General features: G+C 35.1%; 55 protein-coding genes and 3 pseudogenes (1 of these 58 running past the window's edge). 22 read left to right on the top strand and 36 right to left on the bottom strand.

Going from position 1 to position 57,671, the window contains the following annotated elements:
- On the bottom strand, positions 1-410 hold the beginning of the coding sequence (locus tag BKO01S_RS15160) for a hypothetical protein (protein ID WP_066055737.1). Its footprint begins 781 nt before the window's first position; only the first 410 of its 1,191 coding nucleotides appear in the window; the start codon lies at positions 408-410; its stop codon lies off the left edge, out of view.
- A 286-nt stretch (positions 411-696) separates the two neighbouring features.
- On the opposite strand from BKO01S_RS15160, the gene BKO01S_RS15155 reads away from it, so the two are divergent.
- Together BKO01S_RS15155 and BKO01S_RS15150 are read left to right on the top strand one after the other, a co-directional pair.
- Complete coding sequence (locus tag BKO01S_RS15155) at positions 697-1,188, top strand: sigma-70 family RNA polymerase sigma factor (protein WP_066055735.1); 492 nt, start codon at positions 697-699, stop codon at positions 1,186-1,188.
- Positions 1,189-1,537: 349 nt separating this feature from the next.
- Positions 1,538-2,065: a competence protein ComK gene (locus BKO01S_RS15150; protein WP_066055732.1), complete on the top strand. Its 528-nt coding sequence runs from the start codon at positions 1,538-1,540 to the stop codon at positions 2,063-2,065.
- 275 nt (positions 2,066-2,340) lie between these two features.
- Here the strand turns inward: BKO01S_RS15150 and istB are convergent.
- The 3 genes and pseudogenes from istB to BKO01S_RS15135 form a co-directional block, all read right to left on the bottom strand.
- Positions 2,341-3,056: pseudogene (gene istB, locus BKO01S_RS15145) on the bottom strand (IS21-like element helper ATPase IstB).
- Positions 3,049-4,337, bottom strand: a pseudogene (gene istA / locus BKO01S_RS15140) (IS21 family transposase). The pseudogenes istB and istA overlap by 8 nt, the downstream one beginning before the upstream one ends.
- Positions 4,338-4,365: 28 nt before the next feature.
- Entirely contained in the window at positions 4,366-4,653 is a 288-nt protein-coding gene (locus tag BKO01S_RS15135; RefSeq protein WP_066055729.1) for a diguanylate cyclase domain-containing protein, read from the bottom strand.
- 755 nt (positions 4,654-5,408) lie between these two features.
- Here BKO01S_RS15135 and BKO01S_RS15130 point away from each other — a divergent pair.
- Positions 5,409-6,893 (top strand): MBOAT family O-acyltransferase, encoded by a 1,485-nt coding sequence (locus BKO01S_RS15130; protein WP_066055726.1) that lies wholly within the window; start codon positions 5,409-5,411, stop codon positions 6,891-6,893.
- A 9-nt stretch (positions 6,894-6,902) separates the two neighbouring features.
- On the top strand, positions 6,903-8,039 hold the full coding sequence (locus BKO01S_RS15125) for a hypothetical protein (RefSeq protein ID WP_066055723.1): 1,137 nt from the start codon (positions 6,903-6,905) through the stop codon (positions 8,037-8,039).
- Positions 8,040-8,423: 384 nt separating this feature from the next.
- Here the strand turns inward: BKO01S_RS15125 and BKO01S_RS15120 are convergent, their stop codons facing one another.
- The 17 genes from BKO01S_RS15120 to BKO01S_RS15040 all read right to left on the bottom strand — a co-directional run bounded on the left by BKO01S_RS15120 (position 8,424) and on the right by BKO01S_RS15040 (position 26,905).
- Positions 8,424-9,449: an SDR family NAD(P)-dependent oxidoreductase gene (locus BKO01S_RS15120; protein WP_066055720.1), complete on the bottom strand. Its 1,026-nt coding sequence runs from the start codon at positions 9,447-9,449 to the stop codon at positions 8,424-8,426.
- Positions 9,430-10,800, bottom strand: coding sequence for a UDP-glucose dehydrogenase family protein (locus BKO01S_RS15115; protein WP_066055717.1), 1,371 nt, complete (start codon positions 10,798-10,800; stop codon positions 9,430-9,432). Before BKO01S_RS15115 ends, BKO01S_RS15120 begins: the two co-directional genes overlap by 20 nt.
- A gap of 43 nt (positions 10,801-10,843) precedes the next feature.
- Entirely contained in the window at positions 10,844-11,971 is a 1,128-nt protein-coding gene (gene wecB / locus BKO01S_RS15110) for a non-hydrolyzing UDP-N-acetylglucosamine 2-epimerase (protein ID WP_066055714.1), read from the bottom strand.
- A 4-nt stretch (positions 11,972-11,975) separates the two neighbouring features.
- Positions 11,976-13,085, bottom strand: a complete 1,110-nt coding sequence (locus BKO01S_RS15105) for a capsular polysaccharide biosynthesis protein CapF (protein WP_066056013.1) — start codon at positions 13,083-13,085, stop codon at positions 11,976-11,978.
- Complete coding sequence (locus BKO01S_RS15100) at positions 13,085-14,104, bottom strand: polysaccharide biosynthesis protein (RefSeq protein ID WP_066055711.1); 1,020 nt, start codon at positions 14,102-14,104, stop codon at positions 13,085-13,087. Before BKO01S_RS15100 ends, BKO01S_RS15105 begins: the two co-directional genes overlap by 1 nt.
- A complete protein-coding gene (locus BKO01S_RS15095) occupies positions 14,097-15,470 on the bottom strand; it encodes a lipopolysaccharide biosynthesis protein (protein ID WP_066055707.1) in 1,374 nt (457 codons plus the stop codon). The genes BKO01S_RS15100 and BKO01S_RS15095 overlap by 8 nt, the downstream gene beginning before the upstream one ends.
- Position 15,471: 1 nt before the next feature.
- On the bottom strand, positions 15,472-16,617 hold the full coding sequence (locus BKO01S_RS15090) for a glycosyltransferase (protein WP_066055704.1): 1,146 nt from the start codon (positions 16,615-16,617) through the stop codon (positions 15,472-15,474).
- Positions 16,618-16,645: 28 nt separating this feature from the next.
- Positions 16,646-17,740, bottom strand: coding sequence for a glycosyltransferase (locus BKO01S_RS15085; protein WP_066055701.1), 1,095 nt, complete (start codon positions 17,738-17,740; stop codon positions 16,646-16,648).
- Positions 17,724-18,296: an acyltransferase gene (locus BKO01S_RS15080; RefSeq protein WP_066055698.1), complete on the bottom strand. Its 573-nt coding sequence runs from the start codon at positions 18,294-18,296 to the stop codon at positions 17,724-17,726. Before BKO01S_RS15080 ends, BKO01S_RS15085 begins: the two co-directional genes overlap by 17 nt.
- Before the next feature lie 44 nt (positions 18,297-18,340).
- Positions 18,341-19,615: a hypothetical protein gene (locus tag BKO01S_RS15075; RefSeq protein ID WP_066055695.1), complete on the bottom strand. Its 1,275-nt coding sequence runs from the start codon at positions 19,613-19,615 to the stop codon at positions 18,341-18,343.
- Between the two features lie 43 nt (positions 19,616-19,658).
- The gene (locus BKO01S_RS15070; RefSeq protein WP_066055692.1) at positions 19,659-20,816 is read right to left on the bottom strand and encodes a glycosyltransferase; all 1,158 of its coding nucleotides are present in this window, start codon (positions 20,814-20,816) and stop codon (positions 19,659-19,661) included.
- Between the two features lie 40 nt (positions 20,817-20,856).
- Positions 20,857-21,954, bottom strand: coding sequence for a glycosyltransferase family 4 protein (locus BKO01S_RS15065; RefSeq protein WP_066055689.1), 1,098 nt, complete (start codon positions 21,952-21,954; stop codon positions 20,857-20,859).
- On the bottom strand, positions 21,951-22,607 hold the full coding sequence (locus BKO01S_RS15060) for a sugar transferase (RefSeq protein WP_066056011.1): 657 nt from the start codon (positions 22,605-22,607) through the stop codon (positions 21,951-21,953). Before BKO01S_RS15060 ends, BKO01S_RS15065 begins: the two co-directional genes overlap by 4 nt.
- A gap of 86 nt (positions 22,608-22,693) precedes the next feature.
- Entirely contained in the window at positions 22,694-24,514 is a 1,821-nt protein-coding gene (locus BKO01S_RS15055) for a polysaccharide biosynthesis protein (protein ID WP_066055684.1), read from the bottom strand.
- A gap of 119 nt (positions 24,515-24,633) precedes the next feature.
- Positions 24,634-25,398 (bottom strand): tyrosine-protein phosphatase, encoded by a 765-nt coding sequence (locus tag BKO01S_RS15050; RefSeq protein ID WP_066055678.1) that lies wholly within the window; start codon positions 25,396-25,398, stop codon positions 24,634-24,636.
- A 75-nt stretch (positions 25,399-25,473) separates the two neighbouring features.
- A complete protein-coding gene (locus BKO01S_RS15045) occupies positions 25,474-26,178 on the bottom strand; it encodes a CpsD/CapB family tyrosine-protein kinase (protein ID WP_066055675.1) in 705 nt (234 codons plus the stop codon).
- Entirely contained in the window at positions 26,168-26,905 is a 738-nt protein-coding gene (locus tag BKO01S_RS15040; protein ID WP_066055671.1) for a YveK family protein, read from the bottom strand. The genes BKO01S_RS15045 and BKO01S_RS15040 overlap by 11 nt, the downstream gene beginning before the upstream one ends.
- Before the next feature lie 194 nt (positions 26,906-27,099).
- On the opposite strand from BKO01S_RS15040, the gene BKO01S_RS15035 reads away from it, so the two are divergent.
- The 12 genes from BKO01S_RS15035 (at position 27,100) to BKO01S_RS14980 (ending at position 41,494) form a co-directional block, all read left to right on the top strand.
- Positions 27,100-27,873 carry an SGNH/GDSL hydrolase family protein gene (locus tag BKO01S_RS15035; RefSeq protein WP_066055668.1) on the top strand — a complete coding sequence of 258 codons (774 nt, stop codon included), beginning with the start codon at positions 27,100-27,102 and terminating at the stop codon, positions 27,871-27,873.
- A 152-nt stretch (positions 27,874-28,025) separates the two neighbouring features.
- Entirely contained in the window at positions 28,026-29,072 is a 1,047-nt protein-coding gene (locus BKO01S_RS15030) for a C40 family peptidase (protein ID WP_066055665.1), read from the top strand.
- 239 nt (positions 29,073-29,311) lie between these two features.
- Complete coding sequence (locus BKO01S_RS15025) at positions 29,312-30,226, top strand: HD-GYP domain-containing protein (protein ID WP_157077386.1); 915 nt, start codon at positions 29,312-29,314, stop codon at positions 30,224-30,226.
- Entirely contained in the window at positions 30,226-30,549 is a 324-nt protein-coding gene (locus BKO01S_RS15020; protein WP_066055662.1) for an 8-amino-7-oxononanoate synthase, read from the top strand. The genes BKO01S_RS15025 and BKO01S_RS15020 overlap by 1 nt, the downstream gene beginning before the upstream one ends.
- Positions 30,550-30,742: 193 nt before the next feature.
- The gene (locus tag BKO01S_RS15015; protein WP_066055659.1) at positions 30,743-32,917 is read left to right on the top strand and encodes an NAD-dependent epimerase/dehydratase family protein; all 2,175 of its coding nucleotides are present in this window, start codon (positions 30,743-30,745) and stop codon (positions 32,915-32,917) included.
- Positions 32,907-33,797 (top strand): hypothetical protein, encoded by an 891-nt coding sequence (locus tag BKO01S_RS15010; RefSeq protein WP_066055656.1) that lies wholly within the window; start codon positions 32,907-32,909, stop codon positions 33,795-33,797. The genes BKO01S_RS15015 and BKO01S_RS15010 overlap by 11 nt, the downstream gene beginning before the upstream one ends.
- Positions 33,787-35,508, top strand: a complete 1,722-nt coding sequence (locus BKO01S_RS15005) for a DUF2194 domain-containing protein (protein ID WP_066055653.1) — start codon at positions 33,787-33,789, stop codon at positions 35,506-35,508. The genes BKO01S_RS15010 and BKO01S_RS15005 overlap by 11 nt, the downstream gene beginning before the upstream one ends.
- Positions 35,509-35,510: 2 nt before the next feature.
- Complete coding sequence (gene pelF, locus BKO01S_RS15000; protein ID WP_066055650.1) at positions 35,511-36,914, top strand: GT4 family glycosyltransferase PelF; 1,404 nt, start codon at positions 35,511-35,513, stop codon at positions 36,912-36,914.
- A gap of 1 nt (position 36,915) precedes the next feature.
- Positions 36,916-38,352 (top strand): exopolysaccharide Pel transporter PelG, encoded by a 1,437-nt coding sequence (pelG, locus tag BKO01S_RS14995; RefSeq protein ID WP_066055647.1) that lies wholly within the window; start codon positions 36,916-36,918, stop codon positions 38,350-38,352.
- Positions 38,353-38,367: 15 nt separating this feature from the next.
- Positions 38,368-40,086 carry a CotH kinase family protein gene (locus BKO01S_RS14990; RefSeq protein ID WP_066055644.1) on the top strand — a complete coding sequence of 573 codons (1,719 nt, stop codon included), beginning with the start codon at positions 38,368-38,370 and terminating at the stop codon, positions 40,084-40,086.
- A gap of 10 nt (positions 40,087-40,096) precedes the next feature.
- Entirely contained in the window at positions 40,097-40,795 is a 699-nt protein-coding gene (locus tag BKO01S_RS14985) for a polyphosphate polymerase domain-containing protein (RefSeq protein WP_066055641.1), read from the top strand.
- A gap of 15 nt (positions 40,796-40,810) precedes the next feature.
- Positions 40,811-41,494: a DUF4956 domain-containing protein gene (locus BKO01S_RS14980; protein ID WP_066055638.1), complete on the top strand. Its 684-nt coding sequence runs from the start codon at positions 40,811-40,813 to the stop codon at positions 41,492-41,494.
- Positions 41,495-41,531: 37 nt separating this feature from the next.
- On the opposite strand, the gene BKO01S_RS14975 is transcribed toward BKO01S_RS14980, so the two are convergent.
- The 5 genes from BKO01S_RS14975 to BKO01S_RS14955 form a co-directional block, all read right to left on the bottom strand.
- A complete protein-coding gene (locus BKO01S_RS14975) occupies positions 41,532-42,290 on the bottom strand; it encodes an endo alpha-1,4 polygalactosaminidase (RefSeq protein ID WP_066055635.1) in 759 nt (252 codons plus the stop codon).
- Between the two features lie 61 nt (positions 42,291-42,351).
- Positions 42,352-42,738 carry an SMU1112c/YaeR family gloxylase I-like metalloprotein gene (gloA2, locus tag BKO01S_RS14970; protein ID WP_066055632.1) on the bottom strand — a complete coding sequence of 129 codons (387 nt, stop codon included), beginning with the start codon at positions 42,736-42,738 and terminating at the stop codon, positions 42,352-42,354.
- 60 nt (positions 42,739-42,798) lie between these two features.
- Positions 42,799-44,802, bottom strand: coding sequence for a penicillin-binding transpeptidase domain-containing protein (locus tag BKO01S_RS14965; protein WP_066055629.1), 2,004 nt, complete (start codon positions 44,800-44,802; stop codon positions 42,799-42,801).
- 180 nt (positions 44,803-44,982) lie between these two features.
- Positions 44,983-46,188, bottom strand: a complete 1,206-nt coding sequence (locus BKO01S_RS14960) for an efflux RND transporter periplasmic adaptor subunit (RefSeq protein ID WP_066055625.1) — start codon at positions 46,186-46,188, stop codon at positions 44,983-44,985.
- 16 nt (positions 46,189-46,204) lie between these two features.
- Entirely contained in the window at positions 46,205-46,867 is a 663-nt protein-coding gene (locus BKO01S_RS14955) for a hypothetical protein (RefSeq protein WP_066055623.1), read from the bottom strand.
- A 253-nt stretch (positions 46,868-47,120) separates the two neighbouring features.
- Here BKO01S_RS14955 and BKO01S_RS14950 point away from each other — a divergent pair, with 253 nt between their 5' ends.
- Positions 47,121-47,660 (top strand): sigma-70 family RNA polymerase sigma factor, encoded by a 540-nt coding sequence (locus tag BKO01S_RS14950; RefSeq protein WP_232311250.1) that lies wholly within the window; start codon positions 47,121-47,123, stop codon positions 47,658-47,660.
- Positions 47,653-48,465 carry a hypothetical protein gene (locus tag BKO01S_RS14945; RefSeq protein WP_157077385.1) on the top strand — a complete coding sequence of 271 codons (813 nt, stop codon included), beginning with the start codon at positions 47,653-47,655 and terminating at the stop codon, positions 48,463-48,465. The genes BKO01S_RS14950 and BKO01S_RS14945 overlap by 8 nt, the downstream gene beginning before the upstream one ends.
- 309 nt (positions 48,466-48,774) lie before the next feature.
- Here BKO01S_RS14945 and BKO01S_RS14940 read toward each other — a convergent pair whose 3' ends face one another.
- The 3 genes from BKO01S_RS14940 to BKO01S_RS14930 form a co-directional block, all read right to left on the bottom strand.
- The gene (locus BKO01S_RS14940; RefSeq protein ID WP_066055614.1) at positions 48,775-49,587 is read right to left on the bottom strand and encodes an N-acetylmuramoyl-L-alanine amidase family protein; all 813 of its coding nucleotides are present in this window, start codon (positions 49,585-49,587) and stop codon (positions 48,775-48,777) included.
- Positions 49,588-49,756: 169 nt separating this feature from the next.
- Positions 49,757-50,956, bottom strand: coding sequence for a toxic anion resistance protein (locus BKO01S_RS14935; RefSeq protein WP_066055611.1), 1,200 nt, complete (start codon positions 50,954-50,956; stop codon positions 49,757-49,759).
- Positions 50,953-51,609, bottom strand: a complete 657-nt coding sequence (locus tag BKO01S_RS14930; protein ID WP_066055609.1) for a 5-bromo-4-chloroindolyl phosphate hydrolysis family protein — start codon at positions 51,607-51,609, stop codon at positions 50,953-50,955. The genes BKO01S_RS14935 and BKO01S_RS14930 overlap by 4 nt, the downstream gene beginning before the upstream one ends.
- Positions 51,610-52,322: 713 nt before the next feature.
- Between BKO01S_RS14930 and BKO01S_RS14925 the strand changes: the two genes are divergently transcribed.
- On the top strand, positions 52,323-52,514 hold the full coding sequence (locus BKO01S_RS14925; protein ID WP_232311249.1) for a hypothetical protein: 192 nt from the start codon (positions 52,323-52,325) through the stop codon (positions 52,512-52,514).
- 162 nt (positions 52,515-52,676) lie between these two features.
- Positions 52,677-53,229, top strand: a pseudogene (locus BKO01S_RS24420) (PH domain-containing protein).
- An 88-nt stretch (positions 53,230-53,317) separates the two neighbouring features.
- Here BKO01S_RS24420 and BKO01S_RS14915 read toward each other — a convergent pair.
- Entirely contained in the window at positions 53,318-53,614 is a 297-nt protein-coding gene (locus BKO01S_RS14915) for a hypothetical protein (protein ID WP_066055602.1), read from the bottom strand.
- Between the two features lie 262 nt (positions 53,615-53,876).
- On the opposite strand from BKO01S_RS14915, the gene BKO01S_RS25225 reads away from it, so the two are divergent.
- Positions 53,877-54,230, top strand: coding sequence for a DUF192 domain-containing protein (locus tag BKO01S_RS25225; RefSeq protein ID WP_066055600.1), 354 nt, complete (start codon positions 53,877-53,879; stop codon positions 54,228-54,230).
- A gap of 55 nt (positions 54,231-54,285) precedes the next feature.
- Positions 54,286-55,029: a hypothetical protein gene (locus BKO01S_RS14905; RefSeq protein ID WP_066055597.1), complete on the top strand. Its 744-nt coding sequence runs from the start codon at positions 54,286-54,288 to the stop codon at positions 55,027-55,029.
- Between the two features lie 104 nt (positions 55,030-55,133).
- Here the strand turns inward: BKO01S_RS14905 and BKO01S_RS14900 are convergent, their stop codons facing one another.
- The 6 genes from BKO01S_RS14900 to BKO01S_RS14875 all read right to left on the bottom strand — a co-directional run bounded on the left by BKO01S_RS14900 (position 55,134) and on the right by BKO01S_RS14875 (position 57,537).
- Positions 55,134-55,550 (bottom strand): TadE/TadG family type IV pilus assembly protein, encoded by a 417-nt coding sequence (locus tag BKO01S_RS14900; RefSeq protein ID WP_066055594.1) that lies wholly within the window; start codon positions 55,548-55,550, stop codon positions 55,134-55,136.
- Between the two features lie 26 nt (positions 55,551-55,576).
- A complete protein-coding gene (locus tag BKO01S_RS14895; RefSeq protein WP_066055591.1) occupies positions 55,577-55,993 on the bottom strand; it encodes a TadE family protein in 417 nt (138 codons plus the stop codon).
- Positions 55,978-56,529, bottom strand: coding sequence for an A24 family peptidase (locus BKO01S_RS14890; protein ID WP_066055587.1), 552 nt, complete (start codon positions 56,527-56,529; stop codon positions 55,978-55,980). Before BKO01S_RS14890 ends, BKO01S_RS14895 begins: the two co-directional genes overlap by 16 nt.
- Positions 56,530-56,532: 3 nt before the next feature.
- Positions 56,533-56,691: a Flp family type IVb pilin gene (locus BKO01S_RS14885; protein WP_066055585.1), complete on the bottom strand. Its 159-nt coding sequence runs from the start codon at positions 56,689-56,691 to the stop codon at positions 56,533-56,535.
- Between the two features lie 83 nt (positions 56,692-56,774).
- Positions 56,775-56,945, bottom strand: a complete 171-nt coding sequence (locus BKO01S_RS14880) for a Flp family type IVb pilin (protein WP_066055582.1) — start codon at positions 56,943-56,945, stop codon at positions 56,775-56,777.
- A 31-nt stretch (positions 56,946-56,976) separates the two neighbouring features.
- Positions 56,977-57,537, bottom strand: coding sequence for an SLAP domain-containing protein (locus tag BKO01S_RS14875; protein ID WP_066055579.1), 561 nt, complete (start codon positions 57,535-57,537; stop codon positions 56,977-56,979).
- Positions 57,538-57,671: the final 134 nt, after the last annotated feature.

The raw sequence follows: 57,671 nt of genomic DNA, 5'->3' as shown, positions 1-57,671 counted from the left end.
TTGACAAAGGAATATCCCTTAGGAAGCATTTTTTCTCCTAATCTTTGAATATCTTCTATCTCACCTTCTGTATACAAATGCATAGAAGTAATAGTCTCATCAGAAAATTCATCGTTTCGAAATTCTACGTACAATGTTTCTTGTTGTTCTAAGATATAAAAATCAATTTGGTCCTCTGATTCAAATGCTACCTCACCTAATAATTCATGTGCCTGCTCCATTGAATTCCCAAGTCGCGGATATTCAAGATCCAATAACTTTGAAAGCTCATCCACACCTGCTACTTTTTTCACCTTTTCAGAGACTGCCGGTTCCGTATTTAGAATAATAACGTCTAACTTCCATAAAACAACCAAGGTCACTAAAACAGTCACCACGGAAACAAGGATAACACCCAGTATCTTTTTCATATGTAATAACCTCCTATTAATCTCCTAAATACTACTATAGAACTATACCTCTGTAAAACCGAGGGACAAGGGACCTGTCCCCAGTCTTCATTAGTTTAGCTAAAATTCCAAATTCGATTGACTTTACCAATCATCTCTCTAATTTTCTACGACAAATCATATATTTTAGCATCCCTTTTACTAGCTAACTCCACTTTTTCCGATTGGAACATAGAGTCCTTCTTCCATTATTGTAAGGCTACCTGGGAATACAATTGGTAGCGCGCTTCCTGAAAGGGAAAGCAAAGTGGAACATTTTAATGAAATTGCAAAACAATATGAGCCGATGATTCACAAAATAATACTGACACTAGGTATCTATAAAAACCAAGAGGAGTTCTATCAAACAGGACTAATTGCCCTTTGGCAAGCAGCTAAACGATATGATCGAGAGCGAGGGGCTTTCTCCTCCTTTGCTTATTCCTATATAAAAGGCCAACTCCAAACGGAGATGACCAAGAGAAACAAGCATGACGAGCATTATGTAAGCGTAGATGATGAAAGCTGGGCTTCACTCCCTGACTTAGCTTGTCAGCTCTCATTTGAATGGGAGGACCTTGATTGTGAGGGGCTTACAGAAAAAGAAAGAAAATGGTTAATGTACACTGTGATTCATGGACTGTCAGTAAAGGAGATAGCTGTACTAGAAAATGTCTCTCAGTCTGCTGTTAAGCTCTGGCGATCAGGGGCCAGGAATAAATTAAGAGATAAGTTCCTTGTCCCACTGGCCGAAAATTAATCTATTCGAAGAGGAAGCTTGAAGATTGTCTAACGCTTCCTCTTTTTATCGATTCCAAACGCAACCAACTTTTCCCTAGTGATTATTATCACCCTAATCGTAGATTTCACTAGTCACTATTACTAGATAAAAGTCTCTAAACCCCATTCACAAGTGGATTTGTGAGCCTTTCCCCATTATTCACAAATTTGACTTGGAAGACACTCTAACAATAGGCATTTAATCCCATTCTATTTTCCTTATAATTATATTGAAGGGAAAACCACTTTTCTGTAGAGGAGGGTACTTTGAAAATCATAAAGGGATGTATTAATCGATTTACTATTTGGGAGCCGGGGAGTTGAAGAGCTTGTTATTATTAGAATGCTATATGGTTAACCAGAGAACTCTGTATATGTATGGTTTTTATGATCGAAATGGAAAGCGATGTACGGTTGTGAAAGAAATCGATAAAACTTTTACTGTAGATAAAGCACCTCTTCACATCCTTGAGGACAGTATTAAATGTATTGGCTATGACCTAAAAGGTGCAATGGCTTCAGCTAAATGGATACTAGGTAATATCCATATGCCACCTGTGATGATTAACCCGATTCAAAGTACCTGCTTATTCCCTGATAAATCAGCTAAGAATGCCGACACCATTTGGTTTAACCCAGCACATATTGTTCTAACCACTAGCTACAAGAAGAAAACATACATAGAATTTACAGACGGTACTACACTCATTATCCATTGCACAATCTCTGCCTTTAACACCAAGCTCCAAAACGCCATGCAGCTTAGAAACATAACGACGGAAATGGGAAAGAATCCAAAATCCATGTCAATGATATTGGATCCTAGTAGGAGAAAACCTAAAAAACGGAAAAAGTAATTGGGACTGAGGGACAGGTTCATTGTCCCTCAGATCTACACAAGAGTAGGACACGGTGCCTGTCCCTATGTCACCCTTCTCTTCTCAATATACATATTATAAATGTCAATCATATAATGTACATTTTTGATCGTTTAAGAATGTACATTTTTGTTTTCAATAAGTGATATTTACCCCCAACCTATTACTGAATAAATCGGGGGAGGTATTTGTTTTTAATATCTATCGTTTTTAGAACTCGTATTGTTATCCTTATCGAAATGATCTTTAAGACGCTAAGAATCTCCAATAATATTTACTACTGTGGCATGATGGAGAATACGGTCTAGAATGGCGTTAGCTATTTTAGGATCCTGGAATATTTCTCCCCAGGTTTTAAAACTCGCGTTTGTTGTTAAAATGGTACTTTTCTGTTCGTATCTCAAGTCTATTACCTGAAAAAACAGCTTGGCATCTTCTCCGTCGATAGGCAAATAACCGATCTCATCAATAATAAGTAGTTTATATTTTGCATAGTGTTTCAACTATTTTCCAATCGATTCTCCAACTTTGCTCTTTTCAAATTCATAATTAAATCATTACACTTGATAAAGTACGTACTTGTTCTTTTCTTGGCAGCCGCGATTCCAATAGAGGTTGCTAAATGCGTTTTGCCTACTCCACTTGTTCCCAGGAAAACAATATTTTCTTTTCGTTCTAAAAACCGTAAGGTCGTAAAATCCAATATCTGCTGCTTATTTATTGATGGCTGAAACTCAAAGTCAAAGTCCTTTAATTCCTTTAGATGCGGGAATGCTCCTACTTTGACCATCGACTTTACCATGTTTACTTCTTTCATATCGATTTCGTAATCTGTAAGTTTTATTAACGTATCCGTAAATGACAGTTGGTTATTTGTCATAAAATTGATTGTTTTATCTAGATGTATCATCATCTGTTTTAACTTTAAGTATTCTAAATTTTGGACAAGCTTGTTATAACTACTATTCATTTTTATACACCTCATTAATCGCCTCTAAATTTTTCCTTGCCAGCTCTTCAATGTTAGTAGAAGAAGGGAGCCCTCTAGCGAGGGTCTCAACGTAATGTTCTGGCTTGTAGTTAATTTTCAACTGGCTAATAGTGTGTTGTACGACTAATTCAGTGTTATAATAGATGAAGATATGGTTGTCATATACTTGTAAACTAAGGGTTTGTCCGATGTATCCAGGTGGGACTGAATACTGGTTGGACTTGAAGGTGATCATATTTGATTGATTCACTTTCACAAGTATTTGATTAATTTTATAGAAATCTCTTATTCGTTCATGTGGTAGTGGAGATAAGAGGTTTCTTTCTTTTTTAAGTGCCAGTATTGGTATTTTCCCTGTCCCTTGATGGTAACTATTATTGATTCGATCACAGAGTTTTTGTACAAACTGATGAAGTCCTTCAAAATCAAACTTTCCTTGGTAGGCATGAATTTCATCAATTAGTTTCATCGGAGCTTCCACTTTGGCTTTTGTTCTTGGTCGCCCAGCAATACAAGGCCTCACTTCAAACCCCATGTCCTTGGCGAATTGATAAAATCGATCATTAACTTTCCCTTTTTGATATTCTGTTCTTGGCTCATCCATGATGGTCTTCATATTGTCTGTCAGAATCGTTTTAGGAACGCCCCCAAATGCTTCGAAACTTTCCGTAAGGAATGCCAACAATATACTTTGAGACTTTGAGATAGATAGATTAAATGCTCTAAATCTTGAATGGGAAAGCAGGAGCATACAGACATTTACATATAATATCTCTCCATTTTTTGTGCTATAGCGAATATTTTCCTTCCAATCCAATTGAGCTTGTTCTCCTGGAGGTGTTTCAAAGCGAATCACTTCACTGTTTGAGCTCTTTCGCTTCCCTGAATCAAAGTAACTTTGAAATTCTGGTTTGTTCGATATGTACTTTCTGAAGTTGGATTGGCTACAGGTTAATCCATGATTATCTTTAAGGTATTGCCATAATACTCGTTGTAATAGAATATCTGCTTAGATTCTTCTGAAAGCAATAACTTGATAATCTTGTAATAGTCGTCTATTACAGAGGTCCGATTCTGCATATTTTTCGGTACACTACCCTTAAGGTATTTATCAACCGTCCTCCGATCGACTCCCATATCCCGAGCCAATTTACTTTTATTGATTTTCATGTTTAAGCTCTCCATTAACATTTTTAATTTAGGTAAATCTGAAAGACTATTAATTTCAATATCAGTATGAACGTTGATTGGTATATGCATAATATTCACCTCGAGAATATTATGCAGTTTAACCATCAAAACTGTACATCCTTAAATTAGCATTTATACATATTCCCATCCACCTCTCGACTTCTAAATCGGCGTTAGACACTTTTGTTGTATAGGGCCTTCCAATACTCGCAGAAACTCGTTTCATATGATTATTAGTACTCATCGGCTGCTTCAATGCAGATTGGATACCTTCTAATCGGGATTCTACTTCAATGATCTCCATATCAGATAGTAAGATCAAGATCACAAACTCATCTCCACCAAATCGATAGAGTAAATTATACTCCCTCAGCTTTCCTTCCATATTAATTGATCCCTTACATTTATGTAAGTATTAATTCATTGCCAATCAAAGATGGTCATTCCTGTTCTTGGGTAGTAGTTAGGAGTAGGTTCATCAAGGACCTACTCCTATTTCATTTGAAAATTTCAGCATATGAGTTTAAGGGAACAGATTTCTGATCAGGATTGGGGATAGTTTCGCTATAACCTGTTCCGATGTACCTATTTCCAGTAAAGGCATCATAAAACAGCATACTCTTAAAATAGCTTAGCCTCCGCTTGTTATTGGCTAGAATGTACCGGTGAAGATACCAGTAGTTATTACCCTTGATCGTTCGAAACATAAAACTCATTATAGTTCTAAAGTTCATATCCTTTATTTATTGATTCTCCCATGAAAACTCTATACACTGGCTCTTATCTCCATTAGAATTAAAACCGATTTGTTTTCGTTTTTCTTTTTCCCACGTATCGTATAACGATGGTATAACATATTGGCAAATTATCAAACTCATCAACTATGGATGTATTACTATCATTTTCTTTTCTAACTTCTACGCTGGAAAATATCTCTTCCCGTTACAAAAAGACATATAAACCACTTAGGAATACCCTTCCTTAATTTCTAAAAAACTAAATATAGTTACCATCCCAAAATTATATTTTCTCTGATATAATTTGTAAGTTAAGATATAGTAAATTAGTACTGGTTAAACTCCTATCTAGGACAACACGATATTTAAAAAATATTTTTTATTAAGATTATGGAGTTAAAATATGTTATTTAATTCTTTCGAGTTTATTTTCATTTTCTTGCCAGTAGTTGTTTGGGTATATTTCTTACTTAACAAAAGGAAACTTACCACCCTGTCAAAATATTGGTTAACACTAAGTTCCTTATTCTTTTATAGTTGGTGGAATATATATTATCTTCCCCTACTTCTCTTTTCAATGATTATAAATTATGGACTAGGAAATGCCTTAACTAATGATTACTCCATCAATAAAAGAAAGACGATTTTAAGTATTGGAATTTTAATAAATGTTGGTTTACTCAGCTATTATAAGTATGCAGACTTCTATATTGAAAATATTAATATCCTATTTAAATCAGATATCCCATTTCTAAACTTAGCATTACCACTTGCCATAAGCTTTTTTACATTCCAACAGATAGCTTATTTGGTAGATACGTACAGGAAAGAAATTGAAAACTATAGTTTCAACGATTATTGTTTGTTTGTAACATTCTTTCCACAGTTAATTGCTGGACCAATTGTCCATCATAAGGAAGTAATGCCACAGTTTAATAACTTAAGAAAAAAGATTATTAATTATAAAAACCTAGCAATTGGCTCATTTTTATTTTCGATTGGATTATTTAAAAAAGTAATGCTAGCAGATAGTTTTGCTCAATGGGCAAATCAGGGATTCGATGTATTAGAAAAACTCACTTTTATTGAGGCTTGGATTGTTTCCTTATCTTATACTTTTCAACTGTATTTTGATTTTAGTGGATATATGGACATGGCTAGTGGAGTTGCCCTTTTATTTAATATCACTTTACCTATTAACTTTTACTCACCTTATAAAGCTTTAAATATACAGGAAGTATGGAACAAGTGGCATATGACTCTGGGGAGATTTTTATATAAGTATATTTATACCCCTATGAACAAAGCTTTATTACGAAAAGTCTTTAAACCACTTGGATTAAATAAACAAGTCATGCTTCGAACAAATATTAGTCTGATGCTTTTATACATCATAAGTGGTATCTGGCACGGGGCAGGATGGACTTTTGTAGTTTGGGGACTTATACATGGGGTAGCAACAGTAACACATAGGTTATGGAAATCAGCCAATTTTAGAATGAACAAGCTGTTAGCTTGGATCATCACATTTAACTTTATTAATTTTTCTATGGTGTTTTTTAGAGCTAGTTCTTTTGAAGATGTATATAAAATACTTAAAGGGATGATAGGTTTAGAGGGTATTGTTTTCCCTTCAATCATATATAAGTTACTTCCATTCATTAGTTCTATTAAGTTAGCTGATGGAGAACTGTCTTTAACAGATGTAATAACTTCAGTTAAGTTTTTAGTACTTGGATTTATTTTAATTTTATGCTTTAAAAACTCTACACAACTTAAAGATGAATATAAAGCCAGTTGGTTTTATATGTTATTTACCTTATTCTTGTTGTTAATTTCAATTCTTCATCTCACCCAAGAAAGCGAATTTATCTATTTTAATTTTTAGGAGAAATTTATGGTAGAGTATAAAAAATGGTTTAAGGCTTTGATAATATATACATCGTTATTATTATTTTCAATTTTCTGCTTTAATTATTTTGTAAATCCATACAATATTTTTTATGTTAGAAAAATACATAACTTTAATGAAAAAAAAATTGAAAATAAAGAATACCTACAAAAAGCTAGAGATATTGTTGTTCTAAAGCCTGATGTCATCCTTTTAGGGACATCCAGGACTCAAATCGGGTTAGATCCTAACTATTACTATAAAAAGACAGGTGACACTGCTTATAATCTAGGACTCTCAGGAGCAAACATGTATGAGCAAAGGCTTTATTTTGATTATTCACTTTTAGTTAACCCTAACCTTGAGAAAGTAATTATTGGTCTTGATTTTGAAGCTTTTAATGAGTATAGACCTAACACAGCCACTTTTACTGAGGATAGACTAAATTCAAAACTTTTCAAAATAAATGACCTATTAATAAATTTACTTACATATCAGGCTACAAGAGACAGTTTCAAAGTTATTTCAGACAATTTTTATAATGAGAGTATGTATACTTTTAATACGATCTTAAAGAATGGAAGTCATAATGAAGAGGCAATCTTATCACAGCATATAGAACTGTTAGATTCCGGAAAAAATAGGTTCTACGATCATTTAAAAGAACACTTACAAAGTGAGACTGTACTTAAAAAATATAAACTGTCAAGGAATCGTCTAAATGATCTACACTATATAATAAATACTAGTCGTTCACATAATATTGAATTAATTATATTTATACACCCTATACATGCTATACAATTAGAGGGTATTTTAAAAGCAGGGCTTTGGGATGAATTTGAAAAGTGGAAAAATGAGGTCGTAGAACTAACTCCTGTTTGGGATTTTACTGGGTATAATTTCATTACAACTAGTTCACCTAATAATTTTAATATTTACTTAGATCAATCGCATTACAGAAAAAAAGTTGGTAATCTGATTTTTGACAAAATATTATCTTATAACGAAAACTATTCTACTGAATTTGGTGTAATATTAACTAATAAAAATATAAGTAGCTATCTAAAAACAATAAGAATAGATAGAAATAATTGGGAAAGTGACAATCAAAACATTGTTGATATAATTAATGAATTATAAATATGTAGTAATATTTTTCCTCAATATTATTATTTGAGTGGGACTGTATATTTTTAACAGTATCACTAGTTTATAAAGCACCCCTGTACCCTAATTTTCTGAAAGAGCTATCTACTCTTGTGAACGCTAAAATAAAAAGTTTTCGCTATGTTCCCCTCTACACTTTCGCCATTTTTGCTAACCTCCAATAAACAAATTTTATTCGTTTATTGGAGGTTAGATTTTTGGAGGACAAGTTAGTGTTGTATTAAAAATCAGTGAACTAAGAGAAAGGAAATTTAAAATCGCCTCATATTAATTCTTCGCTTTATTTTATCCAAAAATAAACACCTGTGGTTAAATTTTCCTCTTACCTAAGGGGTGCTAATGCAATATAATTTATTTTTATTTAACCTTATAATATTCAACATACCAGTCAGCAAACTTTTGTAAGCCATCCTTTATTGAGGTTTTCGGCTTGAAGCCTACTGCCTTTTGTAAAAGATCGGTAGATGCATAGGTAGCTGGGACATCACCAGGCTTTAATGCTTCAAATACTTTTTCAAATTGTACTTCTCTACCAAGAGAATTACTTAAAGTCTTTTCCAAAGTTTGAATAAATGTCATCAACTTCTCAGGACTATTGTTGCCTATATTGTATACTATATGCTGGACTTCACCTTCAGGTGGATTACATAACAATCTTTCTATTCCCTCAACTATATCATCTATAAATGTAAAGTCCCTATACAGGTCATTTGCGAAATCACCATTATTAAATATTTTTATTGGTTCTCCAGCAAAATACTTGTTTGTAAAACCAAAGTAGGCCATATCAGGTCGTCCCATAGGTCCATAAACAGTAAAGAAACGTAACCCCGTTGCTGGAACTTTATATAAATGACTGTAGGTATGAGCCATTAACTCGTTAGACTTTTTAGTAGATGCATATAAGGAAACCGGGTTATCTACAAAATCCGTTTCTTCAAATGGAACCTTTTTATTAGCTCCATAAACTGAACTAGAAGATGCATATAAAATGTGATCGACTGGATAGTATCTACATGCTTCCAGAATATTATAGAACCCAATAATATTACTTTGTATATATATATCCGGATTCTCTATGGAATAACGAACTCCTGCTTGAGCAGCCAAGTTAACCACAACATTTGGCTTATATTCATCAAAGATTTTCATAACCCTATCTTTATCAGATATATCAGTTTTAATGAAGATAAACTTATTAAAAGGTTCTAGTTGCCCCAACCGAGTATGTTTAAGATGAACATCATAATAGTCATTAACGTTATCAATACCAATTACTTTACAACCTTGTTCTAGTAAATTTCTAGATAAGTAATAGCCAATAAATCCTGCTGCTCCAGTAACTAGGTATGTCTTACTTGTATCAATAGGTTTGTAGTTCAAGACTATTCGACTCCTTCAATCCTTCTCTAGTTGTTGATCTTCTACCAATTGAGTGGTATTCTACTCCTACTTTTTCCATTTCTCCAACACTGTATATATTTCTTCCGTCATAAACTAAAGGAGTTCTCATTAGTTTCTTATAAGTATCTGGTGAAATTCCTTTGATTTCTTTCCATTCAGTAAAGATAAAGCAAACATTTGCATTTTCTAAGGCATGCTCTATATTTGAAACGAAAGTGATACTTCCTTTGTTGTGCTTACCTTCTTTAAACAACTTTGCAAAGTTTTCTACACCAACAGGGTCATAGGCAAAAATATCTGCACCCTGTTCTAATAATAATGGTACATTCTCAAGTGATGCTGCTTCCCTTAAATCATCTGTACCTGGTTTAAAGGTTAACCCTAGTACAGCTACTTTAAGACCATTAAAGGTAATTAGCCTTTTACTAGCTTTAGCATATAACTTTGTCTTCTGCTCTTTATTCACATCGATAGCAGCCTTAACTGTTTTAAGTTCGTAACCATTCATTCTAGCAATATACTTTAGTGCATTTGTATCCTTTGGAAAACACGATCCACCGAACCCAATTCCTGCATTTAAAAACTTGCTACCAATACGCTCATCGAAGCTCATTCCTCTAGCAACATCTTGAATATCTGCACCAACTAATTCGCATAGATTAGCAATGTCATTCATATAAGATATTTTAAGAGCTAGAAAATCATTTGAAGCATACTTAATCATTTCAGCTGATCTTCTGTTTACAGCTACAATAGGTAAATTAAAAGGTTCATAAATTCTTGTTAATAGTTCCTCTGCCCATTTACTTTCAGATCCAATAACAATTCTTTCTGCGTAAAGGGTATCATGGACTGCAGATCCTTGTGCCAAGAACTCTGGATTGGATGCAACTTCTACACGTACATCATTTACTAAGAAGTCATGAATAAACTGTTCTACTTTATCATTTGTTCCTACTGGAACTGTAGATTTAACAACAACCAAACAGTCGTTCTCAATTGATTCAGCTATTTGTCTGGCAACAGTTGCAATGTATGAGAGATTTGCAGAACCATCTGGTTGTTCAGGAGTACCAACACCAATAAAAATGGCATCTGCATCTTTGTAAGCCGATTTGAAGTCTGTTGTATACTCAATTCTTCTAGAATCATAGTTCTTCTGCATTAATTCTTCAAGACCTGCTTCGAAAATTGGTGAAACGCCAGATTTCATTAGCTCTACCTTTTCCTCATCTATATCAACACAAGTTACTTGATGACCCATTTCAGCAAAACAGACACCAGCTACTAAGCCAACATACCCTGTACCAGCAACTGCAATTTTATACATGGTTATTCTCTCCTAAATCTATAAAGTATTTTCAATTTATCCTCTAATTTTTACTCCAAACAACTCTATTAACATAATCTGTATAAGATAGAATGATCCTAAGTACTTTATCGGAAACATTGGGCATACTATAATCACTTACTAGCCTCAAAGTACCTAATTGCTGACTCTCTAACACTTCTAATCCTTGAATAATTCTCTCTTTCTTAAGACCGACCATCATAACCGAAGTCTCTTCCATCGCTTCGGGCCTTTCATGAGCTTGCCTAATATTTAGAGCTCTAAATCCTAGAATTGAAGACTCTTCGCTAATAGTACCACTATCGCTGAGTACAGCTCGTGATTTAAGTTGAAGTTTTACGTAGTCATTAAAGCCTAAGGGCTTCATTGTTTTAACGAGAGGGTTAAAAACAATTCCTTTTGCTTCAATCATGTTTCTCGTTCTAGGATGAGTACTAACAACTACAGGTAATTTATACCTCTCAGCAACTGCATTTAAACTCTCAACTAAATCTAAGAAGTTTGTTTCTGAATTAATGTTCTCATCTCTATGGGCAGATACAACAAAGTATTTCCCTTCATTTAAGTCTAATCTACCTAGAACATCGGAATCCTCAATATCTCTTTTTCTAGAATTAAGCACCTCAAACATAGGGCTTCCTGTCTTGATTATTCTATCTGCAGGAAATCCTTCTCTTAATAAGTATTCTCTTGCTATATCACTATAAGTTAAGTTAATATCCGCTGTGTGATCAACTATTCTTCTATTTGTTTCTTCTGGTACCCGTTGGTCAAAACACCTGTTACCAGCTTCCATATGGAAGATAGGAATCTGTCTTCTTTTTGCTGCGATAGCACATAGGCAACTATTAGTATCTCCTAGCACTAGAAAAGCATCTGGTTTTACTTCTTCCATTATCGGATCAATCTTTACCAATATATTCCCAATTGTCTCTACTGCAGTTCCATTTGCTGCGTTAAGAAAATAGTCAGGTTTTCTCAGGTTAAAATCTTGAAAGAAAACTTCATTCAACTCGTAATCATAGTTTTGACCAGTATGAACAAGTGTATGTTCAATCGCTTCTGATTCTTCAAGTTTATTTATTACAGCTGATAGTCTAATAATTTCAGGTCTAGTACCTACAACTGTCATTACTTTCAACTTCTTCATATATTTATACCTCCAGGAAGTAAGTGTCTGGCCTTTCAGGATCAAAGTGTTCATTTGCCCACATAATAGTTACCATATCACTATTACCAAGATTCTCTATGTTATGTGTGTAGCCAGTAGGGATATCTACTACTTCTAATTTTTCACCGCTAACAAAATATTCTATGATTTCTTCAGCATCTATTTTTCTAAAACGAATAACTCCTTTTCCACTAACAACTAGAAACTTCTCATTCTTAGTATGATGCCAATGGTTTCCTTTAGTGATTCCAGGTTTAGAAATATTGACTGAAACTTGTCCTCTATCAGGAGTTTTAATGAACTCTGTAAATGACCCTCTATGATCTACATTCATTTTAAGATCATAGCTAAACTGATCATCTGGTAGATAGCTTAGAAACGTGCTATATAGCTTTTTCTCAAAATCATTTGCCATATTTGGAATAGTACGATCCTCACGACTTTTCTTAAATGATTCTATAAGCTCAACAATCTTACCGAGCTTAACAGTATATTTGATCGGAATTTCGCAAACCTTACCAATTGAGTTTTCATTTCCCTTTAAGGCTTGAAGAAGTTCTTCTACTACATCATCTATATAAACTAAGTTCATAACAACTTCTGGATTGTTAACTTGAATAGGTAGGCCATGTGCAACATTATAACAGAATGTGGCAACTGCACTATTATAATTAGGACGGCACCACTTACCAAAAACATTGGGCAGGCGGTATACAAGGACTTTTGACCCTGTGTAGTTACCATAGTTAATGAGGGCATTTTCAGCTTCTCGTTTACTAATCCCATATGGATTTTCTAACTCAGCTTGTATTGATGATGAAATCATTACTGGGCAATTATTATTATATTTTTTTAATGTATCAAGAAGAGTGGAAGTAAAGCCTAAATTTCCATCTATGAAATCAGACTCCTCTTTAGGACGATTTACACCTGCGAGATGAAATACAAAGTCGGCCTCTTTGCAATATTCATCTAGTAAGGAAGGATCTGTACTTCTTCCATATTCAAAAATATCTTTAAATTTTTGATTCCTTAGTTCCGCAATCAGATTCTTACCGACAAACCCATAAGCCCCTGTTACTAGAATCTTCATTAATGATTCCAACCTTTCAACTCTTCAACTACATAATCAAGTGTAAGTAATCTATCCTTAATTTGTTCAATATTTAATCTATGAGTATTGTGAGAGTTATACTCTTCTTCAGAGGACAGTTGTTTATCTCCTTCGACGAAATACTTGTCATAATTAAGATCCCTTTTATCTGCAGGTACTCTGTAGAAACCACCTAAATCATTTGCAACGATATGTTCTTCTCTTGTAAGCAAAGTCTCATACAACTTCTCACCGTGACGAGTACCAATTACTTTGATTTCATTCTCAACATTAAATAACTCCTTAAGTGCTTGAGCAAGGTCACCAATAGTTGATGCAGGCGCCTTTTGCACCATAATATCTCCAGCTTCTGCATTCTCAAAAGCAAACACCACTAACTCTACCGCTTCTTCAAGGCTCATTAAGAATCTGGTCATATTAGGATCCGTTACTGTTAGTGATTTCCCACTTTTAATCTGATCTATAAATAATGGAATAACTGATCCTCTAGAAGCCATTACATTTCCATAACGCGTTCCGCAAATAAGAGTTCTACTAGGGTCTACGGTATTAGCTTTTGCTACAAATACTTTCTCCATCATAGCCTTTGAGATCCCCATTGCATTAATAGGATACGCTGCTTTATCCGTAGATAAGCAAATCACCTTCTCAATTCCACCTTCAATAGCTGCATTGAGAACATTTTCTGTTCCAATTACATTAGTTTTAACTGCTTCCATTGGAAAGAACTCACAAGATGGGACTTGTTTAAGAGCTGCAGCATGGAATACATAATCTACACCATGCATTGCATTCTTAACACTACTAGAATCTCGCACATCTCCAATGTAAAACCTTAGTTTATCGTTTTTATATAATTTCCTCATATCATCTTGTTTTTTTTCATCACGAGAGAATATTCTAACTTCTTTTATATCTGTATCTAAGAATCTTTTCATTACTGCATTACCAAAAGATCCTGTTCCTCCAGTAATTAATAGTGTTTTATTATTAAACATAATTGTTACCTCCTAATTCTTTTTCTTTAAGAAACCTACTTAGCCAAAATGGTTGTATAACGCAATAAAAACTCATTGCTATGATATTTGCAATTACTATAGCTATCCAAGAATTAAAAATATCAACAAAGTACCAAGAAGCACCTACTTTTACAATGACCCCCACAGTTAACCATATGGTCTGTGTTTTTAATTGACCGATTCCATTCGCTATACTAGAGATAACTCCATTCCAAATGAATAAACTTCCATATATAGCAAAGATAAAGCAGTAAAAATAATTCACTTCTATTGAATTTTTTCCTAGCCAGATATCAATAAATAATTGTAGAAAAGGTATCATCAAAAACTGTAAAATAACGGCAATTAGCGCAAATATTTTCAGATTTTTATATAGCTGATTCACCCACTTAAAGTTCTGCTCTGATATTGCCTTGGTTACAGCCGACCAAACTGGGGTTAACGCCAATAAGAAAAATACTCCAATTAAAGAAAAGACCTTGTTATAAATTTGATAATCAACTACCATACTTGGACTTACCAACAATGAAATTAAAAACTCATTTGTTATCACAATAATCATATACATTATTTGAACCCAAAAAAATGCTCCACCTAATTTAACTATATCTTTTGCATATTCTTTATCAAAATAATTTAACTCCGGTTTACAGTCCTTTAATTGTTTCGAAAAAATTCGAACAGTAATTACCAACAAAGGTATATTGATTGATAAAATGTAAATCCCTGCTAAATAGATCAGGCTCAATTCAATATCTTCATTATTCCAGAATGAAACATAGACTAATATTAAAAAATTACTTATAAGTCCTAGGAGGTTATTTAGTGCTGATCTTTGCATTGCATATAGTATTGAAGTAATAAGTTTTAATAAAAATTGAAGCATAATACCTGAAAATACTAATAGTACTGTTTTATTTAAGGTTTCTCTGCTAACTACATCAGTAGAAATATTAAAAAAGTAGTTCCAGTCAACAAATCTGAATACTATGAATGCAGTTATCATGGAAAAAATCACAACAATAGCTATAGCTACATAAGCTGAAGATACATACTTTTTTGTTTTAATTGTATCATTGTTAATTAAAGTAGGAACTAAATGGTTTCTTAGACCATTTCCTATTCCTAAATCAAAAGTTAGAATCCATGATAAAACTGAAAGTACTGTAAACCAAAGTCCTAAAACAGGCTGACTGCTAAAATACTCCATATAGGCTGGGAATGTTAGGAATGATACAATAATTCCCCCTCCCTTTATAACCATTGCACCTATTGCATTATTTAAGATTATTTTGCTATTCTCATTTTTAAATTTATTTGTAAGTTTTGTTAGAACTTCAACCATTCTAGATCTCCAGTAATTGTTTGATTTGTACAACGAACTCTCTATCTAATTTTTTTATTAGTTCTTTACCACTTTGTTTTCTATTAAGATCTATAGAAACTATTCTACTTGCAACCTCTTTTGGATCAGGTTTGTCGTAATAAAAAATAACTTCATCAACTGCTGATTTTTCAATAGATTTAATCCGAACAGATACAACACTTAATCCATTAGCTAAATATGACAGGATTTTTGAAGGAAAAGAAGTTTCATTGTAACCTGCATTAGGGACTTGGGGACTGAGACCGATATCACATTTTTGTAAGAAACGAATATATTCTTCACCTTGAAGCAACCCATTATAAGAGATATACGCCTTCGTTTTTTTAGAAACCAGTTCTATTTTATTTTTAATATTGTTAACTTGTTCATCGGTACCAAATCCAATTAAATGCATGTGATAATTTTCAGGTAAGTATTCAGCAACAGCAATTGCGAGAGTAGAGCCTTTACTTGGTTCAAAGGTACCAGCGTATACTACGTGAGTTTGATTATCATCAAATTTACACTCTCGTTCATCTTCTACCTGGTATGTTCCATATATTATAGAAAAAGGTTTCTCCCCTAAATTAATCTTTTCATTTAGGAGTTCTGTAGGGAAGATAAATTTATCAGCAATCTCAAATAGCTTAAATTCACTCTTTTCCATAAAACTAGAAGCAGATTGTACATCCTTATAGATTTCTTCTACTTCGAGAATTAAATTAAATTTCTTGAGTAATTTAACAACCCTTATTGGAAAGGATAAAAATACTGAATGATAAACTATAATGGGTTCATCCCTTTTGGTATTTTTTAACAAGTAGATATAAAGTTGCAGGTTTGAAAAAAGGTATTTGAAAAATTTCATAAACTTGTTCTTACTCCCAAATGTTGCAAAGGTTTTAAGTGTGACTCCTTCTGTTACTTCTTTTGTTTCTCCTCTATAAACTCCAGTATTGTTATTTGTCCAACTTGGGGAAATGATTTCAACATCATATCCATTTTTTCTTAAAGCACTACATATATAGTTAATTTTATTAGTAGCAGATAAAACAGCTGCTCTATTTTGAGAATCTCCGATATCAGTTGAGTAAAACGCTATATATTTTATTGTTTTACGAGTCATATTTTACTCCTTGTATAGAGCTTTTTATTTAGTTATTAAGCATTAATGAATATAATTCACTAAATTTATTTGAGATTTCAGTTGCATTAAAATTATTAAGAAGCCTTTCCTTTGCCTTCAAGCCCATTTCTTTTCTCACCTCAGGCTTAGAATAAAGCTCTCTAATTGAATTGGTTAGAGCATTTGAATTATAAGGTGGGATTAGTAATCCCGTGACACCATTGCTTACTATCTCAGGTACTCCTCCCACATTAGTTCCAATGCTTGGAATTCCTACAGTAGAAGCTTCTAAAAATACATTCCCTAAGTTCTCATGTAGTGTTGGAAGTACAAATACATCACTCTCATTTAAAATATCCAGTACATCATCAGTCTTCCCTAACATTATTACTTTTCCATCTCTAATTTCCTGACTTACTTTATTAGCAAATTTACCCTCGTAATCCCCATCACCTACAATTAAAAATCTAATATTTTTTAGGTCCTTTAGGCTTTTAATTGCCTCTGCTAGTTCCTTATAACCTTTATCAAGAACTATGCGAGAAACAGATGTAAAAACTACTTCTTCACTACCTATCCCCAATTTCTTTCTAATATTCTTATCAGTTGAAAGTTCATCCTTACTAGGAGGGTAATTATAAATGTAACAAGACTTATTTTTAGCATATTTTTTTACCATTTTTTTTTCGATAGTAAATTTGCTTATACACTGCACATGTGTAGCCAATACTAGAGTTAAAGGTTCAATAATTTTATTAAATATATTTTTTTTAATTTTTGATATATTAATTGCATCACCAGAAAAACCATGAGTTGTAACTAATCGATTTCGACAGCCAGCAAGCACCGCAGCAACCATACAATGAAACCCTGAACTCTGCATCCCAGAAATATGAATTATATCAGGCTTAATTTTTGAGATTTCTTTTTTAAGTTCCCATATTAAGCTGAAATTAATTTTCCCACCTGCAACTCTGTTTTGATTTAAATGAACAAATTCATATTTTTCATTTAATTGAGGAGCATTTTCAATTCTCTTAAACAGTACGTTTGGTCCCCCAGTTGATCCTGGCTTAACATAATGCATCATGACTTTTGGTTTAATACTAGCTTTTTCTCCCATTCTGCAGAATCTCCCTATGCTTTTGGATAGTTTTATCATCAAATCTTTTTAATTCTCGTCTAGGTAATGCTCCTACAACAATTGTGTAAGGTTCAACGTCCTTGTTTATAATACTTCCGGCTCCGATAATGCATCCTTCACCAATAGTTACACCTTTTAAAATAGTTGCTCCAGCTCCAATCCATACATCGTCACATATATTAACAATACCATCCTCACCTTCCACCTTGTCAGTAATCGACTTCATATAAACTCCCACAGAATTATATTTATGATCACCACCATGAATATGAACATTGGGTCCAAACATTACATGATTACCAATTTTTATCTGACCATGTACAGACTGAAAGCAAGCATTGTTCCCAATATATACATCATTACCTATACTTATGTTCTCGCATGTAAATATACAATTACGTCCTAGATATACACCCTCTCCACAACTTTTAAATTGTGTTAGTAGATACCTTCTCCAAAAAAACCAATAAGTTTTCTGAGCTAATAACAGTACTTTTCCTATTACATAAAAAGCATAGTTTAATATGGATCTCATATCATTTCCCCTTTAAGATTTGAGTTTATTTATATTATCCCTATTCAACTAGCATTTTTCACTATCTTTTCACGCTCTACAAACCAGTCATAGACTACTGGATAGACAAAAAATACAGCGAATCCTATAGAAGTTGTTGCATTATTCATCAAAAATAGGATTATAGTTGATATTAATATCGTTAGGTTAAAGCCTATTAAATCAGGATTAATTCTCATTCTTACTATAAAAGGTTGAATTATTAAAATTATGTTTAAAATACCAAAAAAAAGTCCAAACAGAGCTAATGTGTCAATAAAATGTGAATGTTGCCCAAAACCAACCATAAAACCACCATTCGATTCTATTGGATTAGTTATAATTCCGATTATCGGATTATCCAAAAAAGCATTCCAACTAGATTCCAAAGTTAATGTTCTATTCAATAAAAGGGAACCTTCTCCGTTACTCCCCATAATATTTGCTTGTAATATTTGAAGCTTATATACTGTTGAACCCTCTTCTAGAAAACTAATTAACCAACTTATTATTAAGTTGATAACTTCTTTACTGAAAAACAGAAAAATAATACCAAATAATATAAATATTGATTTTATAAGTAATTTTCCTTTACTAATTATTAGAATTAATGAGAAGGCAATTGTTACTATTAATAAAGCTGTAAAATAATTAGCAAAGACTATTGTTAAAAGGAAGAGTAGTAAAATTAAATAGGATAATATCTTTTTATATATAGAGATTAATTTAATATTAAATAAAATATAGAAGAGTATTATACTTACAAATACTAAAAAGTATATTAATTCATAGCCTCCTACCCCTTGAGCACGTAACATCATAGTATCCTCACCACTAGTTTTTATACTACGTGCCAAATAAGGGTTATTTAGAAGACCGTAAAATGTGACTACGCTTGTATAAATAACAACTGGTATTATCCATTTAACTAAACTCTTACTAATATGACTATAATCAAACATTTTGTTGTATTTATACATTAGGTAGAAAACAAACATAACCCCATGCTCTAAATATCGATTTCCTAAGGTACTATTGCCGAAAAGATAAGGAGTTAGAAAAGTATACGATACAAAAAATATTATTAATAAAGTATTTATTTGTGGTCTAACAAAAAATATAGGATTTAATAAAAGAGCACAAATAAACCACGCAAACATAGCAGCAAAAACTGAAACTGTATAACCAGGTATTAACTTTAATTGTGGTAGTATACTTGCAACTATTAGGTAATATGATATCAAGGATAAAACTTTCCTCATTAGTATTGTTTCTTGTTTATTTTGTATTTGTAACTTCAACATTACCACCCTATTATTACAACCATATATTTGTTTTTTAAATCTATAGATTGCTAATGAATACTTTAGTTTGGTTCACATAATTCCTGAAATCAAAAGCACTATTATCTATAATTTTTTGTTGTCCCATTTCTCTATAAACTTGTTCTATTATTACTTTTATATCTGAGAATTTGCCAAGATAATCTTTAATAAAATAACCATTATAGCCTTCATTTAAATATTCTTTTAAATCACTGTTATCGGAGGTAATAACAGGAGTACCACAACTTATACTCTCAACAAATTTAGTCGGGAATCCTGCCCTAGTCATACGATTATCCTCACGTATAAACATTGTATAATCAGCTGTTTTAACCCACTTTAAACTTTCTGTGTGAGGTAATCTTCCCAGAAATTTGATGCTATCATCCAGCTGCTCAATTATTTCCCCATGACTTGGATAATCATTTAAATACTGTTCCTTAGTCAATCCAACAATATAAAAAGAATACTGATTTTCAATCCTCAATTTGCTCATAGCCTCAATCACTAGGTTTAATTTATCTTTGTTTCTACCTGGACTCCCGGCATAGACTATAAGCGGTCTGGATGAATCATTGCTAAATTTAGATGTATCCCACTTCACTTCTAATAAATCTACAAGAGGAGGGAGATATAGTACATTTTTATTATTTCTATAATAATCTTCTAAATATCTACTAATTACTATTATACCGTCTACTTTTTTTTGAATAACTCTCATACGCAAAAAAGAATCAAGTCCTTTAATTATCTTAAACACTATATTAGTTCCTGAAGTACTATACCACTCTGTACAATCTGCTATAATATTAATATTTTGCAATTTACAGTAATTCTTTATTTTTAAAAAAGGTATTGATTGATAGTTATAACAAATAATAGTTTTAATATCCGAATAGCTTCTTATAATCTTCTTAAAAAAAGTAGTATTAGTTAGATAGTCCATCCAGTGTACATTAGAACTTGGATATGGCAATGACCAATATTCAAAGCCTTGAACTTTTTTCTTCTCTAATGTTTGATTAACGTTATATTTTAAAGTTTTATCTATTCCAATAAAAACTACATTATAACCTAACTCCCTCAGTAATTTCCCATTATTTAATACCCTATGTGCAGCAGCATTTTTATCAGGAAGTTCAAAACCTCCTATATAGACAATTGTTCCTTTATTCATTTACCATTATCCCCTCCTTTTAAACATAAACCTTGTGTTCTTACACTCCTAAGTTTTCTAACTCGTTAAGGTAATTATTTATTACTACTTTTCTATCAAACTCATTTTCGACTTTCTTTCTTCCTGCAAGACCCATTTGTATTCTATATTTATTATCTAATTCTAAAAACTTAATTACCTGATTAGTTAGATCATTATTATCTTTGGGTTCAAATAAATATCCATTTATTTCGTGATTTACCACATCTCTTGAACCGCTTATATTTGACGCTATACATATTCTACCCATCGCCGCAGATTCTAAAAGTACATTTGGTACTCCTTCTCCACCATGTGAAGGTAAGATTGTACAGTGACACATTTCAATAAAGCTCTTAATATTATTTTGAAAGCCTAAATAATTTACGATACCTCTAGAATGAAACTCATTAATAATATCTTTATATATATCTTCTTCAATAAAACCCGCAATATAGAATGTGGTGTTAGGATACCTCTCTTTCACTACTCTTGCTGTATCAAGATATTCTTGAATACCTTTTATTTTCATAATTCTCCCTATAAAAATGAAACTGATATTTTGCTGTGTTGGAAGTTCACTATATGCATAATGATTTAAATTCACACCTGAACCTGGAAGCAAAGAATAGTTATTTTCTACCATTCCATTTTCAATGAAAAAGTCTCTATCTCCTCTATTTTGAAAGAAAACCTTGTATGACCTTTTGATTGAGATTTTATACAGTAATTTTGCAATTTCATTAATAACGGTATCATTTAAGAACGTTGCTCCTGTACCTGTGATATTACTAATTTGTTTGTTTTTTGTGAGTTTAGACGCAATACAACCATATATATTTGGTTTTATAGTATAAGAAAAGATGATATCTGGTTTTACAGATAGCATAATCTTGATATAGCGTAGAATCAACTTCAAATCGCTTACTGGGTTAATGCCTCTTCTATCAACAGGCGTTTCAATAATTTTACACCCAAGGTCTCTAAAAAAATCATTATCATCTTTAGGCATAGATATAAATACTTCATGTCCTTCTTCAACTAGCTTTGTTATTAGCTCCTTCCGGAAATTAAACAATGTTATAAAATGATTAGATAAAATTAATATTTTCTTATTCAATCATTATGCACCTCCAATGGTTTTGAGGTTGTTCCTTGGGAACTAGCTATATCCTTATTAGTAGTTCCCAGTTTTCTACCTTCAACAACACCCTTACTTCTAAGAACACTTATAATAGTCCCGAAGAAGCATTTAATATCCATTATAAATCCTATATTCTCAACATATTTACCATCTAATCTAGCTTTCTCATCTATAGGAAGTTCATCTCTTCCATTAATCTGTGCCCAACCTGTTAAACCTGGCCGTATGTCATTAGCTCCGTATTTATCTCTTTCCTCTAGTAAATCGTACTGATTCCAAAGGGCAGGTCTAGGTCCAATGATACTCATTTCCCCTATGAATATATTCCATATTTGAGGAAGTTCATCAAGTGACGTTTTTCTTAAGAACTTCCCCACCTTTGTAATATATTGATCGGGATTATCCAAAAGATGCGTTGGAGTATCTTTTGGTGTATCTATACTCATAGTACGGAACTTTAAAATATTAAAATGGGTTTTGTTTATACCCACTCGTTTTTGTTTAAAAAGTACTGGGCCTTTTGAATCTAACTTTATCCATACTATGAGAATTAAAAAAACAAGGGATAGTAAAATCAGTCCAAATGCTGAGAGGATAATATCCACTAATCTTTTTATATACATATACATATTCATTAATGACCATCTCCACAAACAATCTAGGAATTAGGGGAATACAGAGATTTCTGTACAATCTTTATTCCTTTAAAACTATATTAACCAATAAACTCTGCTTTTCTAATTTCGCTACTATTTGCAAGTGATAGTACTAATTCTCGTATCTCTTCCGAAGTCATATTAGGAAACTCTTCCATTAAATACTCCACTTCATCATATCCACCCAAAACAGCCTTCCCAATAAAAATCTTCGGAAACACCGCTTCACTTTGAACTTCATTCTCCCCAAGAAGCTCTTCATACATCTTTTCTCCTGGGCGAATCCCTGAGTATTGAATACCGATTTCTTCTATTGTATATCCCGATAGTTTAATGAGGTTTTTCGCAAGATCAACAATCTTCACCGACTCACCCATGTCAAGGACAAAGATCTCCCCTCCACGAGCCAGAGCACCAGCTTGCATAACCAATCTAGAGGCTTCTGGAATGGTCATAAAATAACGAGTCATTTCTGGATGAGTCACAGTTACCGGACCACCAACTTGTATCTGCTTTTTGAATAACGGAATGACGCTTCCACGGCTACCAAGTACATTCCCAAATCGTACTGCGACAAACTTTGTCTTGCTATTTTGAGCAAGATGCTGAATGACCATTTCTGCAATTCGCTTCGTGGACCCCATCACATTCGTTGGGTTTACTGCTTTATCAGAAGAAACAAGCACGAACGTTCCAACAGAGAACGTATCTGCTGCTTCCGCCACATTTTTCGTTCCAATGACATTGTTTTTCACTGATTCCTTTGGATTGTACTCCATTAACGGAACATGCTTATGTGCCGCTGCGTGATAAACTACATCCGGTCGGTGTAGTTCCATCACCTCAAAAATACGATGGCGATCTTGAATATCAGCGATCACCGGAATAATTTCAAACTGATCTTTGTATTCGTTTCGAAGCTCCATGTCAATCTGATAAATGGAGTTTTCACCATGTCCTAACAGTAGGAGTTTTTGGGGACCAAACTGACTAACCTGTCTACAAATCTCAGACCCAATTGACCCACCAGCACCCGTTACCAGAATCGTATTTCCTGAGATCTTTTTCGAAATACTTTCCATATCAAGCTCGACTGGATCACGACCTAGTAAGTCCTCCACTTCCACATCGCGGAATTGTTTTACAGAGACCCGCCCTAGCATGACGTCTTCTACTTTTGGCATAATGACGGTTTTCGCTTTAGTTTTTGCACATTCCTGGAAAATGCTATTCATTTCATTTTTACTAAGAGAAGGTATAGCAATAATCACTTTATCAATCTTTAACTCTTCCACTGCTTCTTGAATGTTCACTGATGTACCAACAACAGGTATTCCGTGGATATCAAGCTTTAGTAGGTGGGTGTTATCATCGATAAAAGCTACAGGAACAATTCCAGCCTCTTGATTATTTAATAATTGACGTGCAAGGAGAGTTCCCGCTGCTCCTGCACCAACGATCAGGGCTCTTCTTTGTTTACTTTTCGGCTTAATATAACGATCTCGGTAAACTCTCCACGAAAACCTCGAGCCACCGATCAGTAGCACGTGCATCATCCACGCAAGACATAGTGCTCTGACATAAATATCCTGAAATAAAATCAACTGCACAACCGCAGCAGCTATCACTGCAAAGCTTACTGCTTTCACAATGGCTACTAATTCTCCCACACTCGCATACTGCCAGGCCTTTTGATATAAACGATAGTATGATGCAAAGATATGATGGCTAAACAGTAAGGTAACAGAACTAATCAGTAGGCTCTTATATGTAAGGACCTGGAATGACGGGTGTAAGATAATAAAGCTTACATAGATGGCTGTTAACACGATCAGTGAATCTAAAACGGCTAAAAACGTTAACCTTCTTTGAAAAGACATTCGTACCCTCCCCTTTCTAAATATTTGCTCGAATCAACGCTTTAAAGCATTACGAGCATAAAAATATCTAAGAAAAGACATATGGATCATATATTTTTTCTTAGATATTTAGATTCCAATTAAAAGATTCCTAGAAACTTCTTTGCCTTTACTCTTTCCGGAATCTCTTTCATCACATTCTTTCCTTCAATTAATAGCTCTGCATTTTCTGTATAAAAGTAGACCATATCAACACCGAATTTTGCTTCTACCATATCTAGCGCATCCATCATTTTAAATGTTCGATTATTCACATTATGTGCATCAGAAGCTAGAAAATGAGTAAGATTTGCCTCTATTAACTGGGCAGAGAACTTCTGAATCTTTTTTCCGAAATACCCTGCTACACTCGAAGCTGTTACTTGAGTCAAAGCCCCTTTTTTAACAAGATTGTACATAATATCAGGATTGGTGATGATTTCTGTGTTTCTTTCTGGGTGAACAATGATCGGTATAAATCCCTTAAGCTGAACATCAAATAGTAATCGTTCGGTGTATCTAGGTACATGACCAGATGGAAGCTCAACGAATACGTATTGAGTTTGGTTCAATGGGAGGATATGAACAAGCTCTTCTTCTTCTAAAAATTCACCAAATATTCTTGTTTCCTGTCCAGGTAGAATATTTAGAGGGATCTTTTCTTCTTGAAGTCGTTTATTCAGTAGTTTCACTTCTTCTAGAATAGTGAGTTTCTTATTTTCATACTGTCCGTTTTTATGATGGGGAGTAGCGATAATCGTATCAATGCCTTCCTTTACCGCTTCTCTTGCCATTGCAACGGACTCACTTATATCCTTTGCCCCATCATCAAGGGACGGGAGGATATGACAATGAATATCAATCATACATTCCACTACTCTCCGAATATTTTAATTTGAGACATTTCAAAACCGGCCTATATCAAAACTGGCAATTAACTCCTATTTCCCGCCATAATAATAGTAGTATTGAGATTTGTCTTGCTTCTTATTATTTAAGATAACTCCTAGCAGCTTTGCTTTTGAAGTTGTCAGCTGTTCCTTAGCTTTCACTGCATTTTCCTTCTCCGTGAAGTTTGATGAAACAACTAAAATCGTTCCATCACATTTATTTGCTAAAAGCTGAGCATCCGTTACAACTAATACAGGAGGCGAATCAAAAATAATCATATCAAACTCATTCAATGCCGTTTCCATCAGTTCATCCATTGCTCGAGAGCTAATGACTTCGGCTGGATTCGGAGGAACCGGTCCACATGGTAGCACATAAAGATTAGATGAATCTATTTGCGTTGTTGAATCATGTAAATTGGATTGCTTTGTTAACACCGTTGTTAGACCAAACGTATTTCCTAAGCTGAAGGTATAGTGAACGGTCGGCTTTCTCATATCTGCATCCACTAATAGCACCTTATTCCCCTGCTGCGCAAAAACCGTTGCTAGATTGGCTGCTGTTGTTGATTTTCCTTCTCCCGGTCCAGAGGAAGTGACCATCAAGGTACGGATTTCATTATCTAAAGTTGAAAATTGAATGTTAGTACGAATCGTACGGTACTGCTCTGATACCGGTGATTTCGGATCATTTTTTACAACGAGCTTTCGTTTAAAATCTGATACTTTTGCTTTTTTTTCTTTTTTAAACACCAACTCTCTCACCTCGATTACGTGTTTTGCTTGCACGACTTGTTTGTGGTACCGTTTCTTCAATCGTCGGGATGGCACCTAGTACAGGAAGTCCTAATGTTTGCTCAATATCTTGTTCTGTCTTAATTGTGTTATCCAAATATTCTAATAAGAAGGCAATTCCGACACCCATCATTAAACCAACTACAAGAGCAATCGCAATATTTAGTAATGGTTCTGGCTTAATCGGCGATTGGTTATCTAGCACTACCGCTTTCGCAAGAACGCTCACGTTGTCTACATTCATGATTTCCTTGATTTCTCTCTGGAATATAGATGCTGTTTTATTCGCAATATCGGCAGCTAATTTCGGGTCTGAGTCCTGAACAGACACATTTACAACCTGTGAATTTTGTTCACTTTGCACGGTAATCTTTCCATTTAACTGTCCTGATGTCATATTCAGGTCTAATTCCTTAATGACTAAATCTAAAATTGCTGGGCTTTTAATAATTACATTGTAGGTGTTAATGAGCTGTAGGTTTGTTTGAACTTCTCCTACATTATAAGTCGCTTGGTCATTCTTTGATTGGTTTACGAGAATTTGCGTTGATGCTTGATAAATCGGAGTAAGGTAAAAAAAGCTAATCAGGCCACTGATTGTTGCAAAGAGAATGGTAATTAAAGCTATTAAACTAAGACGTTTACGTAACGTCAAAAATAGGTCTTTTAAACTAATCGTTTCTTCCATCGTATCCTCCTAAAATGAAAAACTTCTAGTATTATAGCATATAACACGTTGAGAAAAATGACGGTTTTTGTCATACTTTATATAATTTTGAAGAAGTTTGTTAATTTCTATCTTAATAATAACTTTTTTTTGTTAAAATCATAGTATATTATTTAAACTTACAACAATTAACAAATCAGGAGGAACAACCATTTATGAGGGCCTTTTTTACTACATTGATTGCAATTGTATGTTTGGTTTTACTTATTTTCGGTAATCTACATTGGCAAAAGAAAATTGAAGTAACAGGTAGTGGTCAACAAACTACCTTTTCAGAGGAAGAATTAGAAGCTTTTGTATCAGTGGACCCAGTCCTCGATTTCACAAGCAATTGGTCTGAGCTAGAAAAAGAGTATTTCCAAACTGCTCTATCTGAAAAACGTCCCTATCATATTCTTATAGCCGGGTCTGAACAACTAGGTGAAGGTGAGTCATCTTGGCCAACTTTATTTCAGAAGGAAATGCTAGATACATATGGAGAAAATATTATTTCTATTGAATCAAGAACCTATCCCGAAACTACAGCAGAGTTTGTCGAAGCAGGAAAGCAAACAGACTTGATTACGAGTCAAGCGGATCTCATTATATGGGAACCTTTCATCTTAAGTGATAATGCGGTTGTCCCAATGAAAGCAACACTTGCGAATATTACAACTGTCATGAATGAGGTAAAAGAAGCAAATCCTAATACGATTTTCATTCTCCAACCTCCAAATCCTTTGTATCAACCAAAGCTTTATAAAACACAAGTTGCAGAATTAAAAGCTTTTGCTGAGGAGCATCAAATTCCTTACTTGGATCACTGGACAAGTTGGCCAGACCCTATGTCAGAACAAATACGTGATTACTTAGATGAAGATAATCAACCAAATGAAGAAGGACATCAAGTTTGGGCTAATTATTTACTTGGGCGGTTTATTAGCCAATAAAGAGTCAGCAGATGATTGTATCTGCTGACTTCTTTATTTATCAAATAACATAGTACATTTATCCCATTTACCCAACATATCCCTCCCTACTCTCTTATATATGGTAATATAGAATTAGTTATTTTTAATAGATTAGGAGGATTTGTCAAAAAATGAAGAAAAAAGTCGTATCTCTTACTTCCGCTGTTCTCTTAAGTTCAACATTTGCATCACAAGCTCTAGCAAATACATACACTGTTCAAAAAGGAGATACTTTAACCCGTATTGCGGGGAAACACAATACTACCGTCTCTTCATTAAAATCCATTAATCAGTTATCCACTGATATGATTTATATTAATCAGGTTCTAAAAGTAGCAGAGACTTCTTCTCCAACACCTACTCAAACCGTCCAGACGCCAACTGTTGTAACAACATCAGAGGTTAAATACCATACCGTTATTTCTGGTGATAGCTTAAGCAAAATTGCTAAAATCCATAATATTTCATTAAGTGATCTCCGAAAATGGAATAACCTAACTAGCGATTTAATTTATCCTGGACAGAGATTTGTAGTATCAGCCTCTTCTGGTACTGTAAGTACACCTGTTACAACAATACCTGTTCCTTCTACGCCAGCTGTTACAACACCCCCTACTTCTACATCTGTGAGCGAGTATATAGTAAAAAGCGGTGACTATTTAGGGAAAATTGCACCACAGTTCGGGCTAACGGTCCAAGAATTAAAAGCACTCAATGGGCTATCTTCTGATCGAATTTATGTTGGTCAAAAACTACTAGTAGGTAAGGCCGTTGCTTCAACCCCACCTAATGAAGTGGTAACTGCTCCAACAACTACAGCTACATCGGTGGTTGATATTTCCAAAACTCTTATGGGAATTCCATATGTCTGGGGAGGAAGTACTCCTTCTGGATTTGACTGTAGTGGCTTTATTCATTATGTGTTTAATCAGACTGGAACGAAGATTGGACGCTATTCTGCCGAAGGTTACTATAGTCGCTCCTATTATGTGGACCAACCTCAAGTTGGTGATCTAGTATTCTTTGAAAATACGTATAAGGCAGGAATTTCTCATATGGGAATCTATCTTGGGAATAATGAATTTATTCACGCAGATGGAACCAAGGGTGTTATGATTACTAGCCTGGACAACTCGTATTACAAGCAGCGTTTTGATGGGTTTAAGAGATTTTACTAGTTTCACCTCCCTAACAGGAGGTGTTTTTTTACACCTTATTTCATGAATATTCACAAATATTTAAGGAAACCGATTGTAATCCTCCTTTGCAATAGGTAGTATTTTCTATATAATGGATTTGTTAGAGTTACTTCCTGTAAATTTAAGAGAAATATTACGTTAGAAGTATTAAAATATAGGAATCTTCTCCGATGTTATATAGTAGAAGACGTATTTTTTACTAGAAATGAGGATTCTCAGTGATTAATATAAATGAAAAGGATTTTATAGAGACAGTAACAATTAAGGGTTTACAGGTATCTCTTGTTGCTTCTAGTCCCACTGCTGAGGTCATTCATCACAGATTAGAGTCAGGCACTAATTGGGCATTGGAACCTGAAGAGGGTTGGAATGCTCTAGAGTACCTGATCGTGTTAAAAGGTAAACTCCGAACATTACCCATAGAGGAATCGGGACAAACCATCAATGAAGGAGATTCATTTTTTAGACATCCTGTGAAAGAACTTCATACCTTTCAGGCAGTTGGTCTCACCGAATTTTTATATGTGACTTCTCAGCCTATCTTCCATAGATATAGTCGAATTGCTAGAGACATGTTCGCTCTAGTTGATGAGATAGAGAAGAAAGATGGATACACCTTGAATCATTGTTATCGTATTACAAAGTTATCAATGGTCATTGGTGAGGCTATGGGGCTTACCTCTGAACAACTTCTTAAATTAAATTTAGGCTCATTTTTCCATGATGTAGGAAAAATTAGAGTTCCAGAGGAAGTTTTAAAAAAGCCCGGTAAGCTAACCAGTGAAGAATGGACTATCATGAAGCAGCATCCGACTATTGGCAGAGAACTTCTGGAAGAATGTACAATCCCTGTTTTAGCTTCTGTTGCGGAAGTAGTGGAACAGCATCATGAACGATACGATGGCAAAGGCTACCCTAAAGGGTTAACTGGGGAGGAAATTTGTATTGAATCAGCTATTATTTCCGTAGTAGATTCGTTTGATGCAATGACTACAGACCGTGTTTACCAAAAGCGGAGATCAACAGATTATGCAATTGAAGAATTATTACGTTGTCGCGGAACGATGTATCATCCCGATGTCGTTGATAAGTTCATAGAATTAAAAGATATTATAATAGGAGTGAGTGAATAATGAAAAAAGTATTATTAGTAATGGTCACTGTATTAATTTTTGCCGTTAGCATTGCTGTTTCACCTGCAAAGGCAGCCTATTTATCAGAGTATGACAAGTATGTAGAAGTCTCTTATGAGGAAGCAAGACAAATTGCTGATTTAGTAGGTTTAGAGGGTATCCCTCTAGGCGAGGAAACTGCCAGAATTAGTTTCGAGGTACAAGAAGCTATTATTGCCGAAATTGAGAATATCATTAATAAAGAGATCGATCATTACTATATCTGGTTAACTGTAAATGGAGAACCTGTATTAGGGATTGATCCTCCGGTAATTCTTTTCTAATTTGAAGCCAAAAAACCATCAGGTACCTGAAGCTTACTTTCCCGAACGGAAAGAGCTTTAGGTATTTTTTTAATGGGGAGTTTTAGTAATTTTAACCATTAATAGGATTTTAGTACTACTCATTGTATATAGACCTTTTATACTATATATTTAGTATAAATATTACTTATTAACTTTTTTATTGGAGGATTCTATGAATGTCTTAATAACTGGTGGCTATGGTTTCATCGGTTCCTTTATAGCTGAAAGATTCTATAAGGAAAATCACTCCATTTTTATCATTGATAACTTATCGACTGGCAAGAAAGAAAATGTGCCTTTTAAGCATCGGTCGCTCATTTGCGATATTGAGGATGAAGAAAAATGCGAAAAATTCTTCCGAAATCATTCCATTGATATTGTTGTTCATTGTGCAGCTCAAACAAAAGTACAATTATCTGTCCATGAACCTCTAATAGACTCTTCTACAAATATTTTGGGATTAATTAATCTCCTTCATCTTTCTCAAATATACAAGGTAACAAAATTTGTTTTCTGTTCCTCTGCAGCGGTATATGGAAACAATGTAAATACTCCTTTAAAAGAAAATGAGAGTCTTAATCCCATCTCACCTTATGGGATTAGTAAAATGATGGGGGAAACATACTGTCAAAAGTGGGAGCAATTATATGGAGTTTCTTCCCTAATATTTCGACTATCAAATGTGTATGGACCTAGACAACATCTTAGCCAGGAAAGCAGCGTGATTTCAACCTTTACCAATCAAGTGCTTTCTAGTAAACCAATAACTGTTTACAGTGATGGAGAACAAACACGTGATTTCATTTATGTTGGTGACATTGCAGATGCTATCTTTCGATCGGTCATGAGTGAATTATCAGGAATCTACAATCTATCAACTGGAACAGAGATAAGCATAAACGAGTTAGTAAACGAGTTTAGCAGGTTACATCCGGTCGCGGATATCAAGCGAATCGAGAAACTTCAGGATAATATTAGTCGCTCCTCCTTAGATAATTCGAGTATCAAAGCCCAATTGGACTGGGTTCCTATGTATAGTCTTTCGGGAGGCCTGCAAAAGGTTATTGATTTTTACAAAGAAGAAAAAGCACCTATTGACAAGCAATCTGAACAAAAGGATGAAGTTGTTGTCACAAAGAGAATTCCATTCCTTTCATTTATTGAAAATATTGTACTCTTTATTCTTTTCTGGGCGGGGTTTTATTTTATTACCCCAATGATTGATACAGTGGACTTATGGATTATCTATGTGTTATTGACAGCCCTTATGTTTAACAAAAGCCAAATGGTTCTCGCTGCATTTCTCGCCATTGGTGTTCAGTTCTACGACCTTATGTCTGAAGGACGAATATGGACCTCTCTTTTTCTAGATAATTCAATCCTTGCGACCTTGACCATTTATCTATTAGTTGGTTTCATCGTGAGTTACAAATCAGATCACCAAAAAATTGAATTGCAGTTTACTAGGGACGAATTAGAATCAGCAAAATCAAAATACTCTTTCTTATCCAAGATCTACGAGGACACTCTACAGGTAAAAGAAGAATTAAGAGAACAAATTCTTCGGTCAGAGGATGGAATTGGAGTGATTTATCAGTCTGTAAAAGAGCTAGATAATTTAGAGCCTGAAGTATTATTTAATGGTGCTATTCATGTACTAGAAAAGACTTTAAAGGCTCGTAAATTTGCGATTTACTTAACAAATCCTAACGGGTATATGAGGCTAGCGGTCAAATCGAATGATCCAGGCTTTCAACCAGCTATTTCAATTAAATTAGAGCAAGGGTCTCTTTCCGAAAAAGCCTTACACTTTCAGAAGATTCTATTTAATATGAGTCTAGACCCTGTGGAGCCATCATTTGTTTCACCAATCGTTCAAAACAATGAAACGATTGCCTTAATCATCTGTTACGATGTGGATTTCGATCGTCTAACGCTTTCCTATCGTAATTTAGTTGATGTTACTAGTCGCTTGATCTCTTCTTCTTTGCAAAGAGCCTATGACTATATTAACGAAATTAATAAAGAGCGATACATCGAGGATACGAATGCACTGAAACCAACCTATTTTAAGAGAATGCTAGAAAATAAACAAAAAGGTCTAACTGAACTAAATCTTTCATTCATTATGCTACAAATGGAAACCAGAAGCTACTCTATTCAAGAATTGAGTTCGATTGGTTCCTTACTAAGAGTCAATGATTATTATGGTTACGATGAAAAAGGTGAACTATATATTCTATTATCGAATGTGCAAAAGAAGGATGCTCAGTTTGTTATCAATCGATTAAAGCAACAGGGGTTATATGCTTTCCTTACTGAGGAGGAAGCAGTCTATGCTGGTTAGTGTTCTATTAGTTTATTACCTTCTTTCTATTGTTTATTTAGTATCCATGTTTCTCTTAAAAAAAAGGGGACTAGCCCTTCAGGCAATTATTCTACTTTCTTGTCCGCTCCTTAGCTTTTTTATTCTTTACACCATTTTTAAAAAGCGTAAGGAGACGGATGCATTACCAGAATGGCTACTGCGACGAGAACAGTATGATGATAAAGTTCTAATGTCTCCTAATATACAAACAGAGACCAATGTCATCCCTTTTAACGATGCCCTTATATTAAATGACAACAAAACAAAAAGGACAATGCTCATTGATTTGTTAAAAGGACAATTTCAACAGAATATTGATGCTCTCGAATTAGCACTTCAAAGTGACGATTCAGAAACTTCACATTACGCAGCTACAGCAGTTCAGCATACGAAAAGAGAGCTTATCAATCAAATGAGAACAATTGAAGCACAATTAGATGAGGAGGAAGAGGATTACTCCCTACTTTCAATCTATCGAGATACTCTAAAACAATATATACGGATTGAATTTTTAGACGCACAAACTAGAAAAAAATATCTTTATTCGTACCTTCAAACTTTAACAAAGCTCATTCAGCTTCATCCAACACATAAAGACAAAAATTATATTGAGAAAATAAATACAGCCATTACTTTAGATGAGCATCAATTAGCAAGGGAGACAGCTGAACAATTTATCACCTATTTCCCTAAAGATGAAGATGCCTATTTTTATGCAATGAAGGTACACTTCCATATGCAAAATGAATTTGAGTTTAAACAAATTATGAATCAGCTACGTGTAACCGATATAAACCTTTCTCCAAGTCGGTTAAGTCAGCTACGTTTCTGGTTACAGGGTGAATCATATGAGAAATAATTTCTTTTTGGATAAAAGTATATACGTAATGATTGCTTTTGTAGGTTTATTAGGAATCATATTCATCCTTATTCGTTCGGATTATCTTTTAGACTATCGACATTTTAATGAGACCACAACGTCAGCAGTAGAGGAAGCGGATCGTGAAGAGTTGGCTGAAGCTTATAGCAAACCTTCTATACTTGTCCTTACGAGTGAAGACCAATCATCCATTTCCAATTCGATTGTCCAAACAATGAAGGAAATAGGGCAAATTCCTGTTTCTGTACCTATTACAAATCCATTAGACTTGGCTAGTAATGAGTATGAAGGGATTATTATTGCCACTGAAACCATCGACAAACTAAATAATCTGGAAAAGCTGATCTCCTATGTGGAGGATGGAGGTTCCGTCTTTTTTGCCGTTCGCCCATCTCCTGGTGCAGCACTTTCCACCTTATATCAGAGGCTAGGTATGATAGAGGTGGGATCATTCATAGAAACAAAGGGGATTGAATTATCTGATCCTATTTTTAAGGAAACCTTTAGCCAAAGGTTTCAATCTGACAAGATTATCAATTCATCTCTAGCAGTCAGACTCTCAAATACCGCAAAGATTTATGCCACCTCTAGTGATGGACTCCCTCTATTTTGGAGTTCTGCCCACGGTGAGGGTCAGTTTATCATGTTTAACGGAACGATTCTATCAGATCCCACTCAGCAAGCCTTGCTCATTCAAGGGATTCAAAGAATGAAAACCCATATGATTTATCCAGTTATCAATGCAAGAGTCACCGCCCTAAAAGGCTTCCCTTTTCCTATTTCAGGTGGAAAACACATGAGTGGAGGAATGACCAATGAGGAGTATTTTCAACAAGTCATTTGGGCTGACATGCAGCGTCTAGAAGCGAAGTACGATTTAAATTATACGGCATCGTTTGTGGCCTCTTATGAGGATAATCCTGACACCGCTACGTCTGGCGGGCATACCCAAGCTGATAAAGGGTTGTTGACCTTGAGTCACGAGTTGTTACGGATGGGCGGAGAGATTGGAGTACAAGGATTTAATCAACAGTCCCTAAGTCAGAAAAGCAGTAAGGACGTTGGAAGCTCCATGAAAGAGGTTGCCGCACAATTAGAGGAGGCTATTTCTAATTATCCTATTACATCGTTTATTCCTGTAGACGAAGTCCAATTCCTTGAACATATGGATGAGGTACAAGAGGCTTTTCCACACTTACGTACCGTTCTAGCAAATGTAAGCACTCCTACGGTTGAGGGCGAGTTAGCCACACTGCCAACAACCATTAATCATTTTGAAACGGATGACTATTCCAATTGGCTTATAGTCAATGAAATGACTAAAAGAGGATATTTTTCACATAGCCTCTCCCTTGATCGATTCGTTTATACTACTGATTTCGAGCAAGTCAACAAGCAATTTTCCTTATTTCAAGACAAGGTACAAACTGATGTTCCTTGGTTACGTAGCTTACCCCTGTCAAAAGCAGCAGAAGCGCTACCAAACTATATGCAAACTGAAGTATTTGAGGAAATCAATAAAAATGAAATTACCTTTCATTTATCAAGATTTTCTTCTCCAAGTTATTTTTATTTCTATACCGAAGAAGGCATTGTTGATACAGATAACTGCCAGCTTACGAAAATTGGACCAAATCTTTATTTAATAGAAGCAGAACAGCTTTCTTTTACTATTCGATTGGATGGATGATCATGAAAATTTGCTTGATAGCTGAAGGTTCTTATCCGTATGTTACAGGAGGGGTATCTAGTTGGATACAGTCCACCATGGTAAACATGCCAGAACATGAGTTTACCGTGTTATCCATTTCGGCAAAGGACACGGTTGGAGCGCAATCTAGATACCCACACCCCCCCAACCTTGCTGACATTCAGACGATACATTTAGGGACCTACTTAGATGAGGATATCACCTCCGGCAAGCGCTATTCTTTGACAGCTGATGAGAAAGAGGCATTCATTTCGTTAATTGGTGGCGTACAGACAGACTGGGATACATTATTTTCTTTTTTTACAAGTGGTCGCGTGGACTCTATTCTAAATTTTTTAGCCAGCAAGGACTTTTTTGATATTGTCCATGAATTGTGTCAAACCAGATTTGCTCAGGTTCCTTTTACCGATATGTTTTGGGCTTTACGCTCAATGGTTTTACCGCTATTTATCAGTATAGATAAACCAATGCCTGAAGCTGATCTTTATCACAGTGTATCTACAGGGTATGCAGGTGTGCTGGGAGCACTCGCTAAACAACAATACCAAAAGCCCTTTGTTCTAACAGAGCATGGTATATATACACGAGAACGAGAAGAGGAAATTATAAAAGCTGATTGGATTAAGGGCTATTTCAAGGATATTTGGATAGGTTATTTCTATAATTTATCAAACTGTGCTTATCAATATGCAGATGAAGTTACCTCTTTGTTTGATAGAAATCGAGAAATCCAAATAGAAATTGGTTGTCCCGCCGAGAAGACTTCCGTCATTCCAAATGGAATTGATTTAAACCGTTACGATATTAGAAACCGAGAAAATAAACCGGGGATCCATATTGGTGCCATTGTTCGAGTGGTACCGATTAAGGACATTAAGACAATGCTACAAAGTTTCTATATTGTTCAACAGGAAATTCCAGATGCTCAATTTTATATTATTGGGCCATTTGAGGAGGACGAAGAATACTACGAGGAATGTATTGATTTAACTAAAAGTCTGGGACTTAGGAACGTTATTTTTACAGGTGAAGTCAATGTAATGGATTACTTATCGTTTCTAGATATTCTAGTTCTAGCTAGTATCAGTGAGGGACAGCCCCTAGTCATTCTTGAGGGATTTGCCATGGGTATTCCTTGCGTGGCAACAGATGTCGGAAGCTGTTCAGAGCTTATTTTAGGTGGAAATGACCCATATGGGAAAGCAGGTAACGTTGTTCCGGTTATGCACTTTCATCTTTTGGCCAATGAGATCATACATTTGACGCTGGATGAACAAAAGCGAAAGAAGTGTGGAGAGAATGGCTATACTCGAGTGAAACAGCTATACCCTTTGCCATTAATGGTCAGTCGTTATAAATCCTTATATGAAAGGTGGGTTCACTAGTATGGCTGGAATAGGGTTTCAATTAAGGGATTTGTATAAGCAATCCCACTTTTTTAGTCAACTTCGGGCTTACGGTTATTCAGCCATAACTGCTGTTGGACCCATGCTCTTAACGATCCTCCTGATCACATTGACGAGAGAGTGGCTCCTATTTCTGCATGCACCCACTAGGGAGCTAAATATATTTATGGCTGCCGTGGAATACGCATTTATTTTTTCACAAATTTTCACTGGTGGATTTTTATTTGTGATCTCACGTTACGTAGCTGACCAAACCTTTATTGAGAAGGAAGAAAATGTCCTCTCCTCTATGTATGGGACCATTGGGGTTACAGTATTAATAGGATTCGTAGCGACTATTATTTTCTACTGGCATTCACCACTATCCTTCTCTTTTAAATTTCTATCTTATTTATTCTTAACTGAGCTTAGTATTATTTGGGTTCAGTCCATGTATGTCTCCGCATTAAAAGACTATAAGAGGATTGTAAAGAGCTACTTAGTAGGTATTCTGATTGCTGGTCTAATCATATGGGTGCTTACTCACTTTTTTCAATTAGTGACTGCTACATCTGTCTTTAGTGGGCTTGTGATTGGCTTCTTTTTCATAATGATGATGCTAATGAATGATATCTTTCGCTTTTTTCAGATTAATAATAAAAAGTACTTTCAATTTCTAGCTTATATGGAGAAATATCCACAGCTTTTTTTCATAGGACTCTTTTATTACCTAAGTCTATATGGTCATAATCTAGCTGCTTGGACAGGAAAACACCGTATAGTCGTGGAGGATACATTTGTCATTGCACCATATTATGATACTCCTGTATTCTATGCTTATCTAAGTGTCCTCCCTGCTTTGATTTTATTTATGGTGTCAGTAGAAACTTCATTCTATCAGTCTTACAAACAATACTACGGGAGAATTCTGAATGGATTTCCATTACAGGACATCCAAACCGCTAAGCATGAGATGTACCGTGTATTGAAGCTTGAAATTTTATTTTTATCTCAAGTACAGCTTTTAGTAACATTTATTTTCCTTTTCTTAGGTGTTCGTTTTCTACCATTTCTTGGGCTAACACCGGATCAGATTAGTATATTTATGGTTGTGGTTATCGGTAGTTGGTTTCTGAGTCTGATTATTACAATTTTCTTAATATTATTGTATTTTGATGAAAGAAAAGCAGCTCTTCTATTAATAGGAAGCTACGCCATTCTTTCCTTTACCGTAAGTGTCATCATAATCTTAGCCTTAAAGAACTATGGTGCTGGGATGTTTATTGCCTCTCTGATTAGTACACTCATTGGAGTTCGTTTGCTAATTAACCGATTAAATAATATAGATTATACCACCTTTTGCTCACAACCAATTATTTATAAAGAATCGATTACTAGAATGGAAAAAATGTTAAAAAGAGTCGGCCATTTAGACTAAACAGGGGGAGAAACATTGAGATTACCACCTTATTTTAAGACCTCAATTGTTGCTATTGTCCTATTTGTGAGCCTTCTAATTATAAAAGGCTTCCAGGAGACCTCAATAGCTAAGAAAGAAGCTTTACCCATTCCGGATACAGAACAGGTGAATGATGATCCAAGCGAGCCACTGATTGAGGACAAGCGAGTATACGATGGACATAATCTAGAGCTCAAACATGTTTATATTACGATATTTGATCAAGGAACCGTTCCGGGAAATGACATTTCTTTTTATGACTTGAATGAGTCCTATAAGGAATATAGCAATCTGGATTCTGGACCGAACTTAGATATCCTTTTTCAATCCGGAACTGAAGATGGCCCTAGTGATAATGGCTTTCTATCTGCCGGTAGTGATGTACCTAATGCAACGATAGAGCTGCGGGGACGATCCAGTCGCTTAGAAGCTCAAAAGTCCTATAAAATACGCCTTCAAGACAATGGAGGTTTATGGTATGGACAAAAAGTTATTAACTTAAACAAGCATGCGGATGATCAAACTCGAGTCCGTAACAAGCTTGCTTTTGACTATTTTAAAAAAATTCCTAACACCATTAGTCTTCGAACGGATTTTGTTCAACTTCATGTAAAGGATCTAACCAATTCAAGTTCAGACAAAGAATTTGTGGATTACGGTCTTTACACACATATTGAGCAATTAAATGATGAAGCACTTGCTGCCCGTGGATTAAATCCAGATGGACATCTGTATAAAGCTGAGAACTTCGAGTTCTACCGATATCCAGAACAATTAAAGCTATCAGATGATGCAACTTATGAAAAAAAAGTATTTGAATCGATTCTTAAAATTAATGGTAGCGAGAATCACGAAGAGTTATTAACGATGCTAGAGGATGTTAACGATGTTTCCAAACCATTTGATCAAGTATTTAAGACTTATTTTAATGAAGATAACTATCTAACATGGCTTGCTTTGAATATCATGTTCGGAAATTACGACACGATGTCAACCAACTATTATCTTTACAGCCCTTTGAATTCAGATAAATGGTACTTCATTCCTTGGGATTTTGATAAAGCTCTTGGAAGAGATTTGGAGATGACTAGTTCACTCCCAGACTGGCAGCTTGGTATTCAAAGATACTGGGGAACTGTATTACACAAGAGATACCTTCGTGATCCTCAAAATGTTGAAAAGCTAACAGCAAAGATTGAAGAAATTTCTGGTATTGTGAATGAGGAAACAACAAAAGGCATGATTGATCAATACTATCCTCTTGTAAAAGCATTTGTTTTAAATAAACCTGACTTAACTTATTTAAAGATAGAAGCCAATCAATATGACACATTCTATAAGAGACTTGAAACGATAACAACAAGAAATAAGGATCTTTATTATGAGTCAATAGAAAGACCTATGCCAATCTTTCTACATTATGAGCGTAAAAATGACCAGGACACCTTTGCTTGGGACGTTTCACATGACCTACAGGGAGATTCACTTACTTATCACTTCCAATTAAGCTCGGACCCGGACTTTAAACATAGTATTACCGATGTTAGTAATGCAAAGAATTTTAGCTTTGAATTGGATCCACTGCCATCTGGACGTTATTATTGGAGAGTTTTAGTCGAGGATGGAAATGGACATGAGCAAATTCCCTTCGATTATTATAGGGATAACGAAAAACGTGTTCATTGGGGTGTACAAGAAATCATTATTCCTTAAGGAGTAAAGGATGAAAAAGTTCAGACACGAATTAAAATACTATATAACCATTCATGATTACCACCTATTACGCAGAAAACTGGCTCTCATATTAAAGCAAGATAACAACTCTATCGATCAGCAAGGCTACCTGATAAGTAGCCTGTACTTTGATAATGTATATGATCACGATCTATTTCAAAAAAACAATGGGATATTTAGACGAAAGAAATTTCGCATTCGTATTTATAACCATTCAGACGAAGTAATAAAGCTAGAAAAGAAAAGCCGTCAAGGAGAGTATATCTTAAAAACCTCTGCATCGATAACGAAGGATGAGTATGAGAAAATATTGAATTATGACTACTTGTTTTTGAAAGAAAAGGACAAGCCTATCTACAAAGAATTCTATCATTACTTAAATAGTGAAACGATGCGACCTAGGGTTATAGTCAATTATGTTCGTGAGGCATATGTCAGCCCCATCGGGAATGTTCGTATTACCTTTGACAAGGAATTGAGCTTTGTTACGAATTCTATTGATTTATTTGGTGATTACCATGTATCAGAAGAAGTGCTGGAATTTCCGAAAATGGTTCTTGAGGTAAAGTATGATGAGTTTTTACCTGATTATATTAGACAACTGATTCAGCTAGACTCCCATCAAAGGTCAGCTATATCCAAGTACGTGTTATGTCGAATGGCTGCTATTCAATACCACGGCTTATAAAAGGAGAAATTAAGCTTGGAGAATAATGTAACGAATTTTAATGATGTGCTAAAAAATAGCTTTCTAAACAATACGATGTTTGGAAATTTATCGGCTACCGATATTTTACTGGGACTTCTAACCGCCTTTATGGCAGGTGCTTTTATATATGCGATTTATAAATACACCTATAAAGGAGTACTCTATAGCCCTTCCTTTAATATGACTCTCATTCTTATGACGATGATTACTTCCCTTGTCATTATGACGATTAGTACCAACGTGGTTCTTTCCCTAGGGATGGTCGGTGCCTTGAGTATTGTCCGTTTTCGTACAGCCATTAAGGATCCTTTAGATGTTGTGTTTATGTTTTGGGCTATCACTGCCGGAATTTCTAGTGGAGCTGGACTATATTTACTTACTCTGTTAGGAGCCTTAATTGTTGGTGGGATTGTGATTGCCTTATCTAAGAAAAAGAGCATTGACACCTTCTACCTACTAGTCATCCACTATGAAGAAGGAGCTCACGACGAGGTTCGGAGAGAATTACAGAAGATCAACTATACACTTAAATCGAAGATTATTCGTAGAAATACGGTTGAATTTACTGCTGAGGTACGCTTAAAAGTAGATAATACTGCATTTATGAATACATTAAATGATATTGAAGGTGTACAAGATGTTTCCCTCGTTCAATACAACGGAGATTATGCCGTTTAAAAAAGCAAACCCGGATAGTTACTCGGGTTTGCTTTTTTTAGTCCTGATAGGTATCTCCTTTTCTTAAAAAGGCGGGAAACTCCACTTTTTCACTTAGATCATAGCTTTCTTGATCGGAAACGACGGTAAGCACACGCACCCTTCCCCAACGTTGTTCCTTCCTTACATATTGTAACCACTTCTTCGCCCAGTCACTGTGCTGAGTATCTTCTGCTTTAAACCCTTCCCAAAGTAACCCGTCAATGTTGGAACGTGATGCTGCTTGATACGTTTCAAATCCTCGGTTTTGAATGATTAGCAGTTTGGGATAGTTCTTTTTGATATCCTCTAGGAGGATCCGGTAACTTTCTCTCATTTCCCGTTGAGTCTTTTGATCATTATGAAAGTAGTAGTCCAAATCATCTACTGTATCAAAAAATATGCCATCTAGCTTTTGGTCAGCAATATACTCCTTTATCTTCCAAAGCAATGCGTCACGATAATGACCTTCACGTAAGTCCATAACGTATGTATCATAGTCCTTAATATGAATTCTTTTGCCTTCAAGGATTGCATAATCTGTATCTCTTATATGTTCCTTCAACTCATCATTCCAATTTTCGAGCTGCATTAGGGAAACATACCCAAATATTTTTACTTTTTCTTCTTTTAATACTGAAATATCCTTTTCAGTGATTGCGGTAGGTTCTAAAATAACTGCATCACTCTTTAGTAGCTCTAGCCGCTTTTGGTCACTAATTGTATCATAATATATTTGGAAGGATTTTATTTTAAACATAGGTCCGTAGTAAAACATCCAAAGAAGTCCTCCCGTTAGAAGTAGCACCATTACAGATATGAGGATAATCAACCACCTCTTAACTTTCATATAATTCAATTGGTAACCCATCAGGGTCCGAGAAGAAGGTGAATTTCTTATTTGTAAACTCGTCGATTCTTACCGGTTCTACCTCTATTTTTTTCATTTTTAACTCCTCTACTACTTCTTCTATCCTTTCCACCTCAAAAGCGAGATGTCGTAGCCCAGCAGCCTCTGGAAAACTCGGTCTATTTGGTGGGTTTGGGAATGAAAACAATTCAATTTGGTATTGTCCATTTACCTCAAGGTCCAGCTTATAAGAGTCTCTTTCTTTTCGGTATACCTCATTCTTCGGTGTAAGCCCTAGTATATCAGTATAGAATGCCTTTGATTTCTCATAATTACTGCAAATAATAGCAATATGGTGAATTTTGATTAACTTCATATTCTACCCTTCCTTTTCAAAAAATTTTGACCCCTCCTTTATCAGAGGGGCCGTGTACGCCTATTCTGTTTGAAACACTCGTTTAACCTTCTCCACAACTACCTTCGAGCCACCTCTACCTTCTACATTTTCAATCATCATCGCAACGAGAAGACTAGGATTATCAGTGTTATAGGCTACGAACCAGCCGTTTTCTTTGCCTGCTTGGTTTTGCTTTTCTTTAAATTCAGCTGTTCCTGTTTTCCCTGCTAAAGGGAAGCCTTCCATCTTGGCAGCATTTGCTGTACCTCTTGGATGTTCTACTACTTGCTTTAATGCTTCATTTAACCTTGTTACATTTTCTTCGTCGAGGAGACCTGGCTTCCACACCTGACTATCTTCATCATCTAGTAGAAGGGTTGGCTTAATCATATTTCCGTTGTTCATTAGCATGGTGTACGTACTTGCTAGGTGAAGAACACTCATTTCGACTTGACCTTGGCCGTACCCTGAGTCCGCTAGTGTGACTTCTGAACTCATGTCACCAAAAGTGGACATTTCTAGCGGAAACAGGAAATCTGATTCTTCTTCAAACCCATATGCCTTTAAGCCTTGTTCGAATGGTTCTTTTCCAAGATCCAGTGCTGTTTGGGCAAAGTATACATTATCCGAATAAAGAAGTGCATCAGCTAAATTAACTGGTGCATTTGGATCCGTCACTCTTGTCACATAATAGCTACCCCATGAGGAGTCCTTTTGCCATTGCTTGCCACTTAGCTGCATGGTTTTTTCCCAATCGGTTGTTCCTGCTTGAAGGGCAATGGCAGCAGTAATTGGTTTAATGACAGATCCCGGTGCATAATTTGCTTTAAAACGATTAAGCAACGGCTGTTTTGGATCTTCCTCTAGCGCTTTCCAGTCAGCTGCTGTTGCTCCAAGGGAAAGTTTGTTAGGGTCAAAGCTCGGACTACTTACAAGTGCGAGTGTTTCTCCAGTTGTTGGATGAACAGCAGTACCCATTCCCGCCTCTCCTTGGAGTTCTATATGCATATCCTTTTGAACTGCCCCATCAATCGTTAGCTTTACATTTTCTCCTTCTTTGACAGGCTTTTCAGCTAATACTGTTTCTGTTCCATCTTCTTTTTGAATCAGAATCTGTACTCCTGACTCCCCTTTTAGACGCTTTTCAAGTACCTGTTCAAGTCCTCTTTTTCCGATCACATCATTCGAAGAGTATGTTCCTGGCTCTTGCTTTTCCAGTTCCTCTGCGGTAATAGCTCCTACGTAGCCAATCAGATGGGCAGCTGCTTCACCGAATGGATATACGCGCGCTTCGACGGTTTTTCTCTGGACCCCTGGGATTTGACCAAGTTGCGCTCTAAGTTCAGTATTAGCCTCCGAAATTGTTTTTAGTGGTACAAAATAATCGGGCTTAACCCAGCTTGCATTCAAAGCTTTTTCAATGCTTTCTTTCGACATCCCCAGAACTGCTGAAAGCTGTTCAATCACAGCTGCCTCCTGTCCTTCGATCTCCTTAGGAACGATCCCCATCTCGAGTGCAGTTCCTGTTGTTGCAAGCTCTAGTCCGTTACGATCTAGTATATCTCCACGTTTTGGTGTGGTCGTGTTGATTCCCACCTTGTTGCCTTCCTTTAGATCTGGAAAAATATATGTAGTATCCCAGTTAAGGTACCAGTTGGTGTTATCTTCTCTCTCTTCCTTTGTTAACCTGGCATCATGTTCAAAGGAAATTTCTCCAGCAATGCTGTCCATACTAACAGCAAATGGAAGACTAGCTTCTGTTACCTTTTTGTCACGTTCCTTTTCTTCTGCTGGTTTTTCATAAGTTACTTTTAGGTTTGTTATGCCAAGGTCGTTGTATATTTTCTTATATCGTTCGACAAACTCATCCTTTTTGATGCTGTCCTTCGCTTTGTCGGATAGGTAGCTATACATTTCCTCAAATTTTTGATCATTCCAAAGCTTTACATACGTCGAAAATCGATCCTCCGGCTGTGGCTCCTTATTACAGCTCGTTAGGATAAATAGTACGAAAATGATGAAGAGCCATAGGGACTTTTTCATGATTCTCCTCCTTTAAACCTCATTGTTCTATTTTACCATATTCCTGTAAACTCTACTTGAAGGGAGCAAATTTCTTTATTCGATCCATGGGAATTTGGGTTGTGGGTTGTAGTTGATGAATAGGATAGGCGTAGAACTGTACGGGGATACATTTTTGGGGAAGCTAAGCTTCCCCATAGATTAACTAACAAAGCCCTTTAGTGCTGTTTTTAATGCTTGTCTCTTCCCCATCTTCCTAAAGTCCTTTTTCTTTAGTTTCTCCGGTTTAAATGAGGTGTAGAACTTTGTTTTGTTTCTAAGTGTGTTCGCTGCGAGAACCACTTTTTCGCCCTCTTCAGCATTTGCTTTAATTTCTCTTACATGATTGAGTTGTAACCCTGTTTCAATTTGGCGACGTTCAATGGTCCCGTTTGCCTTCATGACATACAAGTAGGACTTTACTCCCTTTTGCTTTATCGATTTAGCCAATACGGTCAAAGCATCGTTTATTTCATTTGTGATTATCTTTAAGTCCACGTTTGAACCGTGAGGAATAGATGAGCTAGGCTGCTCATTTAATTGGATTGTATAGGAATAAAGAGTTTCCTTTTTTTCCTTTGGTTCAGTTTTTGGAAGGGTGGAGATAGTTGATATCGTTCCTTCCAATTTGTCTTTATGAAGACTTGACGATATTACTACCTTCATTCCCTCCTCAAGGGTTGGAATCTCTTTTTCTGTTAGAGTCGCTTCTACCTGTATGTCGTTTGATGTAATGGTAACAATCGGGTTATTTAAATCATGACGAATCTCTTTGACGATTCCAGCTATTTTGCTGTTAATCGTCAGGCTGGATAAGCTCTCGTCCATACTGGCAAGTGCAGTTTCCTGCTTGTCAAGTTCAGCTTCTAGTCTACTTACCTGTAATTCTTTTTCATAGATTTCAATTTCGAGTGAGTTGGCCATAATCGTGTTTGATGACTGATTTTCATCTGTTGTTGAACTTTCTATATCACTTAATAGGTCATCTAAACTGTCGATATTGTCTTCAAGAGCTTCTATATCATCTTCAAGCCTTGATATTTCTAGTTCCCTTTGAGCGATGGCCGCATCAATATCTACAGAGGAAAGCTCTAGGATGGGAGTATTTTCTTCCACCCGGTCCCCTTCTTTTACTAGAAATGCTTTTAAGTCCCCTGTATTTTCCCCATAGTAGATGTATTCCTCTTCTATTGGGGTAATCAAACCAGCATCGGTTTGTGATTCAACTAGGTTCTGCTCTCTAACGGTTGTCCATGTATCTACGAAGCTAAGCCTCTTGATTTCGCTATCCTTTTTGTAAATAAGATAGAGATTGCCGATCATAAATAGAGTGCTAACAACGATGACTGTCCACTTTTTCCAGTTCATAAATCTAGCAACTCCTTTATAGTATTTTTTCAAAATCGACGTAAGAGAAAAGTGCCAATACAAGCCAGATAAAGGCGTTTGTTGTTATAACAATGGCTAAGACGATTTTGTTGTTTCGGTTCATGTTGGATTTTACATATGTATACTGAAGTGCGATGACCCAAATTTGAAAAAAGGTGATCTGAGCTAAAAATAGGATGATATAACGATAATCTGTTATATACTGAGCAATAACTCCTAACGAGTATGGAAGTGACACTGAGTCAAGTCCTAGATAGAAGTGGAATAGGATACCGATTGCTTTTTCTAAGAGGATTATGGTCGTGATGATCAGTTGGATATTTACATATTTTATATAGTCAGTATCTGAAAAGAGCCAGAAAATGAGCGCTGGAAAAAAAATGAATAGTATTGTTCCTAGAACCCCTACTAATACTTGTCCAGCCGCAAACAATAGTTTGGTGGCTTCATATTCTGAAGGAGTTAACAGATAGATTTGATTTGATAACATTTCACTTCCTATACCTAGGTATGCACTAATGGAGTAGAGCAGGAAACTCGCGAAGGTTAGGATGATCGTATACTTCCAGGTTCCTTCTATTTTCTCAGCTTTTGTCAATTGGTGTCCAATGATGTATGGGTCTTTTAATCCGCGGAACAACTGTACACGATAGATCATGTTTTTCCTCCAATATTTGGCAGATATTCTGTTAATCCTACATTTTATTTTACTTGATTTGATATTTTTTGGAAACGGAATCGACAAAAATAGACCACTTCCGACGTGTGGTAGTCAAAATGGAAAGATGATAATTGTTCGAAATTTGGTTAGTATTTTATCGTTTAAGCATAGTTTGATAAATTCATAACTTATTGTTACCTAAATATTACCAACTTCGTCTAATATATAGAAAATAAAAAGGGGGGTAATTGTGGTTAAATACGACAGAGTGCTTACCAACAAAGAACAATACAATATTGAACAGATTTTAGACTTATATGGAGAGGAGATTAAACGATTAATATTTACCTACAGCAAAAATTGGTCAGTCACTGAAGATTTAACACAGGATGTATTTATTTCTGTTTATAAAAACCTTGATTCATTTAAAGGCAACTCCACTATAAAAAGTTGGATCTATTCAATTGCAATTAATCGATGTAAGGATTATTTGAAAAGTTGGAACTTCAAGAAGGTTTTATTGACTGATCGCTTCCCAATTTTACAAAGCACCCCTAAAACACCTGAATCAACAATCATATTTAAAGATGAATCACAGGAATTAATACAACGTGTATTCCTACTCCCATTAAAATTACGAGAAGCAATCATTCTATTTTATTATAAAGAATTAACTATAAAAGAAATAAGTGAATTACTAGATGTAAAGGAGTCTGTTGTAAAAATGAGGCTTCACAGGGGCAGAGAAAAACTTAAACTTTCTATATCAGAAGGTGATTGGAGTGAGTAAGGTGAACAAAAAGGAGATCAGAAAAGGGATTGATCTTTATATTTCACCAAGTGAAGTATTTACCATGGAAGATAAATTAAAGATTATGAATGCTATTCAGAATACCGAAAAAATAGAGAAAAAAAGCTTGTTACCTAAGATCCTCTCTGCTGCAGGGATAACTTCCTTGGCTTTTATCATTATGTATATAATAATCGGAGAACCACAAATCGATACTAGCCGAGAACTTGGTGAACAAGTACTAGTTGATACGGATAAACAGCCTTTCACAGATACTAGTGTTAACAGTAATCAGGCGGTGGAAAAAGAGAACCCTGATAGTACTTCAATAATTTCGGATGATTTTGATATCACACCGGAAGAAGAAATCATACAAAATACCCCTATTATACAGGATAAAACCAAGGATGTTACAGAAAAGGCTCCCGAAGAAGTCAAACAAGAGGCTCCTGTTACGCAAGTGGAGAAGGAAGAGGTAACTCTTAACTTTTTAAAGGAGAATTTATCAATTGGCATGACAACAGAACAGGTATACTCTCTCCTTGGTACTCCAAGTGTAGGCGACCAAACGGAACTGTGGCGTTATGACATCGGCACCGCCACTGACTACTCCTTTATTTCACAAGGTGAAGACCATATTGATTCCGAGGGATTAATTAATGGAAAGCTTAAGCTTCAATTATTTATTCGCTGGGATAGTAATAAGACACATACAATTTCAGTCGCATATCATGACCCTGCCGATCATTACATTGATGTTTTTCATCGTTTTCAAGATGGCACTGAAAAAACGGATTCTAAATAAGAGTAAAGAGCCCCATTTCCCTTAAGGGCTCTTCTTCCCAAGGAAAACCTTAAAGGGATAATCGTTCATTGTTCTTAAAAATCCTCTGAAGTTTAACTTCTGTACAATCAAAAAAAATTAATAAAAAACCCTTTAATAATTTTTATCCAACCAAATATAGATAACCACAATGGAATACTAATTAACACAATCCAATGAGAACCCTCAAAGAAATTACTTTTAGCGTGCATAGTATCACTTCCATGGATTTTTAATGTTTATATACCCCTTTTATCATTTCTATAAACATAATCTTTTGAGCTCATGGATTTATAAAATTTTCTCTCCATATGTTCTGGAATATCCTCTTGTTTTTAATTCAATAACAAGCTGTTTTGCATTTTCAAAGTCTGTATCAATGACTAACATATATGGATCTCCTGCTGCAGCCCTTTCATTTGGACCATATATTTTTAGTGCTACTCCTTGAGCTCTGAAACCTCTTTGTTCAAATTCAGCCACTAATGCTCTTGCTTGCCAAAAAGCAAGGTTTGGAATAATCACTTTATAGGGTGTACTTTGACTTTGAACTTGCAATTTCCTTTGTAGATTAAAAGCCTTTTCTACGCCAACCACATGAGCTCTAGCTACACTGTTAACCCACGCAGGATTTTTCATTTTTGAAGCATCCTCCGCATTATCTATAAACCCATTTTCCGTAAGAACAGCATCCATATTACTCTCTCTTAATACATGAAAATCTGCTTTTTTCGACCCACGATCCACCATATCAATCTTTGTAATAACTTCTAGATGAATCGTACGCTGAATTTGAGCAGTTCTAGAGGCTGATGATAAATTACTATGAATAAAATCCTCATACCCTCTACCCCCACCTGAATTAATATGGATGGAGAGAAAAAAATCTGCTCCCCAAGCATTTGCCATATTGGTTCGTTGGTTTAATGAAACCGTTTCGTCACCTGTCCGACTCATTCGCACTTCTACATTCGAGTATTCATTAATTAAAATTGATTGTATTGCAGATGCAATTTGTAGAGTAATATTCTTTTCTTGTATTCCATTTCCCACAGCACCAGAATCTGTACCACCATGTCCAGGATCAATAAATATCTTAACCACTTCATCTCCCCCTTAGGTTTTATTTTTTCTATTCCCTATTTCCTTAAGGAGTGAAACTAGACGATTGCGGATTTATTTATTGCCTTATTACTTCGTTGTACCTCTAGTGTCAAACTAAAAGAGCCCTAAAAAGGACTCTTTTTTATGCTTTATTCTGTTAACCGCATTATTAGCGGGGGTTTGTGCCCCAATCAAGAAGCTTTTGTTTCAGTTCATCTTCCATTTGCGCTAGTTCATGCTCGGCTTGACGGCGTTTGACTCGACCTTCTTGCTGGATACGGATGGTTTCCTCAAGTGTTTGGATAAGGTTTTCTTGAGTTTTCTTAAGCGTCTCAATATCAACTAGGCCACGTTCATTTTCTTTTGCTGTTTCAATGGTGTTTGTTTTTAACATCTCAGCATTTTTGAGTAATAGCTCGTTTGTTGTTTTTGAAACTTGCTTTTGAGCTTCTACCGCATTTCGTTGCCGGATAAGAGTGAGTGCAATGGCCACTTGGTTTTTCCATAATGGGATAGCAGTCATAATAGAAGACTGGATTTTTTCAATCAATGCTTGGTTTGTGTTTTGAATCAAGCGAATTTGTGGTGCACTTTGTACCGTTATTTCACGACTTAGCTTTAAATCATAGATACGCTTGTCTAGGCGGTCAGCAAATTGCATCATGTCATTGACTTCTTGGAATGCCATTTGATCTTGAGTCTGTTCGGCCTTTTGTTTTAGCTTTGGAATGGTAGATTGGTTCAGTTCATCGAGCTTTAATTCCCCTGCTGCAATATATACATTTAGCGCATGGAAGTATTCTTTATTGTGTTCGTAGAGTTTTTCAAGAAACACGACATCACTCATGAGTGTATTTTTTGAGCGCTCTAGCTTCACACTGATACGGTCAATTTGAGCACCAGTTTTTTGATACTTAGATAGAACTTCTTGAAGAGAATTAGTTATCTTTCCAAACATCTTTGAAAACATCGAGCGTTTTTCCTGTTTGAGTTCGTCAGGATTTACCTCATTGAACTTTTTCATGAGGTCAGAGAGAATTTCGCCCACTTCCCCAATGTCTTCCTTTTTCACATGCTCAATCATCGAATTCGAAAAAGTCATCAACTTTGATTGCGCTTGTGTTCCGTACGTGATGATGGCTTGATGATTTTTCGGATCAATTTGTTGGGCTAACTGAAATGCCTTTTCCCTATTCTCCGGTGGGATGACATCAATAAGTTTTAACGGCTTATCTGTTTGTTGGGTAGCTAGAATAGGTTGGTCCTGTGCTGATATTGGATCAGCAAATGGGTTTCCGAGCAAATCGTCTAACATATTGCTGCTAGATGCTGCTCTTTGCAATTGCGGCTCTGTGTTACGATCTGTCATTTAATTCTCCTACTTTCTTCATTCGGGTCTAGATCCTTCGGTTTGAGGGTAATCTTTTTTACTACATCTAACTCGAAGTTCAGTTTATCTATATCATTCGATAGGACTTGGTTTAAATCCTCTTCAATTACATGTGAAAGGTCTCGAAGAGTGCTTTTTGTATCTTGAAGAGAAATGAGTAATTCAGAGTTCTTTTTTGGCTGGTTGGACAGAAAAGCGTATTTTTCTGCAAGCTCAACCATTGAATCTAAGTGTGAATAATAGAACGGTTCCGCTTGGTAGAAGCGCTTTGGTTCTTTTTTTGTAATCGAATAAATCTTATTTGCTACTCGAAGCGTATCAAGCTGTTGCTTAAAAGCTGCCACATCCCTTACTTGGAAGAATGCTTTTCTTAACCGTTGGAGTTTAGGCTTTGCTTCCTTTAGGTTCTTTTTAATGTATACATACTCTTTACGTGAGATGTTGTACCTTTTGAATGTTTTTGCCTTTACGATTCCATTAGTGATTAAAAAGGCTACGATACCTGCAGCAAGTGAGATTCCTGATGCTGATAAAAAGCCAAAGTTTAGGCCGAAAAAGCTAACGAGCCACGTAGTAATGGCCGCTGGAATGGAGATGAAGAAAAATATTATCAATGCAATTAAGAAGTTCACTATAATCGACTCCTGACCTCTCGGGATTTCTATGTTAAGTAATACGAACGATTTCTTAAAAAGGTTTCATGTTTAAGTGTATCTAGACTTCGACACCTAATTTCCTCTATAACCAATATAACCGAAATCTCCTATATTCAAAATGGACTTCCTCTGTATTTGCATCTAGGTCTCAAGACCGAGAAGTTGGGTGACAGACACCGTTCGTGGACAAACACTCCGGTTTTGTCCATGTGGAGTGGACACTTTCTAACGTGATTTGATCATCCACCCACCTTTATTAACAATTTTGTCGGGCTTTGTAGAAGTTTTGGTTGTTTATTTATATTTGGTGGGTGGTAAATAAACAGTACTTGAAACCTAGGTTAAAGTGACAAATACAAAGGAGTGGTCTTATGAAGATTAAGGTCAAAAGCTGGAAGATGCTCACTGCCCAAGACAAAATCTTTATTTTAAAAGCCATTAGCTTTCGGTCACAAGCAATGTCTTCAAGTAATACTACAAACTGATTGTTTTCGTATGTAGCCTTCTAATTAGAAAAAATCGTTCTATTATAAATCGCCCGCTAGTTATTATAAGTGCAAAATATCTATGCCCACTTCAGCTATGCATTAATGCTTTTCTTTATTCCTCTTTTTCAGCAAAATTTTGTGATACTTTTTAACATATGTCCCACTACATGAATATACATACTATTGAAAGGAGGGATTATGTTGAATAGTTATCCGTTATTATTCTTAGCTTGTATCCTTGCGGGTTTTTCTCTGTTACGCGTCCCTGTAACCGGTTTCTTGGCTCCTCTTAGCCCATTAGTAACCGTTATTGGCGTTCTAACTGTTCTATTATTTGCTTTTGTTCTAATCTATCATGGACTAATGTTTTTAGCAGGTAAGAAAAAATTTTAATAGTTTTTCTAACCAGACCCATTTTGAACTGCCCCGTAAAAGTTAGACAATCTACTAACTTTACGGGTGTTTTTTATGGCTAAATTTACATCAGAAGATAAGATTAATAGTGTTTTAGGTATAAGCAAGGGAATGAATCGATAAAAAGTATCGGAAAAATTACTGAACCAAAAGTATTACGACAAAACAGATGCTGACGATTACATTATGCATGAGGACAATGAAAGAATTTACTTCTTGATCAAAACAAAGGCAGATGATTATTGTTTTACGAATTTGGCATTGATTCATGTGGATGGACAAAGCGCTGCGTCCTCAAAACGCACACTATATCGTTATCCATATACACAAGATTTCAAATGTGACGTTGGAAACGGCCGGAAAGCTTGACATGGATGTTGAGATTAAGTTTCGATTAGGTGATGCCCAATTTGATATAGATGTTCAAAAGGATCAAATTGAGAAGCTTAAGGATTTGTATAAGGCCTTACTACGTATCTAGGAATACTTGTGAGAACTCAGTTGTTACAAGCCTAGCGAACGAAAGTCTGGAGAAGGCTGTTGAAATCCTTCAAAATTCTCGTACTGAGGAACTAAAGCTTTCTGAACAGTATAAGGAATTAACTGAGTTTGGCTTTAACTGGTTAACGTTATTCGTGAACAATACCATGAGAAAGACTTTGGAGATGTGTTTGAGAAGTATATCAACAACTAATAATGAGAAAGAGGAGACCTCATTGAGCCTCCTCCTTTTTATTTATCTTTAAAATACTTAAATTGTGCAGGCCTTAACAACTTCAAACTTACTCATCAAAGCTAATAGTTTCCAAAGTTATAGCTTCTGCTTCCGGAGGATTCGACCACCAATTTATTCCATTACACTTTACCAATATATTTTCTCCCTCATCTACTTGGGATAGCATTTCGCTATTCTCCACTTTTACTGTAATGTTTTTAGAATTGTGACTTGTCGCCCCTACTAGTTCAACATCAACACTTTTTTTATCCCGGTCAGTAACGTACCCCTCAAAATAAGTATCTTCTGGATTTGAACAAGCAGTTAGGCTTAACAACAGTATCAATAAGACAATAAATCTCATATTTCGACACCTCATAATATTAGACGATATTGGAATTATTTAGTTTCTATTATCAAGTCTAAATATTATGGTTTTTCCTGTTTTTTGTAAATATAAATTTAAGGTTATAATAAGTTTTTTTTATAGATACTACATTTTCAATAATAATGAAAGTGTAAATACTAGACTAATTATCCATATCCTGCATCCAACCGAGATTGTTAATCCAACCCATATTATGGTATAATCCTTTAAATAGGCTATAATAGAAAGTTGAATAAAAATGATTATAAATTTAACAAAACAGTTAGTTATTTCGACAAAATACACTATTGCTAACACTTTTATTTCTCGGTTCATGGGTCTCATAGGAAGAGATTCATTATCAGATGGGGAAGCTCTGATACTTCAACCCTGTACCAGTATTCATACATATTTTATGAAGTTTCCTATCGATTGTATTTTCCTAGATAAAAATAATTATGTAATATACATCGTATATCATTTAAAACCTTGGAAGTTAAGTCCTATTTTACTAAATGCCCGGACTGTTATTGAACTACCATCACATATTCATCTAAAAGACCAAATAGACATTGGTGATAAAATAGTTTATAAAATAGAGTCTTATACTTGATAAACCTACCATACTAATAAGAACTTCTACGATAAAGGAAAGAGGATAAATATAAATGCAACATATTACCTTTTCAGATATTGAACATAAATCAACCTTTCAAATATTTAAACTATCTTTTCAAAGAGGAAAATCTGCTTATCTATCGCTTGTATTCTACCTAGTTTTATTTTTACCCCTCTTGTTTTTTCTTGAAAATATAATTGTTAGTTCATTAAACACATTTAGAGGAGAACAGGCTTTTCTTTTCTTTTTTGATAACCTTTTTTTGTCTTTGTATTATGCTTTTACTGTACTAATCTTTTCAAAAAATTCAGATTCATTTTTCAAGGTTCAAATAAGTTCTTTTAGCGTTCTTTTAAAGACCCTTCCTGCTATTCTACTAGCTTCTATAGTATATTATTTGTCGATTTTGTTTGGATCTTTACTTTTGCTTATACCCGGGGTACTTTTCCTCATCTGGTTTTACTTATATCCAATTGTTATAACTAGTGAAAAGCAAAAATCTTTAGCTTCCTTTAACAGAAGTCGATATTTATTAAAAGGTCACTTCTTCCAACTTTTAATATTATTATTAGTCTATACAGCTACTAGATATGTATTAGAGATGATTTTCCAAAAGTTACAACTATTGAATGGGATGGCAAACGATTTAGTAGCTTACACCTTAAGCGGAGTGCTTACCTTACCGTTTGAAGCAACTGCCTTATTTTTATTTTACCTATCAGTTAGAGCAGAGAAAGAAGCGTTTAATTTTAGTGAGTTTAATAAAACTTTTTATAAGACAAAAATCAGCTAAGTTTAATCCTTAGCTGATTTTTCAAGTCTTACTTCCTATTAAAAAGTTTTTGAAATTCTTTTCATATATTCTTAGATAAATTACAATAATCCACCTTTCTAAGATTAACTAATTTGTACCTTTGAAGAATCTGTTAGAGTAACCTCGTTAAAACCAAATAATTTTAAAAAGTATAGGGGAACTTGGATGGTGGCAACTACCTCAACTTGATTTTCATTGATTATCTTAACTGAACTCACTGTTGCACCAGGCATATTTTTATATAAGTATTGATTTGCCAATTGCTGAGCGTGATAATTGTCCAGAACCACCTTATTTGAATCTGTCCATACTTGCCTATCATATGAATCAAGAGCAGCCCAGGCGGCAGCATCAACAGCACCTGATAAATTAGACTTTTTTAAACTGATGATTCCTGTGTCTATAACCAGTCCACCAAAAACTAACAATACAGGGAGCATTAATACCCAAAAACTGAGTATACTGCCTCTCTCATTGATTAACTTTTGTCTTACACTCATATAACCTGCTCCTTTTGGATTGAATATTAAAGTATTAAATAAGATGAGCTATGTTTAATTTCCATAGTCCCCTTTCCAAAAATTGTACTAATTAATCCTACAGGTATATGATACTCATATATGACCTCAACCTCGATCTCATTACCGGAGTGAGTAATATTTACTTCTCTATCTTCACCAACCAGGGCATTGCTTACTATTGTTAGAGCTGTATTCTTTACCTTGTTATTTTTTTCTTCAATCGTTAATGTATCATCATTGTATATGGCTCCTCCTACTCTCGCCCCTTGGGAGGACGCAAGCACTACGATTGTCTTCGCATATATAACGGAACCTATTACTAACACACCTGTAACTAGTAGAATGAAAACAGGAAGTATAACAGCAAATTCAGTAACAGACTGACCTTTCTGGTTCTTTAAATTCCTTAGTACATGTACCAAATTGTTAACACCGTCCCTAGCATTATGGGTACACCATAAGGTAATTTTGTTGTAGACGTTACCTCAATATGTTCCATAAACCCTTTTATTGCTCTAGTAAATAATAATATATGGAGGCCTTTTATTATACTTATCAGATATTCTATATTTCTTTGTCTAACAAGTACAAAAGCAGAATATGCCCCTCCAACTATAATTACTATAAATATATTCAGTAGTGAAAATTTGTAACCCATTAATACTCCAATACCAACCATCAACTTCACATCACCAGCACCTAACATTCCAAGGCCATAGGGAACTAATAATATTCCTAAGGTAACTATTAGTGATAGAAAACCTTCGTAAAGTCCCAACCATCCGCTATAAATAACGTTATATATCAACCCAGTCAGAACTAAACTAAAAGTCAGATTATTAGGGATTTTTCTGGTGTTAATGTCAATGATTGCTCCTGCTATTACTATACCAATGCAAATGATAACCTTTAACTCCAACTCATAGAACATAATAGTTGTTATATTACTATTGATCATTTTTTATAACGCGTCTTTGATTTCAGTGAATGTCTCCACTATCTTATCTTTTAAAGCGACTAGGACAGTAACAGCTGCTACTGCAATTATTCCTAGTATTAATGCATATTCACCTAATGATTGTCCACTTTCGTCCTTTAAAAAGTTCTTAATATTCTTCATTAACTACACTTCCTTAATAAAGTTATGAAACAAATAATACTTACCTGCATAAGTAACATTAAATAGTCTTATTATTAAAAGATTTAAAGAGCATCCTTAATTTTTGTAAAAGTTGTAATTAGTTTATCCTTTAGTGCTACTAGAACAGTTACTGCTGCTACAGCAATTATCCCTAAAATTAATGCATATTCACCTAAAGATTGTCCACTTTCATCCTTTAAAAATTTTTTAAAAAACCCAGTAAACTTAATCATTCCACTATTCCTCCCCATTATTAATTACAAGCTAATTCATTCCACTTAACTCAGCGGTAACACCCTTGGTATAATCATAATCTTCAATAATTCCATCCTTGGGAAAATCATATCTTAAAGCACGTACCTCCCCAGTTTTTAACTCCCCTACATGCTCTGGGATGAGATCCAAGGTATTCTCCACCGTTTTTTCTCCGTATACACTGAATAAACTAAGAACTGCTCCATTTAGATCTTCTGCTGTAATGGACTTATCTAATCCATTTCTAATTAAGATTAGAGCAGCCACAGTTTCACCCTCATTTTTAGCTACTACTGGGATGACATCGACCTTTCCTTTTTCAATAGTTGGATATTTTTCTATAAAACTAGCTAGTAGATTTTGTGCTTCTGGAGTTGTAAAATGCGGTTGATTCTCTAAAATTACTAAATTTGCTTTTATATTTTCATTTACTGCTTCTGTTTCAGTTCCAATTTGTTGAGCTACATCTTCCTTTACTTCATGATTGGTTTCTACTTGAGGTTGACTCTGTTTCTCACTGCATCCTACTAGGAGGAGTACTGTCATTAACCCTATGCTTATTTTTAACATTTTCTCATTCACCTTTTGCTATGGGGAGGAATATAGCTAGTCTCCCCATAACCGTTTATTTTGTCATTATCTCCATTTCGGTTTGCGGAACAGATTTGAAATTCCTGATTTTACACTGTTTACTGCTTTCTTCG

The organism is Robertmurraya korlensis NBRC 107688 (assembly GCF_001591645.1).
GTDB lineage: Bacteria > Bacillota > Bacilli > Bacillales > Cytobacillaceae > Robertmurraya_A.
This window is presented reverse-complemented; position numbering and strand designations above follow the sequence as displayed.

Coding starts and splice junctions, on each gene's coding strand:
- BKO01S_RS15090 (WP_066055704.1), bottom strand. CDS start 16,617: ATGACTCGTAAAACAATAAAATATATAGCGTTTTACTCAACTGATATC.
- BKO01S_RS14890 (WP_066055587.1), bottom strand. CDS start 56,529: ATGATCAATAGTAATATAACAACTATTATGTTCTATGAGTTGGAGTTA.
- BKO01S_RS14875 (WP_066055579.1), bottom strand. CDS start 57,537: ATGTTAAAAATAAGCATAGGGTTAATGACAGTACTCCTCCTAGTAGGA.
- BKO01S_RS15020 (WP_066055662.1), top strand. CDS start 30,226: ATGAAAAAAGTATTATTAGTAATGGTCACTGTATTAATTTTTGCCGTT.
- BKO01S_RS14935 (WP_066055611.1), bottom strand. CDS start 50,956: ATGACAGATCGTAACACAGAGCCGCAATTGCAAAGAGCAGCATCTAGC.
- BKO01S_RS14965 (WP_066055629.1), bottom strand. CDS start 44,802: ATGAAAAAGTCCCTATGGCTCTTCATCATTTTCGTACTATTTATCCTA.
- BKO01S_RS15060 (WP_066056011.1), bottom strand. CDS start 22,607: ATGTATATGTATATAAAAAGATTAGTGGATATTATCCTCTCAGCATTT.
- BKO01S_RS15115 (WP_066055717.1), bottom strand. CDS start 10,800: ATGTATAAAATTGCAGTTGCTGGTACAGGGTATGTTGGCTTAGTAGCT.
- BKO01S_RS14985 (WP_066055641.1), top strand. CDS start 40,097: ATGAAAAAGTTCAGACACGAATTAAAATACTATATAACCATTCATGAT.
- BKO01S_RS15100 (WP_066055711.1), bottom strand. CDS start 14,104: ATGTTTAATAATAAAACACTATTAATTACTGGAGGAACAGGATCTTTT.
- gloA2 (WP_066055632.1), bottom strand. CDS start 42,738: ATGAAGTTAATCAAAATTCACCATATTGCTATTATTTGCAGTAATTAT.
- BKO01S_RS15080 (WP_066055698.1), bottom strand. CDS start 18,296: ATGAGATCCATATTAAACTATGCTTTTTATGTAATAGGAAAAGTACTG.
- BKO01S_RS14955 (WP_066055623.1), bottom strand. CDS start 46,867: ATGATCTATCGTGTACAGTTGTTCCGCGGATTAAAAGACCCATACATC.
- BKO01S_RS15070 (WP_066055692.1), bottom strand. CDS start 20,816: ATGAATAAAGGAACAATTGTCTATATAGGAGGTTTTGAACTTCCTGAT.
- BKO01S_RS14960 (WP_066055625.1), bottom strand. CDS start 46,188: ATGAACTGGAAAAAGTGGACAGTCATCGTTGTTAGCACTCTATTTATG.
- wecB (WP_066055714.1), bottom strand. CDS start 11,971: ATGAAGAAGTTGAAAGTAATGACAGTTGTAGGTACTAGACCTGAAATT.
- BKO01S_RS15035 (WP_066055668.1), top strand. CDS start 27,100: ATGAGGGCCTTTTTTACTACATTGATTGCAATTGTATGTTTGGTTTTA.
- BKO01S_RS15030 (WP_066055665.1), top strand. CDS start 28,026: ATGAAGAAAAAAGTCGTATCTCTTACTTCCGCTGTTCTCTTAAGTTCA.
- BKO01S_RS15135 (WP_066055729.1), bottom strand. CDS start 4,653: ATGGAAGGAAAGCTGAGGGAGTATAATTTACTCTATCGATTTGGTGGA.
- BKO01S_RS15095 (WP_066055707.1), bottom strand. CDS start 15,470: ATGGTTGAAGTTCTAACAAAACTTACAAATAAATTTAAAAATGAGAAT.
- pelF (WP_066055650.1), top strand. CDS start 35,511: ATGAAAATTTGCTTGATAGCTGAAGGTTCTTATCCGTATGTTACAGGA.
- BKO01S_RS15005 (WP_066055653.1), top strand. CDS start 33,787: ATGAGAAATAATTTCTTTTTGGATAAAAGTATATACGTAATGATTGCT.
- BKO01S_RS15050 (WP_066055678.1), bottom strand. CDS start 25,398: ATGATTGATATTCATTGTCATATCCTCCCGTCCCTTGATGATGGGGCA.
- BKO01S_RS14880 (WP_066055582.1), bottom strand. CDS start 56,945: ATGATTAAGTTTACTGGGTTTTTTAAAAAATTTTTAAAGGATGAAAGT.
- BKO01S_RS14915 (WP_066055602.1), bottom strand. CDS start 53,614: ATGAGATTTATTGTCTTATTGATACTGTTGTTAAGCCTAACTGCTTGT.
- BKO01S_RS15010 (WP_066055656.1), top strand. CDS start 32,907: ATGCTGGTTAGTGTTCTATTAGTTTATTACCTTCTTTCTATTGTTTAT.
- pelG (WP_066055647.1), top strand. CDS start 36,916: ATGGCTGGAATAGGGTTTCAATTAAGGGATTTGTATAAGCAATCCCAC.
- BKO01S_RS15015 (WP_066055659.1), top strand. CDS start 30,743: ATGAATGTCTTAATAACTGGTGGCTATGGTTTCATCGGTTCCTTTATA.
- BKO01S_RS14905 (WP_066055597.1), top strand. CDS start 54,286: ATGCAACATATTACCTTTTCAGATATTGAACATAAATCAACCTTTCAA.
- BKO01S_RS15105 (WP_066056013.1), bottom strand. CDS start 13,085: ATGAAGATTCTAGTAACAGGGGCTTATGGGTTTGTCGGTAAGAATCTG.
- BKO01S_RS14900 (WP_066055594.1), bottom strand. CDS start 55,550: ATGAGTGTAAGACAAAAGTTAATCAATGAGAGAGGCAGTATACTCAGT.
- BKO01S_RS15085 (WP_066055701.1), bottom strand. CDS start 17,740: ATGGGAGAAAAAGCTAGTATTAAACCAAAAGTCATGATGCATTATGTT.
- BKO01S_RS15125 (WP_066055723.1), top strand. CDS start 6,903: ATGGTAGAGTATAAAAAATGGTTTAAGGCTTTGATAATATATACATCG.
- BKO01S_RS15130 (WP_066055726.1), top strand. CDS start 5,409: ATGTTATTTAATTCTTTCGAGTTTATTTTCATTTTCTTGCCAGTAGTT.
- BKO01S_RS14975 (WP_066055635.1), bottom strand. CDS start 42,290: ATGTTTTACTACGGACCTATGTTTAAAATAAAATCCTTCCAAATATAT.
- BKO01S_RS14885 (WP_066055585.1), bottom strand. CDS start 56,691: ATGAAGAATATTAAGAACTTTTTAAAGGACGAAAGTGGACAATCATTA.
- BKO01S_RS15040 (WP_066055671.1), bottom strand. CDS start 26,905: ATGGAAGAAACGATTAGTTTAAAAGACCTATTTTTGACGTTACGTAAA.
- BKO01S_RS15055 (WP_066055684.1), bottom strand. CDS start 24,514: ATGTCTTTTCAAAGAAGGTTAACGTTTTTAGCCGTTTTAGATTCACTG.
- BKO01S_RS25225 (WP_066055600.1), top strand. CDS start 53,877: ATGATTATAAATTTAACAAAACAGTTAGTTATTTCGACAAAATACACT.